This is a genomic window from Pseudoxanthobacter sp. M-2, assembly GCF_046156265.1.
Taxonomy (GTDB): Bacteria; Pseudomonadota; Alphaproteobacteria; order Rhizobiales; family Segnochrobactraceae; genus CAMDHY01.
Map to the genome: position 1 here is coordinate 1 of NZ_JAWDIR010000044.1, position 55,716 is coordinate 55,716.

Consider the following 55,716-nt stretch of genomic DNA (forward strand, 5'->3'; position numbering starts at 1 on the left):
CGCGCAGCGCGGCGGGGCGGGGTGACCGCGGGCGGCAGCCCGCGCATGACTCTTTCCGCGGCCACCGTGCTTTGTGGACGCCGTCGCAGTTCTTCCCGCCGCCTCCCGGCGGCGCCGCCCCCCCCCGGCGACCTGCGGTCGCCGACCCTCCCCCTCGAGGGGAGGGTGGTTTCAGCGGCGACAATTGCCTCCACTAGCCACGTCCGCGGCGACGTGGACGAGTTGACGGCGGCGGATGCAGGGTCTGGCGACGGCGGATCTTCGTGACCGAACGACGAGGTGGGGCAATCATGACCTTCCCGAGCGAAGAAGAGTTCCTGGCTGCGTTCGGCGTGGAGCCGGCGGAGTCCGATCTCTCCGTCGGGTCTTTTCTCTACGTGTTCGAGGACTGCGACGGTCCACTCAAGGCCATGGTTTCCTTCAACGCAGTCGAGCGATCCTTCCAGGTTCGCCTGTTGATCGCCGGCAGGGACGTGATCGTCGTTTCCTCTGAAAAGGTCGAGAGTTTGAGGATCCACCAGGACCGCAGGAGCTCCAGCCTCAGAGCGATCTTCGACATCGACGGCATCATCTCCGAAGCGGAGGTCATCGTGTCGCCGGCCTTGTCGTGCCGATGGTGGGCTCTCGAGAGATGAGGCCCGAGGCCCATCACGCACCCCCCCCCCGGAGCCCGCCCATGCCCCGTCGTTTCGTCGATCTCTCCGTCGCGCTCGAAGCCGGCATCGCCTCTGATCCGCCCGGACATCAGCCGGAGATCGACTACTTCCGCCACGCCGACACGGCCGCGGAGGTCACCGCCTTCTTCCCCGGCCTGAAGGCGGATGACCTGCCGGGCGGGGAGGGGTGGGCGATCGAGCGGATGCGACTCACCACCCACACCGGCACCCACCTCGACGCCCCCTACCACCACCACTCGACGATGAACGGCGGCGAACGCGCCATCACCATCGACGAGGTGCCGCTCGAGTGGTGCTACGGCCCGGGCGTGAAGCTCGACTTCCGCGCCCTGACGGACGGCCACGTCGTCTCGGCTGCCGAGGTGGAAGTGGAACTCGCCCGCATCGGCCATGTGCTGGCGCCGGGCGACATCGTGCTGGTCAACACGGCGGCCGGCGGCCGCTACGGCGAGCCGGACTATCTCGCCCGCGGTTGCGGCATGGGGCGGGAGGCGACGCTGTACCTCACCGAACACGGCGTCCGCGTCACCGGCACCGACGGCTGGAGCTGGGACGCGCCGTTCCTCCACACCCGCAAGTGCTGGGAGGAGACCCACGACCCCTCGATCATCTGGGAGGGCCACCGCGCCTCGATGACGATCGGCTACTGCCACATCGAGAAGCTCGCCAACCTCGACCAGCTGCCGCCCACCGGCTTCACCGTCTCCTGCTTCCCCTTCAAGATCAAAGGGGCGTCGGCGGGCTTCGTCCGCGCGGTGGCGATCTTCGAGGACTGAGGTCAGCACAGGTCGCCAGCGATCCGTTTGCCGGGACCCTGGCAGAGAAGCACCGCCGGACGAGTCAGTCCCCGTGCGGTGGAACGGAATGCCGGATGGCCGCCCGATCCGTGGCGAACTGATAGGTCGGCGACCAGGACCGCATCCCGGTCATGCTTGTCCGGTGATGGACGTTGAAGCCATCGTCCATGCACTTCGTCGGCGTGACGGACGACTCTTCCCGGCGGTAGAGTGCATCAACGAAGGCCGCGTCGTTCGGGTTTCCGGGAACTCTGACGCTGATGCGGACGAGAGAGTACCTCGTGTAGCACTCGCTGGGTGGCGCTCCATTACCGGCTTGGTCGAAGCCCAGTCCGGAATTTGTCGGCGAGTCGAAGCAGAGCTCGCTGTCGCTTTTGCGTCTGTCGAACACGCCGAGATCGACGTCCCTGCCGTTCTCACCGGCCACGCGTACCGTCACCCGGCACGACGACCTCGAACAGGAAACGTCCGGTGACAGCGGGGCGTCCTCGATGAAGGACATCATCTCCGGCGTCGGCCGCTGACCGAGCACGACGCACCGGGACGTGTCCTCCGACGTGGCCGAGGCGGGTCCGAAGCCCGCGCAGATCGTGGCGGCCACGACGCACAAGCCCGAGGCCTTGGACACGGCCAAGGCCCATCGACCAACAGCTGTCTTCGCTTTCCGGTGTGTCACAACCGACGCCTGCGCCTGCCTCGGCCGCGCGCTTGCCCGCCAGGGTAGTGCCGTGGCCAGGGCAGACACCTATCATGGGCCGGTCATCCTGGGGAACGCCCGGCCGGTCGCCCATCGCTGCTGTCTCGTCGCGACGAACGCCGCGAGCAGCCGGCACATTCGGCAGCGATCACCGCGCCGCCTGGAGCCGCGCCGTCTCCGCCAGCATCGCCTGCCGGAGCCCGATGTGGCGGTTGAGGTCGTAGCTCCAGTGGCCGGCCCGGCCGCGCCGGCGCTCCGAGCGGAGCGCCCGGGCGAGCAGCGCCAGGACGCGCCGGGTGCCGGCCGGGCTGTCGTCGGCCACCTCCGCCGGCGCCACCGGCACCAGCCGCGGCAGGATGCTCGCCCGCCGATACTCCACCGCCCCGGCCCGGACGGCGGCCCTGACCGCCTGCCGGGCGGTGGCGGCAACGGCGGCTTCGGCGGGGCAGAGCCGCTTTGGGCGCGCGCGCCCAATGCGGCCGTCTGGTCCCCGCGTCCCGGTGTCGTCGTCGATCGGTCCGACCTTCGGCTCTTGCATCGTCCCCTCCACCAGACGGAGGAAGTATGCAGGTGCCCTTCGAGGCGGGGATAAGTTTCCTAGGTCGAGAGGGCAGCCAGGGTCGCGACGCGTCCCTCCCCTGCAAGGGGGAGGGACAGACCGCGCAGCGGTCAGGGTGGGGCCCGTCAATCCAAACTGCGCGCCAATTGTGAGGACGCGTGGTGCCTGCCGCAACCGTCCCCGCCCAAACACTTCGTTCAATCCCTCGCTCTACCGACCGGTCGATGGCATAAGGAAAAATATCCGACCCCTCTCGACAACCATGCGAATGCAGGTACAAATTCCTATCGCGCCGACGGTGGCGTGACAGGGAGGCGGTCATGGCGAGGCGTGGGCGTGGCGATGGATCGGTGGGGGAGGCGGCCCCCCCGGCGAACGACAGGACCGTCGGTGGCGTGGAGCCGGTTCGGCGCGATCCCGACCCCACTGACCCACCGACCCTAGAGGCCGTGGTCGCCCGCGCCTTCCACCTCCCTTCGACCGACCTTCACGCCCCCACCCGCCGCGCCGACATCGCGCTCGCCCGGCAGGTGGCGATCTATGTCGCCCATGTCGGGCTCGCCGAGACGCTAACGGCGGCCGGGCGGCGCTTCGGGCGTGATCGCTCCACCGCGGCCCACGCCTGCCGACGGGTCGAGGACCGCCGCGACGACCCCGGCTTCGACGGTCTCGTCGCCGGCATCGAGGCGGCCGTCGCCGCGTCGCGGAGCAACGCCGGGCAGGAGGTCGCGCGATGAGCGGCCCGTCGAAGAACCCATCCGGCTCGGGGGTCGAATCGTCGGTCCCGTCGGCTCCCGCCAGCCCGGCGGAGGTGCGCGGCGCGACGCGGCGGCTCCTGAAGGCGCTCGCCGGGGCCGCCGGGCGGCTCGCCGGGGACGGGGCGGCGGTGATCGTCGCCGGCACTGACGGCGAGCGGCGGCTGGCGATGCCGCCGGGGCTGACGCGGGCCTTGGCGCGCGCCGATCTCCTGCGCGTCGAGGCTGCGGGCGAGGTGGCGGTGACGGCGGCCGGGCTCGCCTGGCTCAGGCGCTCGCTTGCCGGCGGCACCGATCCGTTTCGTGCCCAGCAGGGCGCACCCGCCCCGGCGAGCATCGAGGCGCCGGATGGTGGCGCGGCGGTGGTGCTGAAGGCCGAGGACGCGAGCCCGCTCGCCCGCCTCGCCGCCCGGCGCGGGCGCGATGGCAAGCCGCTCGTGGACGCGGGCCAGTGTGCCGCCGGCGAGCGGCTGAGGTCCGACTTCGGCTTCGCCCAGCTCGGGCCGCGGGTGACGATGCACTGGTCGGGCTTCGGCGGCGCCGGTGGCGGGCCGGGGATGGGGCGCGGCGGCGCGGCGGAGCTGTCGGATGCGGTGGCGGCGGCGCGCGAGCGGGTGCGGCGGGCGCTGTCCGCGCTGGGCCCGGAGCTCGCCGACGTGGCCCTCGACGTCTGCTGCTTCGAGGTCGGGCTCGAGGAAGTCGAGCGGGCGCGCGGCTGGCCGGTGCGCTCGGCCAAGGTGGTGCTCGCCATCGCCCTCGACCGCCTCGCCGCCCACTACGGGCTGGCGGCGGAGGCGCGTGGCCCAGCCGAGCCGCGCGGCATCCGGTCGTGGGGCAGCGAGGGGTTCCGCCCGCGGGCGTGAGGTCCGAAGGCTCGGGCAGGGAGAGCGAGGGGCCGCGGTTCAGGCGTGGGCGAGCGCCGTCTCGGCGTCGGCGCGGATGCGGCGGACCATGGCGGAGAGGCCGTTCGAGCGCTGCGGGGTCAGGTGGTCGCGCAGGCCGAGGCGGTTCAGCATCGCCTCGGCGTCGGTCGCGAGGATGTGGCGGGCCGGCTTGTCGGAATAGAGGGCGAGCAGGATGGCGACGAGCCCCTTGACGATGTGGGCGTCGCTGTCACCGTCATAGTGCAGCACCGGTCCTTCCGGGCTCGGCGCGACGGGCCGCGCGGCGAGCCAGACCTGCGAGGTGCAGCCCTGCACGAAGTTCTGCGGGTTGCGGGCTTCCTCCGGCAAGGGCGGCAGCTGGCGGCCGAGCTCGATGACGTAGCGGTAGCGCTCCTCCCAGTCGTCGAGCAGCGCGAACGTCTCTTCGATCTCGGCGATGTCCATGACGCACTCCTCGCCGCCCGGCTGCGGCGCCCTTCAGGCTCCCCGGCATATAGGCGCTGCGGGCGGCCGGGGAAACCCGGGAGGTCGGTCTGCCGCCGGCTCAGCCACCCGTCCGGCGGCGCGGGTCGGGGACCGGCAGCGGCACGGTCAGGCCGATGGCGGAGGCGGCGGAGGCCGCGGCGGCGGTCGCGGCCGATTGGGCCGCTGCTGTCGCCGCCTCGCCGAGCCAGGGGTCGGCGCGGTCGGCGGCGGTGAGCGTGCCGACGACGGCGGCCGGCAGCGTCGAGACGCGCACCGGCACGGTGGCGACGGCGATCGGCGGCGGATCGTAGGCCGCATTCGTCGCCGGCGCGGTCTCGCCGTTCTGCAGGCTTGCGGCGAGCTCGAGGCCCTGGCCGACGGCGTCGCCGAGTGCGGCGACGACCGAGAAGCCCGCCTCGCAGACGGCGCCGTTGTCGAGGCAGAAGCGCACCACGTCGACGGCGGCGGGCAGGGCAGGGCCGGGGACGGGGGCGCTCGCGGGTGTGTTCGTCGCCGGGGCGAGCGGTGCGGTGGAGGCGACGGCCACGGCGGTCGGTGCCTGCGGCAGCGATGCGACCGGGGCCGGCGTATGGTTCGGCGCCTCACCGGTCTGCATCGACGGCAGCATCGGCACGAGCAGGATGATGGCGCCGATCCACAGGCACGCACGCAGCAGGAAGAACACGGGGCACCCTCCCTTCGGAACGTCGGCGCTCCGGCGAAAAATCGGCGCGGAACGGGGAACGACCGGTGGAGACTAGCCGCCCCGGCTTTCCCGCGGGTTGTCCAGATCGTGACAATTCGATCGATCCGCCGCTTCGTCCCCGGACGCTTCGCCGCGGCCGTGTTCATGCCCTTTGCAACCCTCCGCTTCAGCCTTCCTTAAGGGCGGACGGGCACCTTTGGGGCCGACGAGATCGCTCTCAAGGGGCGGCGCTCCGGCGCCGCGGCTGACGTGAACATTGCCGCCATCACCGCCCGCTTCGGCCGCCGCCGCCGGGGCGAGACCACGCCTCCGCGCGCCGCTTCGCCGCAAGACTATGCGGCGCCGCCGCCGGCGGAGACGCTCGCCCGCCGCATCGCGCTCGCCGAGGCAGTGGCGAGCGAGGGCGTCGCCTTCTACGCACCCGACGGCTCGCTGATCGCCGCGACGCCGGCGCTTGAGAAGCTCGTCGCCGTGCGCGCCGGTGCGCTCGCTGGCGACGCGCTGCTGCAGCGCCTCGACATCGGCGACCGGCCGACCTTCCTCAGGGCGCTCGCGACCACGCTCGCCGACGGCGAGGCGGCGACCGTGACCGTCCACTGCCGCACCGGTGGCGACGACATCGGCGGGCTCGCGGCCTCGAGCGTGGCCGTCCTCGACGTGACGCTGCGGCGGACCTTTCCGGGCGAGGTGTTCGGCCCCGGGGTGCTCGCCCGCTTCACCGACGCCTCCGCGCGCATCGAGGCGGCCGACGAGATCCGCCGGCTTCGCGAGGCTCTCGCCACCACGATCGGCGCCCGCTCGCGCGAACTCGGCCTGCTCGGCCACGAGCTGCGCACGCCGCTGTCGGCGGTACTGGGCTTCGCCGAGACGCTGGCGCTCACGGGCGAGAGCGACCCCGATCCGGCGCGGGTGCGCGAATATGCCGGGCTGATCGCCGAGGCCGGTCGCCACCTGATGGACGTCGTCGGCGGCCTCATCGACCAGGCCGGACCGGAAGGCGGAAGCGACGAGACGGCGGAGGAGGTCGACCTCGAGGCCCTGCTCGAGCGCTGCCGCCGCATGATGGCGCCGGTGGCGGATGGTGCCGGAATCGACCTCGCGTTCACCGTGCCGGCGCCGCTGCCGGCGGTGCTGGCGGCGCCGCGCGCCTGCCGGCAGATCGTCATCAACCTGCTCTCGAACGCCATCAAGTTCACCGACCGCGCGGGTCGCGTCGAGCTTTTCGCCGAGCGCGCCGGTGACCGGGTGCGCATCGTCGTGCGCGACACCGGCATCGGCATCGCCCCGGCCGAGATCGACCGCCTCGGCACGCCGTTCATGCGGCTCACCGACAACACCGGCCGTCGCCGCGAAGGCGCCGGGCTCGGGCTGTCGGTGGTGAAGGCGCTCGCCGCCGTGCACGGCGGCACGCTCGACATCCGCAGCCTGCCCGGCCACGGCACGACGGTCGCCGTCGACCTGCCGGTAGCGGTGGCGGCATCGATCGACCCGGTGCGGGCGCTCGCATGAAGAAGCCGGCCCCTCGCCGCGCGCCGGCGCGCAAGGCGTCGAAGGGACCGGGCGTCGCCGGCCGCCTCGGTGCGGCGCTCGCCGCCCGGCCGGTGCCGGTTTTCGGCACGCTCGCGGCGACGGTGGCGACGGGGGCGGTGCTCGCCAACATGCTCTTGATGCAGCCCGGACCGCATCCGGCGCCGCTGTTCTCCGCCACCCCGGCTGATGCGCCGGCGGGCGCGGTGACGGGGCAGACGGAAGCGCCGGCCTCGCTGCTGGTCAAGGACGTGCAGACGGCACTCGCGACCCGCGGGTTCTATTCCGGGCCGATCGACGGCTATGCCGGCCCGTCGACGGCGGCGGCGATCCGCGACTTTGAAACCGCCGAGGGGCTCGCCGTCACCGGGGTCGCGTCGGAAAAGGTGCTGGTGCGGGCGCTGCTCGGCCCCTCGGCGACCGCATCCGTGACCACCACCACGACGACGCGCGTGCCGCCGCCGGCCCCGAGCCATTCGGTCGCTGCCAATGTCGACGTGAAGCGCATCCAGCAGGCGCTCGCCGACCTCGGCTACGGGCCGCTCACGGTCGACGGCAAGGCCGGCGGCCAGACCGCCTCGGCGATCCGCCGGTTCCGCCTCGACCACGGCCTGCCGGTGAACGGCGACATCGACGACCGCCTGGTCGCGACGCTCGCCGGCATCGGCGGGCTCAGCACCAACTAGATGCGCGTCGTCTCCTCCTTCTGGGTCGGCGCCTACGTGCGCCGCTGCCACTCTGTCGGCGCCTTCGCCACGGTGGCGCGCAAGGGCGCGACGGAAGCTGGCGCGATCTTCGTCGTCGTCGACCGTCTCGACGGCACCGCAGACCTCTACGGCCCGGCACCGCAGGCCTTCTTCGACGCCGAGCAGCCGCTCGACCGGCAATTCGAGAAGGTGCTGTCCGGGGTGCCGAACAGCGAGATCCGGGATCGCATCGAGCGGGAAGTGCGTTTCGATCCGGACCTGTGGGTGATCGAGATCGAGGACCGGCAGGGCCGCGCCTTCCTCGACCTCGCGACGGGAAGCTGATAGCGCTCGCCTCGCCGCGAAGCGCGGGGAGGCGAGATGGACGAGGCGGCGCCGTTCTGGCGGACGAAGACGCTGGAGGAGATGAGCCCGTCGGAGTGGGAATCGCTCTGCGACGGCTGTGGCCGCTGCTGCCTCAACAAGCTGGAAGACTGGGACACCGGCGAGATCGCCTGGACCAACGTCGCCTGCCGCCTGCTCGACGGCCAGAGCTGCCGCTGCGGCGACTATCCGAACCGCTTCGACATCGTGCCCGACTGCGAGCAGCTGACGCCCGAGGTGGTGCGCTCGATCGACTGGCTGCCGCCGACCTGCGGCTACCGCCTGGTCGAGGAGGGCCGCGACCTCGCCTGGTGGCATCCGCTGGTGAGCGGTGATCCCGACACGGTGCACGCCGCCGGCGTCTCGGTACGCGGCCGGACGGTGTCGGAGGAGGGGATGCCGCTCGAGGCGCTCGAGGACCACGTCGTCAGCTGGCCCGGCCGGCCGCCGAGGAAGGCCGGGATCGGGCGGGGGCAGCGCCGGGGTGGGGATCTGGCGGGCAAGCGGGTTGGTGAAAAATCCTAGAATAGGAATTTTGTCGTTGACAGCGTGACGGTGGTTCGCTATCGTTCAGGCATGGTCGACGAGGTGCGGGTTGGGGCAGTCGGCAGTCGGCAGTCGGCAGTCGGCAGTCGGCAGTCGGCAGTCGCTGGTGTGCGGTGGCGCCTGCCCCGGGCACCCACCCTCCCCCTGTGGGAGGGTCGGGCCGCGAAGCGGACCGGGGAGGGCCTCCGGCGGCGTCAGCCGGCGGCGCTGCGAGGTTTCGGCAGTCTCTGGCGCCGTACCGCCGCGCTTTGCGCGGCGGCCCCCTCCGGCCGGCTTCGCCGGCCACCTCCCCCACGAGGGGGGAGGGGGCGCGCGGCTGTTTGGGACGAATACTTGGCAGATCTTCGCAGTGCTCTGTAAGCTCGCGCATCTTCAAGTTGCGCGAGCCGCGGAATGCCCCAGTCTGCCATCGATCCGAGGCTCCGTCGGCGGGCGAGGGCGTTGCGCCTGGAACCGACCGTTGAAGAGCGGCGCGTCTGGGCGATGCTGGAGCCACTGCGGCGTGCGGGGTGCCGGTTTCGACGGCAGGCGCCGGTTGGCCCGTTCATCCCCGATTTCGCGTGGCTGGGTGGCCGGATCGTCGTCGAGGTCGATGGCGGGCAGCATGCGACCGAGGAAGGCCGGGCGGAAGACTTGCGGCGGGAGGCTTGGTTCGCTCGGCAGGGCTTCGTCACGGTGAGACTGGCGAACGAAGAGGTGCGGCAGTCGCCGGATGCGTGTTTCCTGCGGGTGCTGGAGGTGATGCGGCGGCGAGGATGCCTGCCGGAGGAATTCGACGCCGGGTGATCGGCTGAGCATGCGGCGGCCGCCGCGGATCTCCCTCCCCCCTCGTGGGGGAGGTGGCGGGCGAAGCCCGCCGGAGGGGGCCGCCGCGCACGAGCGCGGCGGTGCGGCGCCGGCGATTGTCGAACCGTCTCACCGCCGGCAGCTTCGCCGCCGGCGGCCCTCCCCGGATCGCCTGACGGCGATCCGACCCTCCCGCAGGGGGCGGGTGAACGGCGGAGCTTGGAAGCCGCGTCGCCTCAATACCCGCCGACGATCGGCAGGATTTCGCCGGTGATGTAGCTCGCCGTCTGAGGGGAGGCGAGGAAGACGTAGGCCGGGGCGATCTCCTCGGGCTGGGCGGGGCGGCCGATCGGGGTCTTCTCGCCGAAGTGGACGATCTCCTCGGACGATTGGTCGGCCGGGTTGAGCGGCGTCCACACCGGACCGGGGGCGACGCAGTTGACGCGGATGCCGCGGGAGATCAGCTGGCCGGAGAGCGAGCGCGTGAAGGCGTGGATGCCGCCCTTGGTGGTGGAATAGTCGATCAGGCCCTTCGAGCCGTCGAGGCCGGTGACCGAGCCGGTGTTGATGATCGACGCCTTCCGGCCGAGATGCGGCAGGGCCGACTTCACCATGTAAAAATAGCCGTAGAGATTGGTCTTCATCGTCCGGTCGAACTGTTCGGGGCTGAGGTCCTCGATGTTCGACAGATGCTGCTGGAAGGCGGCGTTGTTGACGAGGATGTCGAGCCGGCCGAACTCCTTCATCGCCTGGTCGACGGCGTGCTGGCAGAAGGCGAAGTCGGTGACGTCGCCGGTGATCGCCAGGCCTCGGCGGCCCTCCGCCTCGATGGCGCGCACGGTCTTCTCGGCGTCCTCGTGCTCGTCGAGATAGACGATGGCGACGTCGGCGCCCTCGCGGGCGAACAGCACGGCGACGGCGCGGCCGATGCCGCTGTCGCCACCGGTGACGATCGCCGTCATGCCCTCCAGTTTGCCGGAGCCCTTGTAGTGGGGGGCTTCCCACATCGGCGCGAGTTCCTGGTCCGCCTCGAGACCGGGCTTGTCGAGGTGCTGGTCGGGCATCGGCGGGAACGGATAGTCGCGGGCGCCGGTCTGCGGCTTGTCCTTCGGCTCGGGAGCCTTCGCCTCGGCGTCCTCGGCGCGCTGCTGCAGGGTGCGGTGGACGGCGGCGGTGTGCCCGGCATCGCGCTCGAAGGTGTCCGGGCCGGCTGAGAAGACGGATTCGATCATGGCGGGGCTCCGCTGTGAGGGGTTTCGGGGACAACCGGTGGCAGCGGCGGAGGTTCCGTTCGCTGCCCTGGCCTTCTGGGGGAAGGGGCCTCGTCGGGAGCGCGGAGGCTCGTGTCGGCCGCATTGCCGTTCCTGTTCGCGGAGGCGGATGGGTTCCCGGCACGAGGCCGGGAATGACCCGACTCGGTTGTTGCGGCCTGGCTTCGCCAACGCCCGTGGCTCGGCGCGATGCCTCCCTCACGAAGTCATTCCCGGCCTTGTGCCGGGAACCCATGCAGCGGCTGCCGCAGGTAAGACGCCGGCATGGTGCGCGCGGAGAGAGATGGGTTCCCGGCACAAGGCCGGGAATGACTCCCATGGGTTGTTGGCGCGGGAGGCGGGCATGGCGCGAACTGGCGTGCGGCGGCCGGAGGTGCCCAATCCGCTGATCTTCGCGCCGAGCGGCGAGACGTGGGCTTCGGTGCGGACGCTCTACGAGGGCGGGGCGCTGGCGAAGGTGTCGGTGGCGCGGCTTGCGGGGATGAGCGACGAGGCGCTTCGCGAGCGGGCCCGGCGCGAGGGGTGGCGCGGAGCGCCGACACGCCGGAGCGCGGGTGCCGCGCCGTCGCCGGGGCGCGTCGCCGGATCGACAGCAAGATCGGCTCTCCCGCGGGGTGAGGGCGGGAGGTTCGTGCGCGCGGCTGGCGCTGCACCGCCGCCGGCTGCGCCGGCGGCGGCCCTCCCCGGATCGCTGCGCGATCCGACCCTCCCGCAGGGGGAGGGTGGGTGCCCGACTTTGGCGGCGGAGAGCGGGGCTGCGGATTTTTCATCAGCAGTCTCGCCGCCCGCTGCCGCCCCCGATCCACGGACGCAGTCCGGGCGGGCGGCGCTGGTGGACCAGCTTTACGGGCTGTTCGCGGCGCAGCTTTCGGCGGCCGGCGCGGACAGGCTCGGCGGGGCGCTCGAGCAGCGGATGCGCTCGCTCGCCACCTTCGCCAAGACGCTCGATGCCCTGGTCGACCTCGACCAGCGGCTCGGGGCGCCGGCCGGGACCGGGGAGGCCGACTTCGATGCCTATCGCGCCGAACTCGCCCGCTGCCTCGCCGGACTGGTCGGAGAGCGTGGCGAGGGAGGATGAGGGTGGGGGCGAGGGCTCCGTCTTCCCGGCAGGGCTCGATGGAGACGGCGGCCGGTCGCTGCGACGGGGGCTGCAGCGCTGCGTCGAGCAGGGGCTGGGGCCAGAGGTGCTCGCCCGGATGGCGCCGTACGGCGCGCAGTTTCTCGCCGACTGGGCGATCTGGGCGCGCGACGACCAGTGGCGGTTTTCCGACGACTGGCGGACCTGGCTGGTGCTGGGTGGCCGTGGCGCCGGCAAGACGCGGCTCGGGGCCGAATGGGTGCGTGGCATCGCCACCGGCAGGCCGCCGTTCGCGAGCCGGCCGAGCCGGCGCATCGCGCTCGTCGGCGAGACGTTTTCGGCGGTGCGCGAGGTGATGATCGAGGGCGAATCCGGCCTGCTCGCCGTGCATCCGCGCGGCGAGCGGCCGGCCTGGCAGCCCTCGCGGCAACGGCTCGAATGGCCGAACGGGGCGGTGGCGCAGGCGTTCTCGGCGGAAGACCCCGAGGCGCTGCGCGGGCCGCAGTTCACCGACGCCTGGCTCGACGAAGCGGGCAAGTGGCGGCAAGCGGAGGCGACCTACGACATGCTGCAGTTTGCGCTGAGGCTCGGCGAGCGGCCGCGCCAGATGGTGACGACGACGCCCAGGGCGACGCCGCTGCTGCGGCGGCTGATCGCCGAGGCCGGGACGCTGGTGACGAAGGCGCCGACGGCGCTGAACCGGGACTTTCTGGCGCCAGGATTTCTGGCGGGGCTGACGGAGCGCTACGGCGGCACCCGGCTCGGCCGGCAGGAGCTCGAGGCCGAGCTGATCGCCGACCGGCCGGACGCACTGTGGCGCCGGGAGGCGATCGAGGCGGGGCGTGTGGTGCGGCCGCCGGAGATCACGCGGACGGTGGTGGCGGTGGATCCGCCGGCCTCGAGCGGCGCCGGGGCGGACGCCTGCGGGATCGTCGCGGTCGGCAAGGGGGTGGACGGGCTCGCCTATGTGCTCGCCGACGCCACCGCCGCGGGGCTGCGGCCGGGCGAGTGGGCGGGGCGGGCGGCGACGCTCTACCGCCGGCTCGGCGCCGACCGGCTGGTCGCCGAGGTGAACCAGGGCGGCGAGATGGTGGCGGCGGTGTTCGCCGAGGTGGCCTCCGACGTGCCGGTGTCGCCGGTCCGGGCGACGCGGGGCAAGTGGCTCCGGGCCGAGCCGGTGGCGGCGCTCTACGAGCAGGGGCGGGTGCGGCACGTCGGGGCGTTTGCCGAGCTCGAGGACGAATTGTGCGATTTCGGCCCGGACGGGCTGTCGTCGGGGCGCTCGCCGGACCGGGTGGATGCGCTGGTCTGGGCGGTGACGGCGCTGATGCTCGGGCGGCGCGGGGAGCCGCGGGTGCGGGTGGGGTAGGGGCTCGGCAGTCGGCAGTGGGTGGCGGGCAGTCGGTAGTCGGCAGTGGGGCGGTGTCTCTTCGGCGGGCTCCTCACCCTCCCCCTGTGGGAGGGTCGGGCCGCGCAGCGGACCGGGGAGGGCCGCCGATGGCGAAGCCGTCGGCGGTGCGACGGTTCCGCAGTCTCGGGCGCCGTATCGCCGCGCTCTGCGCGGCGGCCCCCTCCGGCGGGCTGCGCCCGCCACCTCCCCCACGAGGGGGGAGGGGGCGCGCCCAGCGAGCCGGGATGACGATCGATGGGTTGCGCGGCCACGAGGGGGCGATCGGATGCTGAAGCGGTTGTTCGGGCGTCGGGATGGGGGCGGGAGGCGAGCGGTCGGGGCCGGGGTGGTCGGCAGAGGCGCGGCCGGTGCGACGATCGGGGCCGGTGTGGTGTTCGGTGCGCCGGGCGCTGCCGCTGCGTTCCCACCCCCCGAGGCGAAGGCGTCGCGGACGGGGGCGCTCGTCGCTCTCTCTTCGCCGGGGCGGCCGGTGTGGACGCCGCGGGACTATGCGGCGCTGGCGCGCGAAGGCTTCGGGCGCAATCCGGTGGTCTATCGCTGCGTGCGGATGATCGCGGAAGCCGCGGCCTCGGTGCCGTGGCTCGTCTACGAGGGCGAGCACGAGGCAAGCGAACATCCGCTGCAGGCGCTGCTCGCACAGCCGAACGCGCGGGCTTCCGGGCGGACGCTGATGGAGGCGGCCTATGGCCACCTGCTGGTCGCCGGCAACGCCTATCTGGAGGCGGTTGCCATCGAGGGCGTGGTGCGCGAGCTCCATGCGCTGAGGCCCGACCGGATGCGGGTCGTGCCGGGGGGCGGACGGCTGGGCGGAGGGATACGAGTATTCGGTCGCCGGGCGGACGGTGCGTTTTGCCGGCGAGGTGGGTGGCGAGTGCCCTGGCGGTGGTGGTCGGGGCGGTCGCGGCCCGGGCGGAGACGGGGCGGGCGGAGACGGGTCTGGCGGCACGGCGGGGGGCGGGCGCGGGGTGCGGCCGATCCTGCATCTGTCGCTGTTCCACCCGCTCGACGACCACTACGGCTTCGCGCCGATCGAGGCGGCGCAGACCAGCCTCGACGTCCACAACGCCGCCGGCGCCTGGACGAAGGCGCTGCTCGACAATTCGGCGCGGCCGTCGGGGGCGCTCGTCTATGCGGCGGGCGAGGGCGGCAACCTCACCGACGAGCAGTTCGAGCGGCTGAAGCGCGAGCTCGAGGACGGCTATGCCGGGGCGCGCAACGCCGGGCGGCCGCTGGTGCTAGACGGCGGGCTCGACTGGAAGGCGATGGGGCTGTCGCCGAAGGAGATGGATTTCGCCGAGGCGAAGGCCTCGGCGGCGCGCGAGATCGCGCTCGCTTTCGGAGTGCCGCCGATGCTGCTCGGCATTCCCGGCGACAACACCTATGCGAACTACCAGGAGGCGCACCGGGCACTGTGGCGGCTGACCGTGCTGCCGCTCGTCGGGCGGACGGCGGAGGCGCTCGGCGGCTGGCTGGGGCCGGCCTTCGGCGAGGGGCTGAGGCTCGGCACCGACCTCGATGCTGTCGAGGCCCTGTCGGCCGAGCGCGAGGCGCTGTGGGCGCGGGTGGGGGCGGCGGCGTTCCTCAGCGAGGACGAGAAGCGGATGGCGGTGGGATACGGGGTGCGGGCGGGCTGACGGCGCGGCGGCAGGGCGCGGGGCGAGCGGGGGCTGGATGCCGGGTGACCGGGTGCCGGCCCCGGGCCGTCTGCGGGCCACCGCGCTCAGGAAACGACGCGGTTGCGGCCGGACTTCTTGGCGGCATAGAGCGCCGCGTCGGCGCGGGCGACGGCGGGCATGATGGTGTCCTCGCCCGGCCCGACGGCGGCGATGCCGATCGAGACGGTGAGGTGGAGGCTGGTGTCGGAGGCCGGAAACGGCTCGCGCTCGGTCGCCTGGCGCAGGCGTTCGGCCATCCGTCTGACCTCCTCGAGGCCGCAGCCCGGCAGAACGCAGATGAACTCCTCGCCACCATAGCGGGCGACCAGCTCGTAGGCGCCGAGGAGGTCGCGCGTCATCGCGGCGAAACGGGTCAGCACGGCGTCGCCGGTGGCGTGGCCATGATGGTCGTTGACGAGCTTGAAGGCGTCGATATCGGCGACGAGGACGCCGAGGGGCGGCCGATCCGACAACGGGCCGGCGAGGTGGCGGGAGGATTCCAGCAGCAAGCCGCGGCGGTTGAGGAGGCCGGTGAGCGGGTCCCGGGTGGCGAGCCATTCGAGCTCGGCCCGGGCGCGTTCGCCGGCGAGCGCGAGCAGCGCGACGTTGGAGAACAGGCAGGCGAAGTGGTCGAAGGCGAGCACGACGACATCGCTGCCGACTTCGGGCTGGTCCGGACCGATCTCCTGCAGCGAGACGAAGGCCGCGGCGGCGAAGCCGACCAGATAGAGGCCGAAGGCCGTAGCGGCGACGGCGCGCGAGGCGAGCCGGCGGTGGCCCGGCGCCGCCAGGAGATCGATGACGAAGACGAGGCAGGGGACGCAGAAGGCGGCGAAGACGCCGGCGAGGGCGAAGTTCGGAGCCCCCGTTGCCGCGAGTATCCCGACATAGGCGATCGGCGGGGCGAGGGTGGAGACGGCGACGAGGGCCGGCGGGACGGGGCGGCCGTCGAAGCGGCGCAGCCCGACCCAGCCGAGCGTCAGGCCGAGGCCGATCAGGCCGTAGGTCAGGAAGCCGCGCACGGGCGCGAGGTAGGACCCGGAAGCACCGGTCGCCAGCACGAGGACGAAGCCCGCCGCGATCAGGGCGGCACCGAGGCCCCAGTCGCGCAGATAGGGGTCACCGCGACCATGCAGCCACATCGCCAGGAAGACGACGGCAAAGCTCGCCCGCATGGCGAGGCCGGAGACGAGCAGGGTGTGGCCGTCGAGTTCCACGGGGGTCGGTCCAGTCGCCGTTTGGCGGAGCTTTAGCACCGTGGCGGGCGAAAATATCGACGGGAGCGTGGCAAGGCCGGGGGGCTGGGACCGCCGAGGCGGCGTGCGGCGGCGGGAGGCGGCGATGGATCCGATCACGGAGAACGTCATGGCGCGGGGCGACCTCGCGCATCTGGCGCTGTTCCTGTGGGCGAGCGGGGCGAGCGGGCTGCTCGCCTGGTCGCTCAGGGAGCTCGCGGCCTCGAACCGCCGCTTCAACGATTTCGTCGCCGAGATCGCGCGGCTGACCGCGCTGTTCCGCGACCGCGACTGAGCGGCCGGCGGCGGAGCGCCGCCCGGCCGGGACGAGGATCAAGCGGGGCGATCTTCGACAGAACGGGGGACTTCCATGCAGCGGCTTCTCGCGGGGCTCGGCCAGGGCCGGGCGGACGACCATCGAAGCGTCTTCGCCGCCTTCGCCGGCGTGCTCGCGCGGCTGCTCGCGCCGCCCGGACGGCGGACCGCCGGGGAGCGGCGATGACCGCGCTGGCGGCGGCGGGCGCCGTCGTCGAGGGCTATGCCAGCCTGTTCGGGCGGGTCGACATGGGACGCGACCGGGTGGCGCCGGGGGCGTTCCGCCGCTCGCTCGCCCGCCGCGGCGCCGGCGGGGTGAAGCTGCTCTGGCAGCACGATCCGGGCCGGCCGATCGGCCGCTGGACGGAGATTTCTGAGGACGGCGTCGGCCTCAAGGTGCGCGGCCGGCTGCTGCCGGAGGTGGCGCAGGGGCGCGAGGCCCTGGCGCTGATCCGCGCCGGCGCCCTTGACGGGCTCTCGATCGGCTTCCGCACGGTCCGCGCGCGGCGCGAGCCGGCGACGGGGGTTCGGGAGCTCGTCGAGATCGACCTCTGGGAGATCTCGCTGGTGACCTTTCCGCAGATGCCGGGCGCGCGCCTCGCGCTCGCCGGTTCGCAGATGCCGGCAGCGCGCTTCGCGCTCGGCGGCTCCCAGTTGCCGGCGACGCGATGCGCCGCCGGTGCCGCCGGCCTGACGGGCCGGCTTTCGCTTTCCACAAGGTGAGGGACGAGACAGATGGACGTGAGCGTGAGCGCGCCGGAGACGAAGGCCGCGGTGCCCGAGGCGGGGGCGGCCGAAGCGTTCGAGACGATGATGGGCGCCTTCGAGGCGTTCCGCGAGGTGAACGACCGCAGGCTCGACGAGATCGAGCGGCGCGGCGGCGGCGACGTGGTGACGGTCGAGACCCTCGGTCGCATCGAGGCGGCGCTCGACGAGCAGAAGCGGCGGCTCGACCGGCTGGCGCTGAAGGCGGCGCGGCCGGGGCTCGGCGCGCCGGGCGAGACGGGTGACGCTTCGGCGCGCGAGCGCAAGGCGGCGTTCGAGACCTATGTGCGCACCGGCCGCGAGGACGCGGCGCGCACGCTGGAGGCGAAGGCGCTGTCGGTCGGCACGCCCGCCGACGGCGGCTACCTGGTGCCGGACGAGACGGAGCGCGAGATCATGCGCCGGCTCGCCGACATCTCGCCGATCCGCCGCATCGCCGGCAGCCGGCAGGTCTCGGCCTCGGTCTACAAGAAGCCGTTCTCCGTGGCGGGACCGGCCGTCGGCTGGGTGGCGGAGACGGCGTCGCGGACGCAGACCGCCACGCCGACGCTGGCCGAACTCGCCTTCCCGACGATGGAGCTCTACGCCATGCCGGCGGCGACGGGGCAGCTCCTCGACGACGCCGCCGTCGACGTCGACCGCTGGATCGCCGAGGAGGTGGAGACGGCGTTCGCCGAGCAGGAGGGCGCCGCGTTCGTCACCGGCAACGGCACGAACAAGCCGACGGGCTTCCTCGCGGTCGACACGGTGGTGGACGCTTCCTGGGAGTGGGGCAGCCTCGGCTATCTCGTGACCGGGGTGAGCGGCGGGCTGGCGGCGTCGAACCCGTCGGACATCCTGATCGACCTCGTCTATGCGCTGAAGGCCGGCTACCGGCAGAACGCGCACTTCGTCATGAACCGGAAGACGCAGGCGGCGATCCGCAAGCTGAAGGACGCCGACGGCCACTATCTCTGGCAGCCGCCGGCGAGCGCGGGTGCCGAGGCGACGCTGATGAACTTCCCCGTCGCGGAAGCCGAGGACATGCCGAACATCGCGGCGAACTCGCTGTCGGTGGCCTTCGGCGACTTCAAGCGCGGCTATCTCGTCGTCGACCGGATGGGCGTGCGGGTGCTGCGCGATCCCTACTCCGCCAAGCCCTACGTGCTGTTCTACACGACGAAGCGGGTGGGCGGCGGCGTCCAGGACTTCGCGGCGATCAAGCTCCTGAAGTTCGGCACGAGCTGACGGCGCCGGGTCCTCCCGACCTTTCCCGGGACAGATCCCGAAGAGGACAGCGCGGCCGTCCACCGCGGCCGGGCCTTGCCCGGCCGCGGTGCATTCTCGATCGATTTCCTGCGCGGCCGGGTACGCTTGCTGCCCGGCCGCGGCGACTTCTTCTTCTTCTCCCTTTTTCATGAGGTGCCGCATGACGGCTTTCCTCGTCCGCCCTCCCGCGGTCGAGCCGGTGAGCCTCGCGCAAGCGAAAGCGCACCTGCGGCTCGACCACGATGCCGAGGACGATCTCATCGCGGCGCTGATCCCGGCGGCGCGCGGGCTCGTCGAGCACCGCACACGGCGCGCGCTGATCGACCAGGGCTGGCGCATCGCGCTCGACCGGTGGCCGCGGCGCACGCCGGTGCGGCTGTCACCGGGGCCGGTGACGTCGCTCGATGCCGTGACGGTGTTCGACGGCGACGGCACGCCGCACGTTCTGGCGGCGGACGAGACGACGGTCGACCTCGCCGGCGGGCGGTTGCTGCCGGGGCCGACGACCAGGCGCCCGGGGCGGGCGCTGAACGGCGTCGAGATCGATTTTTCCTGCGGCTACGGTGAGACGGCGGACGCCGTGCCGGAGCCGCTGCGGCAGGCGATCCTGCTGCTCGTCGGCCACTGGTTCGAGGTGCGCGAGGCGGCGAGCCTCGGCGTCATCGCGAGCCCGGTGGCGCTCGGCTTCGAGGCGCTGGTGGCGCCGTTCCGGGTGGTGCGGCTGTGAGCGCCGGGGCGCTCAGGCGCCGGCTCTTCATCGAGCGGGCGGCGGGGACCGCGGACGGCGGTGGCGGGCGCGAGATCGCCTGGGAGCCGGTCGCGACCGTGTTCGCGGCGGTGCGGCCTGTGCGCGCCGAGGAGAGAGACGAGCTCGGCCGGCTCGATGGGGTGGCGACGCACGCGGTCGAGGTGCGGGCCGGGGTCGACCTCACCGGCGGCGACCGCCTGACGATCGACGGGCGGACACTGCGGGTGCTGGCGGTGCGGGAGGCGGATGCGCGCGGCCGGCGGCTGCTCGCGCTTGCCGAGGAGGCGGAGCGATGAGCGATCCGGCGTTCGCCCTGCAGGCGGCGATCCACGCGCGGCTTGCCGGCGACGCGGCGCTGACGGCGCTCGTTGGCGCGGGTCGCATCCACGACGGGCCGCCGCGGGCGGCGGCGCTGCCGTTCGTCGCCTTCGGGCGCTGGCGGGTGCGGCCACTCGACGGCCTCGAGGCGCCCGCCCACGAGCACCGGCTGGAACTGGTGGTGCGGTCGGCGGCGGGTGGGCGGCGGGAGGCGTCGGCGATCGCCGAGCGGGCCGTCGCCGCGCTGGGCGAGACCGTGTTGGTGCCGGACGGGCACCGGGTGGCGAGCCTGGCGCTCATCGAGAGCACCAGCGGCGAGGGGCGCGACCGGCGCTCCTTCGAGGCGGTGGCGGTGCTGCGCGTCGTCACCGAGCCGGTGGCGTGACGAGGTTTTCGGAAGGAGAGGCGGATGGGCGCGCAGGCGGGCAAGGACCTCTTGCTCAAGGTGGATTCGACCGGCAGCGGGCCGTTCACGACGGTGGCGGGCCTGCGGGCGCGCACGCTCGCCTTCGACGCCGCGACGGTGGACGCGACGGATTCGGAGTCCGAGGGGCGGTGGCGGGAGCTTTTGGCCGGGGCGGGGGTGAAGCGGGCGAGCATCGCCGGCTCCGGCCTGTTCAAGGACGCGGAGTCCGACGCGCTGGTGCGCTCGCTGTTCTTCGCCGGCACCATCCGCGACTGGCGGGTGATCGTGCCGGATTTTGGCCTGGTGACCGGGCCGTTCCAGATCACCGGGCTCTCCTATGGCGGCGACCACGACGGCGAGGTGACGTTCGAGCTGTCGCTGGAATCGGCCGGGGTCCTGAATTTCCAGGCCGACTGAGGGGTGCGTCGGCGGCGCGGGGGGGCGTGATGGCGAACGGGGTGCGGGGCGAGATCGAGGCCGAGCTCGACGGGCGGCGGTGGACGCTTTGCCTGACGCTCGGCGCGCTCGCGGAGCTGGAGACGGCGTTCGAGGCGGACGACCTCGCGGGGCTGGCCGAGCGGCTGGCGGCCGGGCGGTTGTCAGCGCGCGACGCGATCGCGCTGATCGGCGCGGGCCTGCGCGGCGGCGGGTCGGAGGTGAGCGACGACGCGGTGGCGGCGATGGCGTCGGCCGGCGGCGTGCCGGCCTATGCGGCGATCGTGGCGCGGCTGATCGGGGCGGCGTTCGGGGCGGGTGGAGACGGGGAGGGAGGCACAAACCCTCCGCCGCCGCGGGCGTGAGGCGCAAGCCGGCGTTCGCGGGGGAGGACGACGGCGTCTGCTCGGGAGAGGCTGAAGCGGGCGGCGAAACCCTCCCCCCTCGCGGGGGAGGTCGGCGCGCCGGAGGCGCGACGGGAGGGGGGGCCGCGCGGGAGCGCGGCTGGAAAAGTTCGCAGCATGTGCGCGGCGCGTCCGAGAAGCTCACCGAGGTTGCATTTGCGGCGGCCCCCCCTCCCTACCCTCCTCCGCGAGGGGGGAGGGTTCGCCTGGGGGGAGGTTGTGCCCGGAGGGCGATGCCGAAGCCTTTGCGCACTCCTTCGAGGGCTGTGCCCCCCTGGGGCGTGATCCCCTGGGACGCGGTGATGGCGTTCGGGATCGGGCGGCTGGGGCTGTCGCCGCTGGCGTTCTGGAGGGCGACGCCGCGGGAGCTGGCGGCGGCGGCGCGCGGGATGAACGGCGAGAGCGTCGGGCCGGCGATGGGGCGGGCGACGCTCGCGGCGCTGGGGGCGCGGTTTCCGGACGGGGGGTAGGGGCAATCGGAAGACGCTCGGTGGCGGCGGACTGCCCACCCTCCCCCTACCGAAGCGGGCTTGCCCGCTTCGGTTAGCTGAAGTGCCCAGGTCGGCAAGCCGGCCAGGGTGGGAGGGGCGGGCCGCGCAGCGGACCGGGGAGGGCCGCCGGTGGCGAAGCCGCCGGCGGTGCAAGGGTTCGGCAAATTCTGACGTCGTACCGCCGCGCTTTGCGCGGCGGCCCCCTCCGGTCGGCTTCGCCGACCACCTCCCCCACGAGGGGGGAGGGGAAGGGGCGGCGGCAAGACCCCCGGTGGGCGCGCGCGGCGGCGACGCGGACGGGAGTCTGCTGCTGCAGATATTGGAGGATCATCATGGCGGACGACGACATGTCCGGGCTCGGCGACGGCGAGGCGGTGGTGGCGGCGGCGGAGCTCGCGCGCACCCTCGACGGGGTGCGGCGGACCGCGCGGGGTATCGCCGGCGACCTCGGGACGGGGCTCGCGAGCGCCGTCGTCTACGGCGAGCGGCTCGACCAGGTGCTGGCGCGGGCGGCCGAGCGGCTGACGGCGCGGCTGCTCGACCGGGCGCTTGTGCCCCTCGAGGGCATCGTCGCGGGCGGACTGTCCGGTCTCGCCGGGGCGGCGGCGGCGACGGTGTCGCCGATCGCGGCGGCGGGTGGAGCGGGGGGGCTCGGCGGCGGGTTTGGCCGCGGAGGCGGCGGTGGGGGTCGGACCGGAGGTGTTGCGGGCTTCGGCGGTGGTGCCGGCGCAGCCGGGGGCGGCGAGCGGGCGGTGCAGTTTACGCTGAACGTGACGACGCCGGATGTCGACGGGTTCCGGCGCTCCGAGGCGCAGGTGTCGGCGATGCTCGCCCGGGCCGTGGGGCGCGGGCGGCGGGGGATGTGAGGGGATCGGCAGTCGGTAGTCGGCAGCCGGCAGCCGGCAGCCGGCAGTCGGCAGTCGGCAGTGGTTCGTGGGGCGCCCGCCCTCCCCTACCGAAGCGGGCTTGCCCGCTCCGGTCAGCTGAAGTGCCCAGGTCGGCAAGCCGACCTGGGTGGGAGGGCCGGGCCGCGGAGCGGACCGGGGAGGGCCGCCGCTGGCGTCAGCCGGCGGCGGTGCGGCGGTTCGGCAATTTCAGGCGCCGTACCGCCGCGCTTCCGCGCGGCGGCCCCCTCCGGTCGGCTCCGCCGACCACCTCCCCCACGAGGGGGGAGGGGAAGGCCTCGTTGGCGGACCGTGACTGCGACAGACAGCAATCGAGTGGGAGGAGACCATCATGCCGACGTCCTTTCACGAGGTGCGGTTTCCGCTGGGGGTGGCGTTCGGGGCGGTCGGGGGGCCGGAGCGGCGGACGGAGATCGTCGTGCTCGGCTCGGGCCGCGAGGAGCGCAACAGCCGTTGGGCCGACGCGCGGCGGCGTTTCAATGCCGGAACGGGGATCCGCAGCCTCGATGACCTGGCGGTCGTCATCGACTTCTTCGAGGAGCGGCGGGGCCGGCTCCACGGGTTCCGCTTTCGCGACCCGACCGACTTCAAGTCGTGTCTGCCGAGCGGCGAGCCCGGGCCGGAGGACCAGACACTGGGCACCGGCGACGGCGAGCGGCGGGCGTTCCAGCTGCGCAAGCGCTACGGCGCGCAGCACGCGCCCTACTACCGGCCGATCGAGAAGCCGGTGGAGGGGTCCGTGCGGGTGTCGGTCGAGGGGGAGGAGATCGGGCCGGGCCATCTCGACATCGATCCGACGACGGGGATCGTGACGCTGTCGGCGGCGAAGACGCCGGCGGAGGGAGCGCGGGTGAAGGCGGGCTTCCTGTTCGACTGCCCGGTGCGCTTCGATACCGACCGGCTGGAGATCGACCTTTCCGCCTTCGAGGCCGGTACCGTGCCGGTGGTGCCGATCGTCGAGATCCGGCCGTGAGGACGCTGCCGGCGGGGCTCGCCGCACGGCTCTCGGAGGGCGCGACGACGCTCTGCCGCTGCTGGAAGATCACGCCGCGGGCGGGGGGCGGGCGCGCCTTCACCGACCACGACCGGGTCGTGAGTTTCGGCGGCGACGACTACCTGCCGGCCGGGGGCTTCGAGACGAGCGCCGACACGGCGACCGCGACGCTCGCCGCCGGCGGGGTGGAGGTGGAGGGGGTGCTGTCGACTGAGGGCATCGACGCCGCCGACCTCGCCGCCGGGCGGTGGGACGGGGCGAGCGTCGAGGTGTGGCTGGTCGACTGGAGCGAGCCCGCTTTGCGCGAGCGGCTGCGCACTGGCACGGTCGGCGAGGTGACGCGCGCCGACGGGTCGTTCCGGGCGGAGCTGCGCGGGCCGGCCCAGGCGCTCGAGGAGGAGCGCGGCCGCCGCTTCGCCCGCGACTGCGACGCCGACCTCGGCGACGGCCGCTGCGGCATTGACCTCAACGACGGCGACTACCGCGAGGTGGCGACGGTGGACAGCGCCGACGGGCGGACGCTGGTCGTCTCCGGGCTCGGGGCGTTCGACGACGGCTGGTTCGCCGGCGGGCGGGCGAAGGTGACGAGCGGGGCGGCGGACGGGTTTGCGAGCGAGATCCGCCGCCATGCCGTCGACGGGCCGGGGGTGACGATCGAGCTGTGGCGGCCGCCGCCGGCGGCGATCGGGCCGGGCGACACGGTGGGGGTGACGGCCGGCTGCGACAAGCGCTTCGAGACGTGCGTGGCGAAGTTCGACAACGCGGTCAACTTCCGCGGCTTCCCCCACATCCCCGGCGACGGCTTTGCGCTGGCGTATCTGCCGGACGGGAGTGGGGAGAACGATGGCGGGGCGATCGTGTGAGGGGGGGCGCGGGTGGGGGCCAGTGCTCCGGCCTGGCTTCATAGAGCCTACCCCCGCCACCGCACCTCCCCGGCCCTCGACCTTCTACGCGTGCTTGAACTCCGACCCAGGACCCCCTCGAGGTCATTCCCGGCCTTGTGCCGGGAACCCATGCGACGGCGCCGCGGAGGCGACGGCGGGGATGGCGCTCGGGGAGAGGGATGGGTTCCCGGCACAAGGCCGGGAATGACTCCCTCTGAGGGCGCGAGCTGAAGCAAACGAAAATCATGGTTAATCAGTGGTTTACCCGGTGCGGCTGAGAGGCCGTGGCGGGTGTCGATGCAGGGTCTCGCGCGATCTTGTCGTTTCGACCTAAGGCATTGGATGAATTGCAGTTTTCCATTCGGGCAAAGGCGCCGGAAAAGGGCATATGAGCGGCTGGACGCGGCCAGGCGAGCGTATGCGATAAAAGCTCAATTGTTTCCGTTGGATAGGTGCCCCGGTCGATCCGGGGCATGACGGATGAGGGTGTGGAGGGTGGGTCGAGGCTCACGTGAGTTGTGAGGCGGGAATTAGATTAAAAACAACAGCTTAAGCCAATATCCTCGCAATTCACACGACTCTGTTCATCCTTCTTAAACCATGTTCGGAGGTCGTCATGGCGGGGCGCGGGGCGATCGTAGCCGAGGCGCGGGCGTGGATGGGGACGCCGTACCGGCACCAGGCGTCGCTGAAGGGGGTCGGCTGCGACTGCCTCGGGCTGGTGCGCGGAGTGTGGCGCGCCCTCCTCGGCGAGGAGCCGGAGCGGGTGCCGGGTTACACGCGCGACTGGTCGGAGGCGGGGGGCGCCGAGGCGCTGGCGGAGGCGGGGCGGCGGCATCTCGTCGAGATCGATCCGGCGACGGCCCGGCCGGGAGACGTGCTCGTGTTCCGCATGCGGCCGGGCGGGCCGGCGAAGCATGCCGGCATCCTGATCTGCCGGGAGGCCGCCTCCAGCGGGCGGTCTGCCGATACAGCTTCCGGCGAGGGCCCCGCGGGATGGGCGGCGTGTCGCGACGCGGCTCTCTCGCGGAACGCGGCGTCGGGGAGCGGACGGTTCGTGCACGCCTACGAGGGGGCGGGGGTGGTGACGACGCGGCTGACGCGGTGGTGGGCCGGTCGGCTCGCCTACGCGTTCGCCTTTCCGGGGGTGGACGACTGATGGCGACCTTGGTGCTGCAGACGGCGGGCGCGGCGGCGGGGGCGCTGTTCGGGCCGGTGGGGGCGGCGGTCGGGCGCGCCGTCGGCGGGCTCGCCGGCGCAGTAATCGACCGGGCGCTGATCCCGGGCGAGCGGTCGCGCGGACCGCGGCTCGAGAGCCTCGACGTGCAGACCTCGACGGAGGGCGCGCCGGTGCCGCGCGTCTACGGGCGGGTGCGCATCGCCGGCCAGGTGATCTGGGCGACCCGGCTCGAGGAGGAGACGCGCGAGGAGGGCGGTGGCGGCAAGGGCCTCGGGGGCGCGCAGCGCAGCTACCGCTACTTCGCAAACTTCGCAGTCGGTCTCTGCGAGGGGCCCGTTCACCGGATCGGCCGGGTGTGGGCGGACGGCAAGCCGCTCGACCTTTCCGGCGTGACGATGCGCCGGCACCGCGGCGGCGAGTTCCAGGAGCCAGACCCGCTGATCGAGGCGAAGCAGAGCGATGCGCCGGCCTATCGCGGGCTCGCCTATGTGGTGTTCGAGCAGCTGCCGCTCGACCCCTACGGCAACCGGCTGCCGCAGCTAACCTTCGAGGTGATCCGGTCCGTCGATGCGCTGGAGGGGATGATCCAGGCTGTGACGCTGATCCCCGGGGCGACGGAGTTCGGCTATGCGACGGAGGCGGTGACGCGCGAGGGCGCGCCGGGGGTGACGATCGCCGACAACCGCCACGTCGGCACGGCGGCGAGCGATTTCGAGGCGGCGATCGACGAGCTCGTCGACCTCTGCCCGGCGCTCGAACGGGTGGCGCTGGTGGTCGCCTGGTTCGCCGACGACCTGCGGGCCGGCCACTGCCGTCCGCGGCCGAAGATCGAGGACGCCGACCGCCGCACGCGCGGGGCGACCTGGGAGGTCGACGGCGTGACGCGCGGCGAGGCCGAGGAGACGAGCCGGGTCGCGGGGCGGCCTGCCTATGGCGGCACGCCATCCGACGACAGCGTCGTGGCGGCGATCCGATCGCTCAACGCGCGCGGGCTGAAGGTGACCTTCTATCCGTTCCTGCTCATGGACGTGCCGCCGGGCAACGACCTGCCGGACCCGTGGGGCGGTGACGGGCAGGCGGCGTTCCCGTGGCGGGGGCGGATCACCGTGCACCCGGCGCCGGGGCGGCCCGGCTCGCCGGACGGCAGCGGCGACGCCGCGGACGAGATCGCCGGCTTCGTCGGGGAGGCCGTGGCGGCCGACTTCGACATCGACGGCGACCGGGTCCGCTACACCGGACCGGCGGAGTGGTCGTGGCGGCGGATGATCCTGCACTATGCGCACCTGTGCACGGTGGCGGGCGGCGTCGACGCCTTCCTGATCGGCTCGGAGCTGATCGGGCTCACGACGGTGCGCTCGGCGCGGCGGGATTTTCCGTTCGTGCAGGCGCTCCGGGACCTCGCCTCCGATGTCTCGGACGTGCTGCCGGGCTCGACGCTCATCTCCTATGCGGCCGACTGGTCGGAGTTCTTCGGCTACCGGCCGAACGACGGCAGCGGCGACCACCTGTTTCACCTCGACCGGCTGTGGACGAGCCCGCACGTCGACTTCGTCGGCATCGACGTCTACTGGCCACTCGCCGACTGGCGGGACGGCGACCACCTCGATGCCGCGGCGGCGCGCTCGATCTGCGATCCGGCCTATCTCGGCGGCAACGTCGCCGGCGGCGAGGGCTACGACTGGTACTATCCGACCGCCGAGGCGCGGCGGAACCAGGACCGGGAGCCGATCACCGACGGCATGCACGGCAAGCCGTGGGTGTTCCGCTACAAGGACCTGAAGGGCTGGTGGTCGCACCGGCACTATGACCGGCTCGACGGCGTCGAGGTGGAAGATGCGACCGCCTGGGAGCCGGAGGGCAAGCCCTTCTGGTTCACCGAGGTGGGGTGCCCGGCGGTCGACCGCGGCGCGAACCAGCCGAACGTCTTCGTCGACCCGAAGTCGTCGGAATCGAACCTGCCGCACTTCTCCGACGGCGGGCGCGACGACGCCATGCAGCGTCGCTACCTCGAGGCGATGCTGCGCCACTTCGACCCCGCGGTGCCCGGCTACGTCTCCGGCGACAATCCGCAGTCGGAGGTCGACGGGGCACGGATGGTGCGCCCGGACGGCATCCATCTCTGGACCTGGGACGCGCGGCCGTGGCCGGCCTTTCCGGCGCTGTCGGATGTCTGGTCGGACGGGCAGAACTGGCCGCTCGGCCACTGGCTGAACGGGCGGCTCGGCGCCACGACGGTCGGCGGGCTGATCGGCGCCATCCTGCGCGACCACGACTTCACGGCCTACGACGTCGAGGGGCTCGACCGCGTCGTCGCCGGGGCGGTGATCGACCGGCCGATGGCGGCGCGGGCGGCGCTGGCACCGCTGGTGGAGGCGTTCGACGTCATCGTCTCCGACCGCGGCAGCCGGCTCGTCTTCACAGACGCCGACACGCTGCCGGTGGCGACGATCGCGCCCGACGGGTGCGTCGACACCGCCGGGGGGCGTGGACCGCTCGTCCGCTGGACGCGGACGCAGGACAGCGAACTGCCGATCGAGGTCCGGCTCGGCTACCGCGACGTCGAGCGTGACTTCTCGCCGGCGGTGGCGGCGTCGCGGCGGCTCGCGGGCGAGACGCGCCACGTCACCGAGATCGACGTCGCCGTTCTCGCCGACGCGGAGACGATGAGCCGGGCGGCGGACGCGGCGCTGTTTTCGCGCTGGGCGGGGCGCGAGCGGGTGGCCTTCGCGCTGCCGCCCTCGCTGCTCGCCCTGCAGCCGGGAGACGTCGTCACGGTCGTCGAGGGGACGGCTCAAACAGACGTGGTGATCGAAGAGATCGAGGACGCCGGCACGCGACTGGTGGCCGCGCGGGTTCTCGACCGCGAGATCGCGCGTCGGCGCGGACGGCGGCGCCGCGGCGGCGACGGTGGGGGCGGGCGGGGCGCGCGGACGGTGGCGCCGGCGCAATACGGGGCTCCGGTGGCCGTCATCCTCGACCTGCCGATGATCGACGCCGAGGTGCCGGCCGAGCGGCCGCACGCGGCGGCCTTCGCGCGGCCGTGGCCCGGCAGCGTGGTGGTGGAGCGCAGCCGCGACGGCGACGGCTTCGAGGCGATGGCGACGCTGACGCGACCCGCCCGGATCGGCACGCTCGTCGAGCCGCTCGGGCCGGGGCCGGAAGGGGCATGGGATCGCGGCGGACGGATCCTCGTGCGCATCGCCGGGGGGCTCGAGGCGCGGACGGTGGCCGACGTGCTCGCCGGCGCCAACCTCGCGGCGGTGAAGGCCGAGACCGGCGCCTGGGAGCTCCTGCAGTTCCTAGACACCGAACTCGTCGCCGCCGACACCTATGCGCTTTCCATGCTGCTGCGGGGACAGTCGGGCACCGAGGACGCGATGGCGGCAGGCGCCGCCGCGGGGGCACCTTTCGTGATGGTGGACCGAAGGCTCGCGGCGCTGCCGGTGGCGCGGGACGAGCTCGGCACGCCGTTCCTGTGGCGCTCGACGCCGGCGGGGGCGGACCCCACCGGCGCCACGGCGGTGACGGAGACGCTGGCGCCGCAGGGGCGGGGGCTGAGGCCGCTCAGCCCGGTTCACCTGAAGGCGGTGCGCGATTCCGGCAGCGGCGACGTGACCGTCTCGTGGATCCGACGGACTCGGATCGGCGGTGACGGATGGGGCGAGGAGGAGGTGCCGCTCGGCGAGGAGCGCGAGCGCTACCGCCTCGACATCCTCGACGGCTCGACCCTGAAGCGCCGCATCGTCACCGGCGAGCCCGCGGCCGTCTATGCGGCGGCCGACCAGATCGCCGACTTCGGCGCCCCACCGGCGAGCCTCGCCGTGCGCGTCGCGCAGATCGCGGCCGGCTTCGGCGCCGGAACGCCAAGGGAGGCGCTGCTGCATGTCTGAGACCCCGAACTTTTCGCTGCCGCTCGTCGCGGCCGCGCAGGCGCAGAAGCATGTGACGGTCAACGAGGCCCTGCTCCTGCTCGACGCGCTCGCTTCGCTGCGGCTCGAGAGTGTGGTGGAGACCGCGCCGCCGGGCTCGCCGGTCGACGGCGACCGCTACGGCGTGCCGGCGGGGGCGAGCGGGGCGTGGAGCGGCCATGCCGGCGAGATCGCCGCGCGCATCGGTGGCGGCTGGGTGTTCCGCGCGCCCGCTCTCGGCCAGGTCGGCTACGTCGCCGACGAGGCGCGGCTCGCGGTGTTCCGCCCCGGCCTCGGCTGGGCGAGCGCGATCGCCGCGAGCCCGAACGGGGCGAGCCTCTCGCCGGCGGTGATCGAGGAGGAGGTGGCGCTCACGGGCCCCTTCGTCGACACCGTGGCAGTGATCCCGGCGCGGGCGCTGGTGCTGGCGGTGAGCGTGCGGACGGTGACGGCGGTCACCGGGGCGACCTCCTACGACTGCGGCCTTGCCGGCGAGCCGTCGAAGTTCGGCGGGTCGCTCGGGGCCGGGGCGGGGTCGACCAATGTCGGCGTCGTCGGGCCGTTCGCCGTCTATGCCGACACGCCCGTCCGCCTCACCGCCAACGGCGGCGATTTCACCGGCGGCGCGGTGCGCGTGGCGATGCAGGTCATCGGCTTCACTGCGCCGGCCGCCTGAGGCCGCCCGGACGACCGATCCAGACAGACGCAACCTCTCGCAGACAGGAGCCGAGCCATGCCGATCCTCGACCGCTTCGCCCACCAGGGACCCGGGCCCGACGGCCCGGCGGTGCGCTGCTTCGCCATCACGCCGGATGACGACGACGACCTGCCCGAACTGGTGCGCGGCCTCTATGTCGGCGGCGGAGGCGCCGTGTCGATCCACGACGCCGAGGGCGGCACGACCGTGTTTTCCGGCGTTCCCTCGGGCACGGTGCTGCCGGTGCGGGCGCGGCGGGTGCGGGCGACCGACACCACCGCCACCGCCCTCGTCGGGCTCGTCTGATGCTCGGCATCGGACTGCCGGTGGGGGCGGCGGGAGCCTACCGGGCGATCGACCCGGACGCCGCAGCCTATGCCTCGGCGATGACGGTGGCGCCGTCGGCGGCGCGGGTGGCGCTGTTCGACGCCTTCGTGCGGGCGATCAAGGCGGGCGGGCTGTGGACCCGGCTCGACCTTCTCTACCTCCTCGCGGCGCATGACGAGCAGGCGGGGCGGGTGAACCTGATCGCTCCGGGGGCGCACACCTGCACGGCGGTGAACTCGCCGTCGTTCGTGGCCGACCGCGGCTTCGCCGGCGATGGCGCGACCTCCTATCTGTCGACCGGTCTCAATCCGAGCCTCGGCGGCACGCGGTTCGCCCAGAATGATGCGACGCTGTTCGTCTGGTCGCTGACCGACCTCAATGCCAGCGCCGCGGAGATCGGCACCGGCTCGGCGACACGGCTGCTGGCGCGCTCCTTCGGGGCCCTGGCGGCGCGGGCGAACACCACCACCTCGACGACCGTCGCCGTGGCGGATTCCCTCGGGCTCGTCGGCTGGTCGCGCACGAGCAGCGCCGGCCATGACTTCTTTCGGGGCGGGACGGTTGTCGCAAGCCCGGTGCAGGCGAGCGACCAGATCAGTGCGGGGGTCGTCCGCATCGGGGCGGCCGCGTCCACCTACTCGGCGCGGCGGCTGGCCGTCGCGGGCGTCGGGGCGGGGCTCGACGGCGGCCAGATCGCGGCCCTCGACGCGGCCTGCGAGGCCTATCTCGACGCGGTGGGAGCGCTGCCATGAGCGAGGCGAGCTACATCGAGCTGACGGTTGTCGAGGCCGATGCGGTGCGGGGCGAGACGAGCGCGGGTCACCGGCTCGACCCGGTCGGGCTCGCCGGTGGCACGTTCGTACTGCCGGTGGCGGTGCTCGCCGATCCGGCGCATGCGCTGCGGCACGGCGTGCTGGCGGCGCTGCCGACGCGGGCGGTCGGCGCCGAGGAGTGGGTGGGGGAGTAGGGGGGTCCGCTCCCACCCTCCCCTCGTGGGAGGGTCGGGCCGCCGCAGGCGGACCGGGGAGGGCGCCGGCGGCGTCAGCCGACGGCGGAGGAGGGTCCGGCAATCTCTGGCGCGGTACCGCCGCGCGTTCGCGCGGCGGCCCCCTCCGGCGGGCTTCGCCCGCCACCTCCCCCACGAGGGGGGAGGGTAAGACGCCGCTACTTCTTCTTCAGGAGCGCCTCGGCCTGGTGGAGGTACTGGAGGCAGCCCTGCTCGTCACCGGCTTCCTGGAGGGCGTTCGCCTCCGAGAGCGCGTTCATCGCGGCGATCGGGCCGGCAACCGGCGGGTTGCCGATGGCCGCGTCGGCACCGGAGGCGTCGGCGGCGGCCAGCGGGTCGGGGCCGCCGGTCGGGGCCGGGGCGGTGCCGGCCGGCGGCGTCACCGCCGAGGCGGCCGCCGGATCGCCCGGCATGCCGCCGAGGCCGGGATTCTCGGCCTGGATCTTCTTCTCGAGGGCGGTGATCTCAGCGGCGCAGTCCGCCGCCGCCGGGACGACCGTGCCCATCACCAGCGCGACGGCGAGCGCCGCCGCGAAAACCGACGCCGCGCCTTTGGCGCGCTGCGAACCGACACGCATGACCGAACCTCCGCTGCCGCTGCCCGAAAGGGGTAGAGCCTCGCGCCCGCGGCGGCAAGACGGCCCTTCACCACGATCGATACCGGGAGACGACGCGATGCGAACGAGCCCCGCCGGGCGTGCCTTCATCGGCCGCCACGAAGGACTGCGGCTTTCCGCCTACCGGGACGCCGCCGGGATCTGGACGATCGGCTGCGGCCATACGGCCGCGGCCGGACCGCCGGTGCCCGTCGCCGGGATGACGATCACCGCGGCGGAGGCAGACGCGATCCTCGGGCGCGACCTCGCCCGTTTCGAGGCGGCGGTGACGCGGCTCGTGACGGTGGCGCTGTCGCAAAGCGAGTTCGATGCGCTGGTGTCGTTCACCTTCAATGTCGGCGAGGGGGCGCTTGGGCGCTCGACGCTCCTGAAGAAGCTGAACGCCGGCGACCGGGCCGGGGCGGCGGCGGAGTTCGGGCGCTGGAACAAGGCGGGTGGCCGCGTGCTTGCCGGGCTGACGCGCCGGCGGGCGGAGGAGCGGGCGATGTTCGTCGCCGGCGGCGGTGCGACGGGTGGGGCGGTGACCGAGCCGACGGCGGTGGCGCCGCCTTCGGTGCCGGTGGTCCCGCGGGCGGAGCCGACCGGGCCGGCGACGGGGGCGACCGTAGTGACGACGCATGAGGCGGCGACGGCGGTGGTCGAACCGCAGACCATCGCAGCGCCGGGACTTCCGGGCAAGCCGGCGCTGGCGTCGAAGGCCGTGTGGGGCGGGTTGATCGCGGTGGCGGCGGCGCTGCTGCCAGTGCTGGGGCCCACGGCGGGGCTCGACGAGATCGGCCAGGGGCAGGTGCTGGAGACGCTCGCCGCCCTGGGTGGCGTGATCGGCGGGCTCGTGGCGATCTGGGGACGCCTGACGGCGCGGGCGCCGATCCGCTGACGGCCGCCGCGGGCGATGATCCGTCGAACGGCGCCTCGACGGCGGCCGGCGTTCATGGAAGGTTCAGCGCGGCCGCCTTATCGAGAGCCCATGCGCCCGGGAACCGCCCTTCTCGCGATCCTTCTCGTCCTGACGTCCCTCGCCGGCCATCTCGCCGTCGTCGGGCCGGCGGCGGCGGCCGAGTGCCTGAGCGGGGCCGAGCGTCGGCAGGCGGTGCAGTCGGGCCAGGCGATGCGGCCAGGCCAGATCCGCCGGGCGGTGCAGGGCGAGATGATCGACCTCAAGCTGTGCTGGCGCGGCGGGCGGCTCGTCTATGTGGCGACGGTGCTGGGGGCGGGCGGCGCGGTGCGGCGATTGACGGTGGATGCCTTCAGCGGCGCCCTCGTCGGGCGCTAGGGTCGGGGCGAGAGGAACCGGGACGGAGGAGAGGGCGCTTGCGGGTACTCGTCGTCGAGGACGATCACGATCTCAGCCGCCAGCTTGGCACGGCTCTGCGCGAAGCGGGCTATGCCGTCGACACCGCCTTCGACGGCGAGGAGGGCCACTTCCTCGGCGACACCGAGCCCTATGACGCGGTGGTGCTCGACATCGGCCTGCCGCGGCTCGACGGCATCAGCGTGCTGGAGCGCTGGCGGCGCGACGGGCGGGCGATGCCGGTGCTGCTCCTGACGGCGCGCGACCGCTGGAGCGATAAGGTCGCCGGCATCGACGCCGGTGCCGACGACTATGTGGCGAAGCCCTTCCACATGGAGGAGGTGCTGGCGCGGCTCAGGGCGCTGGTGCGCCGCGCCGCCGGCCACGCCTCCAACGACATTACGTGCGGGCCTGTGCGGGTCGACACGCGGGCGTCGCGCGTCACCGTCGACGGAACGCCGGTGAAGCTCACCTCCCACGAGTATCGGCTGCTGGTCTATCTCCTGATGCATCAGGGCCGGGTGGTGTCGCGCAGCGAGCTCACCGAGCATCTCTACGATCAGGATTTCGATCGCGATTCCAATACGATCGAAGTGTTCGTTGGACGGCTGCGCAAGAAGCTCGTGGCCGACGTGATCGAGACGGTGCGCGGCCTCGGCTACCGGCTGGTGGCGCCGCCGGAGGGCGGATGATCCGCGGGCTCAGGGCACCCCAGGGCGCGCCGAGCTCTCTCGCGGCACGGCTGCTGCTGTCGGCGATGCTGTGGAGCGCCATCTCGCTCGCCGCCGCCGGCGTCATCCTGGTGGCGCTCTACCGGCAATCGGTCGAGCGCGGCTTCGACGAGCGGCTCGATGTCTTCCTGAAGACGCTGATCGCCCAGATGGTGGGCGAGGGCGACGACGAGATCGCGCTGCGCGAGCCGGGCAATCTCGGCGAGCCGCGCTTCGGGCTGCCCTTGTCGGGCTGGTACTGGACGGTGCGCAGCTTTCCGGCCGGCGTCGTCGAGATGAGCTCGCCCTCGCTCGCCGGCGACGTGCTGGCGCTGCCGGACGGCGAGCCGAGCCTCGACGGCACGCCCGCCCGCGGCGCCATCGCCGGGCCGGACGGTGAGGACCTGCGCTATCTCGAGCGGGTCATCTCGCTCGCCGACGGCGGCCGCTATCTGGTCGCGGTGGCCGGCAACGCCACCGAGATCGGCGAGGAGGTGGCGACCTTCGGCACGCGCGTGGCGGCGACGCTGTCGGTCTTCGGGCTCGGGCTGGTGCTGGCGACGCTGCTGCAGGTGCGCGTCGGCCTGAAACCGCTCGAACGGATGCGGGCGGCGCTGCACGCCATCCGCGTCGGCGACACGCAACGGCTCGAAGGCGCGTTCCCGAGCGAGATCGCCCCGCTCGCCACCGAGCTCAACGCGCTGATCGATTCCAACCGCGAGGTGGTCGATCGCGCCCGCACCCACGTCGGCAATCTCGCACATGCGCTGAAGACGCCGCTTTCGGTGGTGCTGAACGAGGCGCGCGCCGGGGAGGGGCCGCTCGCGGCCAAGGTCGAGGAACAGGCCCTCCTCATGCAGGCGCAGGTGAACCATCACCTCGACCGCGCCCGGCTCGCGGCGCAGCGGCGGATGATCGGCGTCGTCACCGAGATCGCTCCGGCGGCGGAGGGACTGGCGCGGGCGATGCGGCGCATCCACGGGGAGCGCGGCCTCGCGGTGGAGGTGAGCGTGCCGGCGGACCTGCGCTTCCGCGGCGAGCGCCAGGACCTCGAGGAGATGCTCGGCAACCTCCTCGACAACGCCTGCAAGTGGGCCACCGGAACGGTGCAGCTGCGCGTCGAGGCGACGGGGGCGGCGGGGGGCGACCGGCGGATGGCGCGAGTGATCGTCGACGACGACGGGCCGGGGCTCGGCCCGGCCGCCCGCAAGGCAGCGCTGGAGCGCGGCCGGCGGCTCGACGAGAGCGTGCCGGGCTCGGGCCTCGGCCTCGCCATCGTCACCGACCTCGCCGGGCTCTATGGCGGGCGGCTGGAACTCGATGCAGCACCGTCCGGCGGGCTGCGCGCGGTGCTTTCGCTCCCGATCCTTTGACGCCCGATTCTCCCGCAGTGCAAAAGGACTCTGGAAACGGAGCGCGAACGGACCTAACTATGGCCCTGTTGCGGGCGCGTCCTTGCCCGCCGATGGGTGCGACATGCCGGCGAACGGAACGGTGATGGCGGGCGGACGGCGGACGCTGCGACCGATGGTCGCCGCGGGCCTCATGCTGGCGCTCGCCGGTTGTGCAGGCACAGATGGCGTGGCGATCGGCACGCCGCTGTCGGCGACGGGTCTCGCGGCGCCCGCAGAGGCTCCCGAATCGATCGCCTCGGAAAAGATCGAGGCGCTGCTCGGTGCGGGCTTCGGCGGTGGGCTCGGCCCGGGTGACCTCGCAGCCGCCTACAAGGCGCAGACGCGGGCCCTCGACCAGTCGCGCGCCGGCACGTCGGTGACGTGGACGAACCCGGCGACCGGCAACAAGGGCGAGATCGTCCCCGGCCCGGTCTATGTCGTGAACAACCTCGAGTGCCGCGATTTCGCGCACACCGTCGAGACCTCCGCGGGCCGCGAAGTGCGGCGTGGCGCCGCCTGCCGGCGCACTGACGGCTCCTGGCAGGCGATCGCCTGAGGCGACGGCACTCAGGGGCGTGATTGGCCGCGGCGGCGCGACGCCAGTGGCTTCGGCGCATCTTCCTGCAGAAATTGATCGAACCCCGCGACGGGCGCGTGACAACCTGTCATCGTTCCAGTCGAGCGAGAGGCGGCCACATAGGCTGCGAGGTCGCCGCTGGCAGGAGCGTTTTCGGGTAGCCGATGGTTTGGGCTGTGTTCGCCGTGCTGACCGCGCTTGCAGCGCTCTCGGTGCTCGTTCCGATGGCGCGGGCGGGCCGTTCGCGCGGCGTTTCCGAGGACGGGCTGTCGGCCCCCGACGCCGCGATTTACGCCGACCAGCTCGCTGAGCTCGAGCGTGACGTCGCCCGCGGCGCCGTCAGCGGACGCGAGGCGGAGGCGGCGCGGGCCGAGATCGGCCGCCGGCTGATCCGTGCGTCGCAGCGCCCGCAACAGGCGGCGCCGCAGCGGCGTTGGCCGCTGATTGTGGCGGCCACCCTGGCGATCGTCGGGCTGCCGCTGCTCGCCGTTTCCCTTTACGGCGGTTTCGGCGCGCCGACCCTGCCCGACCTGCCGCTCGCGAGCCGCCAGTCGGAGCCGGTCGACGGCCAGAACCTCGAGGCGCTGGTGGCGCGGGTCGAGGGGCATCTCACGCAGAACCCGGACGACGGCCAGGGCTGGGCGGTGCTCGCCCCGGTCTATCTGCGCGCCGGTCGCTATGGTGATGCCGCCGCGGCCTTCTCCAACGCCATCCGCACGAACGGCCCATCGGCCGATCTCGAGGCCGGCCTTGGTGAAGCGCTGACGGGTGACGCCGGCGGCGTCATCACCGCCGATGCACGCGCGGCTTTCGAGCGCGCGCTCGCCCTCGATCCCGCCGCGATCCGGCCGCGCTTCTTCCTGGCGCTGGCGCTCGGCCAGGACGGCCGTACGGCCGATGCGCAGGCGGCGTGGCAGGCGATCATCGACAGCGCCAGCGGCAACGAGCCCTGGCTGCCGGTGGCGCGCACTCAGCTCGCGACACTGACCGGATCAACCGAGGCGCCGCCTGCGGCAACTTCGACAGCACCGAGTTCGGGTGCGCCCGGTCCTGACGCCGCGGACGTCGAGGCGGCGGCCGAGATGACGCCCGAGGAGCGGGCCGCCATGATCGGCAACATGGTCGAGGGGCTGTCGGCCCGTCTCGCCAGCGAGGGCGGCACGGTGGACGATTGGCTTCGGCTGGTACGCTCCTATGTTGTGCTGGGGCGAACCGAAGAGGCGCGCACGGCCCTCGCTGCGGCGAGGGCGGCGCACTCGGACGCGGCGGACGTGCAGCGCCTCGACGCAACGGCGGCGGGGCTCGGCCTCGCCGAGTGAAACGGCCGGACGAACCGGCGGGAGGACGAACGTGCTTGGGGCCTTCGATGGCAAACCGGGGCGGGCGATGATCACCGGGGTGAACCGATGACGCGCAAGCAGAGACGTCTCGTGCTGATCGGCGTGGCGGGCGCCGTGCTGATGTCGGCGACTGGCCTGGTGCTGTCGGCACTGAACGACCAGATCGTATTCTTCCGCACCCCGACCGAGCTCGCCGAGCGGCAGGTCCCGGTTGGCGACCGGGTGCGCATGGGCGGCCTCGTGGCCGAGGGCAGCGTCGAGCGGACCGGCGAGACCGACGTCCGCTTCGCCGTCACCGACACGGCGAGCACCATCCCGGTGACATACACGGGCATCCTGCCGGACCTCTTCCGCGAGGGTCAGGGCGTGGTCACCGAGGGTCGCCTCGGCCCTGACGGCGTCTTCGTCGCCGACACCGTGCTCGCCAAGCACGACGAGAACTACATGCCGAAAGAGGTCGCGGACGCGCTGAAGGCGCAGGGCCACTGGCAGGACGGCGAGCAAGCGGGCGAACCGGGCGTCGCCAGCCAGTAGGCGAGAGAAGGGGAGCCGCGGCCATGATGATCACCGAAATCGGCCACTATGCGCTGGTGCTGGCGCTCGGGCTCGCCATCATCCAGTCGGTGCTGCCGGTCTGGGGCGCGAAGACCGGTGACGGACGCCTGATGGCGGTCGGCGAGCCGGTGTCGCTCGCGACCCTCGGGTTCGTGGCCTTGTCCTTCGCGGCGCTGACGGTCGCCTATGTGCGCTCCGACTTCTCGCTGGTGAACGTCTTCGAGAACTCGCACTCGGCGAAGCCGATGATCTTCAAGATCAGCGGCGTGTGGGGCAACCACGAGGGCTCGATGCTCCTGTGGGTGCTGATCCTGGTGCTGTTCTCCGCCCTCGTGGCGATTTTCGGCGGGCGCCTGCCGCAGACGCTCCGGGCGACCGTGCTGTCGGTGCAGGGCTGGGTGACGGCGGCATTCCTGCTGTTCATCCTGATGACGTCGAACCCTTTCAACCGGATGATCCCGGCACCGTTCGAGGGCCAGGACCTCAATCCGATCCTCCAGGACATCGGCCTCGCGATCCATCCGCCGCTGCTCTATGTCGGCTATGTCGGCATCTCGATTTCGTTCTCGTTCGCCGTCGCGGCGCTGATCGAGGGCCGCATCGACGCCGCCTGGGCGCGCTGGGTCAGGCCGTGGACGCTGGCGGCGTGGGTCTTCCTGACGCTCGGCATCGCGATGGGCTCCTACTGGGCCTACTATGAGCTCGGCTGGGGCGGCTGGTGGTTCTGGGACCCGGTCGAGAACGCCTCCTTCATGCCGTGGCTGGCGGCGACCGCGCTGCTCCACTCGGCGATCGTCATGGAGAAGCGCGACGCCCTGAAGATCTGGACGGTGCTCCTCGCCATCCTCGCCTTCTCGCTGTCGCTGCTCGGCACCTTCCTGGTGCGCTCGGGCGTGCTCACCTCGGTGCACGCCTTCGCCACCGACCCGACGCGCGGCGTCTTCATCCTCGCCATCCTGGTGTTCTTCGTCGGCGGCTCGCTGGCGCTCTATGCCTGGCGCGCGCCGATGCTGAAGCCCGGCGGCATCTTCGCGCCGGTGAGCCGCGAGGGCGCCCTCGTCCTCAACAACGTCTTCCTGTCGGCCGCCTGCGCCACCGTCTTCGTCGGCACGCTCTATCCGCTCGCGCTGGAATCGGTGACGGGCGAGAAGATCTCGGTCGGCGCACCGTTCTTCAACCTCACCTTCGTGCCGCTGATGATCCCGGCGCTGATCGCGATCCCCTTCGGCCCGATGCTCGCCTGGAAGCGCGCCGACCTCGCCGGTGTCGCCGAGCGGCTCGCGGCGGCGGCACTGGCGGCGCTGGCGGCGACGGCGGTGACGCTGTGGCTGACCGGGGCGACCGGCATCCTCGCGGCGCTCGCCGTCGGCCTCTCCTTCTGGCTGATCGTCGGATCGCTCACCGAGCCGGTGCTGCGGGCGGCGCGGGGCGGCGGCGGCGCCGGCGTCTTCCTGCGGCGCTTCTTCGGTCTGCCGCGGGCGGCCTTTGGCACGGCGCTCGGCCATCTCGGCATGGGCCTGACGGTGCTCGGCATCGCCGGGGCGAGCGGCTACGACCATGAGCGCATCACCAGCGTGGTGCCGGGCGAACGCATCGAGATCGCCGGCTACGACCTCACCTTCGAAGGCTCGACGCCCCGCCTCGGCCCGAACTTCCGCGAGGAGGTGGCACGCTTCGCGGTGACGCGCGACGGTCAGGCCGTTGCCGAGATGACGCCGACGAAGCGCTTCTATCCCGCCCGGCAGATGCCGACGACGGAGGCGGCGATCCTGACCCGCGGCTTCTCGCAGCTCTATGTCAGCCTCGGCGATCCGGGGGCGGACGGGCGCACGGTGGTGCGGGCCCAGTACAAGCCGATGGTGACGCTGATCTGGCTCGGTTGCGTGGTGATGGCGATCGGCGGCTGCCTGTCGCTCGCCGACCGGCGCCTGCGCGTCGGCGCGCCGCGTCCGGCCCGGCGGGCGGAGGCGGTGGCGTGAGGGGTATTTCGCTCGGCGCACGCGAGAAACCCTCCCCCCTCGTGGGGGAGGGCGGGGAGGGGGGGAGCGGCAGACGCCGCGGCAGAGATTTGGCAGAGCGCGCGGCCCTCGACGCGCCTCGCTTCGGGGATGGAGTTCGCGGCGCCCCCCCTCCCTGCCCTCCCCCGCAGGGGGGGAGGGTTCGCGCGGCAGTCTTGGCCAGCGTCGTTTCCACCCTGTTTCTGCTGGCCGCCCCCGCCCAGGCCGTGCAGCCGGACGAGATCCTGCCGGATCCGGCGCTCGAGCAGCGGGCGCGGGCGCTGTCGGCGGAACTGCGCTGCATGGTCTGCCAGAACCAGTCGATCGACGATTCCGACGCGCCGCTCGCCCGCGACCTCAGGCTGCTCGTGCGCGAGCGGCTCGTGGCCGGCGACAGCGATGCGCAGGTGATGACCTTTCTCGTCGATCGCTACGGCGAGTTCGTGCTGCTGAAGCCGAGCTTCTCCGGCCACAACCTGCTTTTGTGGCTCGCGGCACCGGCCGTGCTGATCGCCGGCGGGCTGATCGCCTGGGGCGTCGTCGGCCGGAACCGCCGCCGCCAGGAGCCGGCACCGCTGTCGGCCGAGGAGGAGGCGGAACTCGCGCGATTGCGGGCCGGTTCGGCAGGCGCCCCGGAGACGCCGAGCCGCTGACGGCTCGTCACCTCCCGCCCAGCGGTGAACCTTACGAAGATTTCATCCCTCGGACAGCGGGCCGTAAGGCGGCGGGCGTCACAAAAGACCTCGAAGGCGGCGGCGAGTCGCCTGCAGGACAACAAGCTCCTTCGAGGATCTTCGCATGAACGAGACTTCCCACAACGGCTCCACTCGCCCCGGCCCGGTGCGCCGTCGGCGGACCGCCCTGCTCGCCGGTGCGCTGTCGCTCGGCATCGCCGGCATGGTGGCCGGTGAGGCGTTCCTGGTGCCGGCGACCCCGGCGATGGCCGAGGCCGTGAAGGTTCCGGGCGACGCGGCGCAGATGCCGAGCTTCGCCGACGTCGTCCAGGCTGTCGAGCCGGCCGTCGTGTCGATCCGCGTCAAGTCCGAGGCGCGGCCGCAGACGTCCGGCTTCGACGGCATGCCGCGCGGCGGTCCGTTCGAGTGGTTCCGCGAGTTCGGCCCGCGCTCCGATCGCGGCCCCGGCCAGGGCACGCCCGGCCTGCCGAACCGCGGCCAGCGCGGCTTCGTCACGGGCCAGGGCTCGGGCTTCTTCATCTCCGGCGACGGCTACGTGGTGACCAACAACCACGTCGTCGACGGCGCCTCCGAGGTGAAGGTGACGATGGACGACGGCACCGAGTACGACGCCAAGGTGATCGGCGTCGACGAGAAGACCGACGTCGCCCTGCTGAAGGTCGATGCCGAGCGCGACTTCCCCTACGTCACCTTCGACGACGGCGACATCCGCGTCGGCGAGTGGGTGGTGGCGGTCGGCAATCCGTTCGGCCTCGGCGGGTCGGTGACGGCCGGCATCATCTCGGCCCGCGGCCGCGACATCGGCGCCGGCCCCTACGACGACTTCCTGCAGATCGACGCGCCGATCAACAAAGGCAACTCGGGCGGCCCGACCTTCAACCTCCGCGGCGAGGTGGTCGGCGTCAACACGGCGATCTACTCGCCGTCGGGCGGCTCGGTCGGCATCGGCTTCGCCATTCCGGCCGCCACTGTCGAGAAGATCGTCGAGGACCTGAAGGATGACGGCAGCGTCACCCGCGGCTGGCTCGGCGTGCAGATCCAGGGCGTCAATGCGGACATCGCCGACAGCCTCGGCCTGAAGGAGGCCAAGGGCGCCCTCGTCTCCGAGCCGCAGGCCGACGGACCGGCGGTGAAGGCGGGCATCAAGTCCGGCGACACCATCACCGCGGTCGATGGCAACGCCATCGACGATCCCCGCGACCTCGCCCGGCGCATCGCCGGCTACGCGCCCGATACCGACGTGAAGATCACGGTGTGGCGCGACGGCAAGCAGCAGGAGATCACCGTCAAGCTCGGCACGCTGCCGACGGACGGCAAGCGCGCCGACGCCGCGACCAGCGGCTCCGGCTCGGATCTCGCCCAGCTCGGCCTCTCGGTCGCGCCGGCCGCTTCGGTCGGGCTCGAGGACAACGGCCTGGCGGTGGTCGAGGTCGATCCGCAGGGTCCTGCCGCCGAGCGCGGCGTGCAGGTCGGCGACATCATCGTGGCGGTCGGCGGGCAGCCGGTCGGCAAGATGGCTGATGTCACCGCCGGCATCGAGGCGGCGAAGGGCGAGGGTCGCAAGGCGGTCCTCTTCCAGGTCCGCTCCGGCGAGAACACCCGCTACATCGCGCTGCCGATCGATAAGGCCTGACGCGATCGGGGGACCCCCAGGGGCTCCCTCGCAACAAGGATCGGGGCGCCCGAGCGGCGCCCCTCCGGAACGGTGTCGGTGAGGCTCCCGTCGCCCCCGCCGATCCGACGCCGAGGGGCGGCAGGTGGACATCCACCTGCCGCCCCGTCCTTTTCAAGACGGGCGGCCAGCCGAGGCGCCCCGCGCCATGCCCTCCTTTCCCTTCTCGAACTTCCTGCTCTCCTCCGGATCGCCGGCGCCCGCCGAGGCGCTCGACGCCTTCCGCCCGTTCGACCGCAGCGAGGTCGGCCGTCCGGCCGAGGTCCGCCCGGCTGCGACCGGTCTCACCGGAACGCGCCACGACACGGCGTCCCGCAACGTGGAGCTTGGCGACGGGCCCGAGGGCGGGCATGGTTCTCCGATGCGGATTCTGCTGATCGAGGACGACCGCGAGGCGGCGGCCTACATGCTCCGGGGCCTCAAGGAGGCCGGCCACGTCGCCGAGCACATGGCCGACGGCGAGGACGGCGCCGCGGCGGTGGAGGCCGGCGGCTACGACGTCGTCGTCATTGACCGCATGCTGCCGCGCCGTGACGGGCTCTCCATCGTCGAGGGTATGCGCAAGCGCGACGACCAGACGCCGGTCCTGATCCTCTCGGCGCTCGGCCAGGTCGACGATCGCGTCACCGGTCTTCGCGCCGGCGGCGACGACTATCTCGCCAAGCCCTATGCCTTCGCGGAGCTTCTCGCCCGCGTCGAGGCCTTGGCGCGACGGCGGCGGCCGAGCGACGTCGAGACGCTTTACCGGGTCGGCGACCTCGAGCTCGACCGGCTCTCCCATTCCGTCACCCGCGCGGGCAAGGACGTGCCGCTGCAGCCGCGCGAGTTCCGCCTGCTCGAGTATCTGATGAAGAACGCCGGCCAGGTGGTGACGCGGACCATGCTGCTCGAGAACGTCTGGGACTACCACTTCGACCCGCAGACCAACGTCATCGACGTGCACATCTCCAGGCTGCGCTCGAAGATCGACAAGGGCTTCGATCCGCCGCTGCTGCACACGGTGCGCGGCGCGGGCTACATGATCCGCGCCGGCCAGCCGCGGCCGGCGTGAGGCGGCGGCGATGGTGACGCGGTGAGGGGGCTCGGGTGAGGGGGCTTGGGCGCTTCGTCCGCACGACGGCGTTCAAGCTGTCGCTGATCTACCTCGCCGTCTTCGCGGCGCTGTCGCTGTTCCTCATCGTCTCGATCGCCGACACCACCAACGACCTCCTGTCCCGCCAGCTGCAGGACACGATCGACGCCGAGATCCAGGGGCTCGCCGAGCAGTACCGCACCGGCGGCGTCAGCCGGCTGATCCGCGTCGTCGAAGCGCGCAGCAAGATGCCGGGCGCGAGCCTCTACCTGCTCACCGACTTCTCCGGCAATGTCATCGCCGGCAACGTCTCGGACCTGCCCTCAGCGGTGCTGAGCTCAGCCGACGGCATCGCCCGGCCGGTGCCCTACCGCCGGCTCGCCACCGATATCGGCGACGAGCAGCCGGCGGTGGCGAGCCACAAGGCGCTGGTCAGGGTGTTTGTGCTGCCGGGCGGTTTCCGGCTGCTCGTCGGCCGCGACCTCGCCGAGCGCGAGCAGTTCCGGGACGTCGTCTGGCGGGCGGTGAAGCTGTCGATCGGGGCGGTGCTGCTGCTCGGGCTCGTCACCTGGTTGTTCGTCAGCCGGCGGGTGCTGAAGCGCATCGATGCCGTGAGCGTCACCGCCAAGCAGATCATGGGCGGCGACCTCGGTGGTCGCCTGAAGGTGGACGGCTCGGGCGACGAGTTCGACCGCCTCGCCGAGAGCCTCAATACCATGCTCGACCGCATCGAGCAGCTCATGCACGGCCTCAAGGAGGTCTCCGACAACATCGCCCACGACCTGAAGACGCCGCTGACGCGGATGCGCATCCGTGTCGAGCAGGCATTGGGCGACCCGAACGTCGGCGAGGCATCGCGGGAGGCGCTCGGAGCGACACTCGAGGACTGCGACGGGCTCATCCGCACCTTCGAGGCGCTGCTGCGCATTGCCCGCGTCGAGGCGGGGTCGGCGGGGGTGCGGACGCAGCCCGTCGACGTGGCGGAGATCGCCCGCGAGGTCGCCGAGCTCTACGAGCCAGTGGCCGAGGAGCAGGAGGCGACGCTGACGGTGACGGTGCCGGAGGTGGTGGTGGTGGCGGGCGACCGCGACCTGCTCGCCCAGGCGGTCGCCAATCTCGTCGACAACGCGCTGAAGTACGGGCGCCCGGCGGACGGATCGCAGCGGGTTTCGCTGACCGTCACCCGCGATGGCGAGGAGGCGGTGATCGCGGTCGCCGACAACGGACCCGGCGTGCCGGAGGCCGATCGCGGCCGCGTCACCCAGCGTTTCGTTCGGCTGGAGGGGAGCCGGACGGCGCCGGGGTCGGGGCTGGGGCTGAGCCTTGTGCAGGCGGTCGCGAGCCTGCACAAGGGGACGCTGATGCTCGGCGACGTGGCGCCGGGGCTCGTCGCCGAGCTCCGCCTGCCGGTCGGCGCCGCCGGGCCGAAATAGCCGGACAACGGCACGCGGCGAGGGCGGAATGCAGGACGAGGCCAGCGAAGCCGGCGACGGCAGGACCGATTCCGGTGCGCCGGACGGCATGGCGAGGCGGGTGGCGGGTAGCCTCACCGAGTGTCTTTCCACCTTGCCGGTCACTGATGCGGCGGCGGCGGAGGTGGCGCGGTCAGACCTGATGGCTGCTGCCCGTACCGCCGGCGCGGATGGCCTCGCCGACACCCTCGCGCAGCCCGGGACGCTGCCGGACTTCCTCGGCGCCGTGCTGTCACAGGCGCCGTTCCTGCGCGACCTCGCGGTGCTCGACCCGCTGCGCCTCGCGGCGATCCTCGCCGACGATCCCGACGCGCGGGTGGCGGGCCTCGTCGCCGCCGCGGGCGAGCGGCAGGCCGACGAGGCGGCGCTGATGCGCCACCTGCGCCGGCTCAAGCAGGACATCGCGCTGACCGTCGGCCTCGCTGACCTCGGCGGCGCCTGGGACGTCGACCGGGTGACGGCCGCCCTGAGCGACTTCGCCGACGCGGCGATCTCCGCGGCCGTGAATCACCTGCTGCGCGAGGCCGACCGGACGGCCAAGCTGCGGTTGGCGAACCCCGACGCGCCGTCGGAACGCTCGGGCTGGATCCTGCTGTCGATGGGAAAAGGCGGGGCGCGCGAGCTCAACTATTCGAGCGACGTCGACCTCATCGTGCTGTTCGATCCCGAGCGGCCGGCACTCACCGATCCGGACGAGGCGGCGCGGCTGTTCGTGCGGATGACGCAGCGGCTCGTGAAGATCCTGCAGGAGCGCACGCCCGACGGCTACGTCTTCCGCCTCGACCTCCGCCTCCGGCCCGATCCGGGCGCCACGGCCGTGGCGCTCTCCGTGCCGGCGGCGCTCGTCTATTACGAGAGCATGGGGCAGAACTGGGAGCGGGCGGCGCTGATCAAGGCGCGCGCCTGCGCCGGCGACATCGAGGCGGGCGAGGGGTTCCTCGCCGAGATCGCGCCGTTCATCTGGCGCAAGTCCTTCGACTACGCCGCGATCGCCGACGTCCATTCGATCAAGCGGCAGATCCACGCGGTGAAGGGGCACGGCACGATCGCGGTCGCCGGCCACAACATCAAGCTCGGCCGCGGCGGCATCCGCGAGATCGAGTTCTTCGTGCAGACGCAGCAGCTGATCGCCGGCGGCCGCGAGCCGCGACTGCGCGGGCGCTCGACGCGCCAGATGCTGCGGGTGCTCCACGACCTCGGCTGGATCGAGGAGCGGGTGCGCGATCAACTCGACGCGGCCTACGTGTTCCTGCGCTCCGTCGAACACCGCCTGCAGGTGCGCCGGGACGAGCAGACGCATGTGCTGCCGGCCGACAGGGCCGGGCTCGAGACCATCGCCCGGCTGATGGGGTTCGCCGATCTGCCCGCCTTCGAGGCGGCGCTGAGGGTGCACCTCGAGCGCGTGCAGAAGCACTATGCCCGCCTGTTCGAGGACGCTCCGGCGCTCGGCTCGGACACCGGAAACCTCGTCTTCACCGGCGGCGACGACGACCCCGACACACTGGACACGCTCTCGCAGCTCGGCTTCAAGGCGCCGCAGGAGGTCACGCGGGCGATCCGCGCCTGGCACTTCGGGCGCTATGCGGCGACGCGTTCGACGAAGGCGCGCGAGCGGCTGACCGAAATCACGCCGGCGCTGCTCGCCACCCTCGGCCGGCTCGACAACGCCGACGCGACGTTTGCCGCCTTCGACCGCTTCGTCGCGCAGTTGCCGGCGGGCGTGCAGATCTTCTCGCTGCTGCGCTCCAATCCCGGACTGCTCGACCTCATCGCGCTCGTCATGGGGGCGGCGCCGCGGCTCGCCGCGATCATGACGCGGCGGCCACGGGTGCTCGACGCGCTGCTCGACCCGCTGTTCTTCGGGGCGCTGCCGAAACGGAAGGAACTCGCGGCGCGTCTCGAGAGCTTCCTCGCCGAGGCACGCTCCTACGAGGAGGCGCTCGACCGGGCGCGCATCTTCGGCCAGGAGCAGGCCTTCCTGATCGGCGTGCGGGTGCTGACCGGCACGGTGGAGTGCGGCCAGGCGGGGGCGGGATTTGCGACACTCGCCGACGCGATCGTGCAGCGGCTGTTCCGGTGCGTGGAGGCGGAGTTCGCCGTCCGTCACGGCAAGGTCCCCGGCGGGGCTGCGGCGCTGCTCGCCCTCGGCAAGCTCGGCGGGCGCGAGATGACGGCGGCCTCCGATCTCGACCTCATCCTGCTCTACGACCATCCCGAGGACGCGGAGGCCTCGGATGGGGTGAAGCCGCTGGCGCCCAGCCAGTACTATGCGCGACTGACGCAGCGGCTGGTGGCGGCGCTGTCGGCGCCGACCGGCGAGGGTACGCTCTACGAGGTCGACTTCCGCCTGCGTCCCTCCGGCAATGCCGGGCCGCTCGCCACGCGCCTCGACGCCTTCGAGAGCTACCAGGTCAAGGACGCCTGGACGTGGGAACACATGGCGCTGACGCGGGCGCGGGCGATCGCCGGCGACCCGGGTCTCGGCGAGCGGGCGGAGGCGATGATCCGCGCCGTGCTGAGGAAGCCGCGCGACCGCACGGCGCTGTTTGCCGACGTGGCCTCGATGCGCGGGCGCATCGAGCGAGACAAGGGGACGAAGGATCCCTTCGACCTCAAGCAGGTGCCGGGCGGGCTGATCGATGTCGAGTTCGTCGCGCAGGCGCTGATGCTGGCGAACGGGGCCGAGCGGGACGACGTGCTGTCGACGACGACGGAGACGGCGCTCGCCCGCCTCGCCGAGGCCGGACTTCTGGCGGGCGAGGAGGCGGCGGTGCTGCGTCCGGCGATCCGGCTCTACCAGGCGCTGACGCAGGTGCTGCGGCTTGCCGTCGACGGCCGCTTCGTGCCGGCGGAGGCCCCCGGCGGGGTGCTCGCGGCGATGGCGCGGGCGGCCGAGATGCCGGACTTCGGTGGGCTCGAGGCGCACCTTGTGGAGACGCAGCGTGCGGTCCGGGAGAGCTTCGAGCGGGTCGTCGGGATGGTTGGGGGAGCACCACCCGCCCCTTGAGGGGGCGGGTCGGCGACCGCAGGTCGCCGGGGCGGGGTGGCGCCGCCGGGAGGCGGCAGGAAAGACAACGAGGGTGGCCGGAGAGAGAGTCGAACGCGGGCTCCCGCCCGCGGTCACCCCGCCTCGCCGCGCTTCGCGCGTCGACCCGCCCCCTCAAGGGGCGGGTGGCTGCCATGGGTCGAAAGTCTCTGCAGAGCCACGACGGCGTGGATGTCGTGCGACGACGCGATCGCCGCCCGCTTGCGGCCCTCTGCGCTTCCCGACAGGATGCCGTGGCGCAAGGCCAACAAGATCAGCGATCGGGGGATCCACCCAATGACGGAGTTTTCGCGCCGGGGTGTGATCGGCGGCAGTGCGGCCCTGGCGGGCGGGCTCGCGATGCTCGCCGGGCAGGCCTCCGCGCAGACGGCGTCCGAGCCGCCGACGGCGGCTCAGACCGGAGCGCCCGCGTCGGCGCCGTTCCCGTCCTTCCGTTTCCCGCTTGGCTCGATCACCGCCCAGAAGCAGTATCCCGGCGGCTGGGGCAAGGAGGTCAACGCCGAGAACTTTCCGCCCTCGGAGAGCTTCGCCGGCGTGCTGATGGAGCTGAAACCGGGGGGCCTGCGCGAGCTGCACTGGCACGCCAACGCCGCCGAGTGGGCCTATGTCATCGACGGCGCCTGCCGGATCACCGTCATCGACCCCGGCGGCGGATCGGAGACACTCGACCTCACCGCCGGCGACGTCTGGTTCTTTCCGCGCGGCCACGGCCATTCGATCGAAGGGCTCGGGCCGAGCGGCACCACCTTCGTCCTCGTCTTCGACAACGGCGCCTTCTCGGAGTTCGCCACCTTCTCGATCACTGACTGGCTCGCCCACACGCCGGTCGAGGTGCTGGCGAAGAACCTCGGCGTGCCAGTCTCGACCTTCGCGGCCTTCCCCAAGAAGGAGGCCTACATCTCGCTCGGCGCGCCGCCGGGCGCGACGCCCTGGCCACCGGCGCCGGGCAGCCTCGACACGCCACCGCTGACGCACGGCTACCACCTGCTCGGGCAGCAGCCGCGCCGCTACCCGGGCGGCACGGTGCGGCTCGTCTCGCAGAAGGAGTTCCCGATCTCCGCCTCGATGACCGGCGCCCTGATCACGCTGGAGCCCGGGGCGCTCCGCGAGATGCACTGGCACCCGAACGCCGACGAGTGGCAGCTCTATCTCGCCGGCACGGGGCAGATGACGGTGTTCGGCTCGGCCGGCCGGGCGAGCACCGACCGCTTCGGCAAGCTCGATGTCGGCTACGTGCCGCGCGGCTGCGGCCACTACATCGAGAACGTCGGCGACGACGAGCTGCAGGTGCTGCTCGTGCTGAACAGCGGCACCTACGAGGAGATCTCGCTGACGCAGTGGCTGGCCTCGAACCCGAAGCCGCTGCTCGCCAACAACTTCTCGGTGCCGGAGGCGACGTTCGAGAGCATCCCCGAGGGCGAGGTGTTCATCACGGGGTGAGGACCGGGTGGGCTTCTCTTCCTTCTCCCAGCATTGCTGGGAGAAGGTGCCCGAAAGGGCGGATGAGGGCCCGCGCGGCACGCGCGGGAGTTTCAAGACACGCGCGACCCCGCGCCGCCTGGGCGGCGCGCCCTCATCCGGCGCTACGCGCCACCTTCTCCCCGCCTTCGGCCGGGAGAAGGGAAGTGAGGCCGCCGACGTCGCCTCACTTCCTCTCGTAGACCAGCTTTCCGTCGATCCATGTCTCCAGCACCTCGGTGTCGTCGAGGGTGGCGGGGTCGATCGCCGTGATGTCGCGGTCGAGGACGACGAGGTCGGCGCGCTTGCCGACTTCCAGGCTGCCGGTGGTCTTCTCCTGGCGGGCGGCGAAGGCGGCGTTGATCGTGTAGGCGTCGATGACGTCGCCGATGCCGAGGCCCTCGCCCGTGCCGAGGGGAGGCTCGCCGGAGCCGCGCTCGACGCGGGTGATGCCGTGCTCCATGGCGCGGAAGGGGTCGTAGGGCGACACGTCCCAGTCGCTGCCGCCGGCGATCATCGCACCGGCCGCCTTCAGGCTGCCTGCCGGATAAAGCCAGCGGTAGCGCTCCGTCCCCAGATAGGGCTCGATCGGCCCGACGTTGGAGGCGTCGCGCTTCGCCCATTCGAGCTGGAAGTTGGCGATCACGCCGAGCTCGGCGAAGCGGTGAAAGTCAGCTGGGTCGACGAGCTGGAGGTGGGAGATCTGATGGCGGTTGTCGGTGGCGCCGTTCGCGTCGAACGCCGCCTCGAAGGCGTCGAGGCTCGCCCGCACTGCGCGGTCGCCGATGGCGTGGACGTGCACGGTGAGGCCGGCCGCGTCGAGCTTCGTGACGATTGAGTCCATCGTGGCCTGGTCGAAATAGAGCTCGCCGCTGTTGCCGGTCGGCCTGCCGGCCGCGTCGAGATAGGGGGCCAGCAGCGCGGCGGTCTGCGTCGGCGCCTCCATGACGCCGTCGGCGAAGATCTTGACGCTGTCCATGCGCAGGAAATCGGCATCGGTGGAGCCGGCCTTCGCCATCGCGGCGATCATGCCGATCTTCGCGTCGCCGTCGTCCTCGAGGTCCTCGAGATAGATCGCGGCGCGGACGCGCATCTTCAGGCGCCCAGTGCTCTGCAGGAACTGCCAGACCGGTGCTTCCCGGCGGGTGACGTAGGCGTCGGTGACCGACGTCAGACCGTTCGCCATCATCCCGGCGAGCGCCGCCTCGGTCATGGCGGCGGCGCCGGCGATGGAGGGGGTCGGGATGTTGTCCTGGATGAGCGCCATCGCCGTGTCGGCGAAGGCGCCCGTCGGATTGCCGGCGGCGTCGCGGACGATCTTGCCCCCGGGGGGATCGGCGGTCGCGGCCGTGATGCCGGCGACCTCCATCGCGCGCGTGTTGGCCCAGAGCGTATGGCCATCGTTGCCGACGACGGCGATGGGGCGCGTCGCCTCGATGGCGTCGAAGTCCGTCGCGGTGGCGTCGAAACCGTAGTTGTAGAGCTGCACAACCTCGAGCCAGCCGTCGCCGGTGTCGGGGCGGTCGGCGAGGCACTGGCGGATGACGGGCCCGATCGCCGCGAGGGTGGCCGGAACGTCGGCGAGCGAACACTTGGAGGCGTTGACCGCCCCGAAGATCGGGTGCGAGTGGGTATCAATCATGCCCGGCATGACGAACTTCCCACCGAGGTCGATCACCTGCGTGTCCGGGCCGACGAAGGCTTCGATTTCGGCATCACGGCCGACGGCGGTGATTGTGTTTCCGGTGATCGCGAGCGCCTGACGGACGGAGCGGTTCGCATCGACGGTGTAGATCCTGCCGTTCTTGAAGACGACGTCGGCCATGTCGTCGCTGGCCGCAAGCGCCGGCATCGGCGCTGCGGCGGCGAGAGCGAGAACTGTCAGGGTCGCTGCCGTCGCGGACCGGCGCGGACGTGTCTGAATCGGCATGAAACGTTCCCGGTGCACGGCGCCGCCGTACCGGCGGGCGCACGGCGTTTCCCTACGCACGAGCGCCTGCCGCACATGGCGACAGGCGACACACATTAGAATGTGGGAAATGCTGCGCGCCAGAGGCGCAAGCTGTGCCGTCGTGCGCCGACGGCGCGGCAGGACCAGGCCAGCCCGTCAGGCGGCCTGCCGCTCCTTCTCGCGGGCGGGCGGCTCGTTCAGCATGTGGACGGTGACGACCGTGCCGACGCCGACCTCCGACTGGATCTCCATGCGGCCGCCGTGCAGGTGGATGAGCGAGCGGGCAATGGCGAGGCCGAGGCCGGAGCCCTTGTGGCTCTTGGTGAACTGGTTCTCCACCTGCACGAAGGGCTGGCCGAGGCGCGAGATCTCCTTCTTCGGGATGCCGATGCCGGTGTCCTCTACGGCGAGGACGATGCCGCCGTGCTCGGCGCGCGCCCGGACCGTGACGCGGCCACCCTGGGTCGTGAATTTCACGGCGTTCGACAGGAGGTTCAGCAGGATCTGCTTCATCGCCCGGCGGTCGACGTTGAGCTTCAGGCTCGGCGTGATGCCGGCGGCCAGCAGGATGCCCTTTTCGGATGCCGAGGCGCCCATGATGCGGGTGGCCTCGCCGACCACCTCCTCGACGTCGACTGCTTCCACCGACAGGTCGAGCTGGCCGGCCTCGATGCGCGACATGTCGAGGATGTCGTTGATGACGCCGAGCAGATAATTGCCGGAGTGGTGGATGTCGCTGCAGTATTCGACGTATTTCTCCGAGCCGAGCGAGCCGAACATGCCCTGCTGCATGATCTCGGAGAAGCCGATGATGGCGTTGAGCGGCGTGCGCAGCTCGTGGGAGATGTTGGCGAGGAACTCGGACTTGGCGCGGTTGGCCTCTTCGGCGCGGGTCTTCTCCTCGGCATACTTCTCGGCGAGCTCGACGAGCTGGCGTGCCTGGCTCTCGAGCTTCTGGCGGGACTGGCGGAGGTCGGCGACGGTGGCGCGCATGCGCCGCTCGCTCTCCATCAGCCGCTCCTCGTGGCGCTTGAGCGCCGTGATGTCGGTGCCGACGGAGACGAAGCCGCCGTCCTTGGTGCGGCGCTCGTTGATCTGCAGCCAGCGGCCATCGGCGAGCTGCGCCTCGTAGGAGCGGGCGCCTTCCTCCGGCCGGCCGTCGGTCGGGATCTGCGTCGTGACGATCGGCAGGCTCGCGTGCTTCATCACCGCCGCATAGGGGGTGCCCTCGACGATCGCCTCGTCGGGCAGCTCGTGCAGCTGCTGGTACTTCGAGTTGCAGATGACGAGGCGGTTGTCGGCATCCCAGAGCACGAAGGCTTCCGAGATCGTCTCGATGCCGTCGCGCAGGCGGAGATCGGCGGTGGCGGAGCGCTCGGCGAGGATCTTCTGCTCGGTGATGTCGACGGCGATGCCGATCAGGTGCGGCGAGCCGCCGGTCGCCTCGGCGACGAGCTCGGCGCGGATGCGCAGCCACACCCAGCGGCCGTCGGCGTGGGCGAGGCGGAGCGTGCGGTCGACGGTGCCGCCGCCGGAGGCGAGGATGCCGTCGGCGAGCGCGAAGAGGTCGCCGTCTTCCGGGTGGACGAGGGTCGAGACCTCGTGGAAGCCGAGGAGCTCGTCGCGTGGCTCGCGGCCGAGGATGTCGTACATCGAGGCCGACCAGAACATCCGCCCGCGGGCGAGGTCCCAGTCGATCAGGCCGCAGCGGCCGCGCAGCAGCGCCGTGTCGATGCGGGCGCGGGTGGCGCCGTAGATGGTGTCCGCCTCGCGGGCCCGGGTCGACTGGGCGAAGAAGGCGTAGACGAGGACCAGGATGACGCCGCTGGTGCAGGCGAACAGGGTGGCGTTGGCGGAGAGCGAGCGGCGCCAGCTCGCAAACACCGCTTCGGTCGGCTGGACGAGGGCGATCATGCCGCGCGCGTCCGACAGGTGGCGGACGGTGGCGATGGCGTCGGTGCCGTCGGTGAGGGTGAGCTCGAGCACGCCCGCGCGGGCGCCGAAGATCGTCAGCGGCTGGGATTCACCGAGGAGCGCGTTGAGGGTGCGGCCCTCGAGATCGGGGCGGACCGGAGCGGAGGCGAGGATGGTGCCGGCGTCGTCGGCGAAGAGGATCTGGCGGCCGTCGGCGACGGCGCGCGGCGGCAGTGTCTGGTCGAGGGCGCTCTGCAGCGCCTCGGCGGCGCCCGTCGTCAGATCGGGCGCGGCGCCGAGATCGGCGGCGACGGTCGTGGCGATGAGCGAGAGAGTGTCGCGGGCGGTGACCTCGGTCTCCTCGTAGGCGCCGACGAGGGCGGCCGACCGGTAGGCCGCGATCACCAGGATGAAGATGACGGTGAGGATCGGGATGGCGCGGCGGAACACCGCCTCGTTCTCGACGAGGCGGGCGTAGGCCGGCGCCGCCAGCAGCCGTGCGTGACCGGAGAGAGCGATCGGACGGGCGGCCCCGCGACCGGCGCTGCGGCCAACCAGGGCCGAGAGCCGCTCCATCCGGGACAGCAAGCCGGCAATATTCGGCATGCGTCGACGCGCAGGCGCGTCGGCCGTTTCAACCCGTGCCATGACGGGACCCTCGATTTACTTGTGAATTGGCCCTGAAATTCGGACATTACGCTCTGTCCGAATCACCTCCATTTGAATCCAGGCGAATCGCCTTGTCCAGAGTCCGTGGCCGAAATTTTCCCGCCGCGGACGCCCCTCAAAATGCGGGGATATGGTTGACGAATCGTTACTCCAGACAGCGGGCGACGATGTCGGCAACATCCCGCGAAAGCGGCTCCTGGGCAGAGACGCGGCGAAGCGCCGCCTCGGCGAGCGCACGCCGCCCCGGCTCCAGCGCCCGCCACGACCGGAAGGCGCCGAGGAGGCGGGCGGCGACCTGCGGGTTCTTCGGATCGAGAGCCAGCACGACGTCGGTGACGAGGCGGAAGCCGGCGCCGTCGGCCCGGTTGAACTGGCGCTGGTTGGCGCCGGCGAAGGCGCCGACGAGCGAGCGCACGCGGTTCGGGTTCGCCATCGAGAAGGCGGGGTGCTTCATCAGCGCCTCGACGCGGCCGAGGGTGCCGTCGCCGGGGGCGGTCGCCTGCACGGTGAACCACTTGTCGAGGACGAGCTGGTCGTCGCGGAAGCGGTCGTAGAAGTCCGCCAGCGCGGCGCCTGCACCGGGGGCGTCGGCGTTGACGAGGACGGTGAGGGCGGCGAGCCGGTCGGTCATGTTGTCGGCGGCGCGGTAGTGCGCCTCGGCGCGGGCGCCGGGGGTCTCGGTCTCGGCGAGCGTCAGGTAGTCGAGCAACGTGTTGCGCAGGGCGCGGCGACCGGCCCCGGCGGCATCCGGCACGTAGGGTGCGGGCGTCGACAGCGCGTCGTAGAGGGCGGCGAAGGGCTTCGCCAGCCGCTCAGCGACGGACCGGCGCAAGGCCGTGCGGGAGGTGGCGATCGCCTCCGGATCGACGTCGTGGGAGAGCTCGCGGGCGATGTCGGCCTCGGTCGGGAGCTGCAGCACGAGGGCGCGGAAGGCGTGGTCGAGGCTCTCGTCGCCGGCGACGTGACCGAGCGCGTCGGCGAAGGCGGCATCGGTCGCGACCGGCTGGCCGGCACGCACTGCGGCGACGCCGGCCTTCAGGTCGGCGACCGCGAGCGTCTGCGCCGCCTCCCAGCGGTTGAAGGGGTCGCTGTCATGGGAGAGCAGGAACAGCCGGTCGTCGCGGGTGAGGTCCGTCTCCAGCACCACCGGGCTGGAGAAGCCGCGCAGCAGCGATGGCACCGGACGGACGCCGATGTCGGAGAAGACGACGCGCTGGGTCGCCTGGTCGAGGATGAGCACGTCGCCCTCGACGGTGGCGCCGCTGACGGTGCTGAACTGCATGTCCTCACCGTTCGGGCCGACGAGGCCGAAGCGGATCGGGATCGGCACCGGCGTCTTCTCCGGCTGGCCGGGGGAGGGCGGGATCGACTGCGCGAGCTCGAGCACGTAGCGGCGTGCGGCGGGGTCGAAATGGCCGCGTGCGCGGACGCGCGGCGTGCTCGCCTGGGCGTACCAGCGGCGGAACTGAGAGAGGTCGGTGGAGGTCGCCTCGGCGAAGCAGGCGATGAAATCCTCGACGGTGGCAGCGTCGCCGTCGTGGCGGTCGAAGTAGAGGTCCATGCCGCGCCGAAAGCCGTCCTCGCCGAGCAGCGTCTTCAGCATGCGGACGAGCTCGGAGCCCTTCTCGTACACCGTCGCCGTGTAGAAGTTGTTGATCTCGCGATAGGTTTCGGGGCGGACAGGATGGGCGAGGGGGCCGGCGTCCTCGGGGAACTGGTGGGCGCGCAGGAGCCGCACGTCGGAGATGCGCTTCACCGGGCGCGAACGCTGGTCGGAGGTGAACTCCTGGTCGCGGAAGACCGTCAGGCCCTCCTTCAGGCAGAGCTGGAACCAGTCGCGGCAGGTGATCCGGTTGCCTGTCCAGTTGTGGAAGTATTCGTGCGCGATGACGCCTTCGACGCCGGAATAGTCCTGGTCGGTCGCGGTCTCGGGGATGGCGAGGACGTACTTGTCGTTGAAGACGTTCAGTCCCTTGTTCTCCATCGCGCCCATGTTGAAGTCGGAGACGGCGACGATCATGAAGATGTCGAGGTCGTACTCGCGGCCGAAGGCCTCCTCGTCCCAGCGCATCGAGCGCTTGAGGGCGTCCATGGCGTATGCGCAGCGGCCCTCCTTGCCGTGCTCGACATAGATCC

Annotated in this window: 54 protein-coding genes and 1 pseudogene (1 of these 55 only partly in view); 45 read left to right on the forward strand and 10 right to left on the reverse strand. The window is 72.4% G+C overall.

Features of this window, described 5'->3' with window-relative positions:
• Positions 1-290: 290 nt before the first annotated feature.
• A complete protein-coding gene (locus RUR49_RS19805) occupies positions 291-635 on the forward strand; it encodes a hypothetical protein (RefSeq protein ID WP_409148138.1) in 345 nt (114 codons plus the stop codon).
• 41 nt (positions 636-676) lie between these two features.
• Positions 677-1,453 (forward strand): cyclase family protein, encoded by a 777-nt coding sequence (locus RUR49_RS19810; protein ID WP_409148139.1) that lies wholly within the window; start codon positions 677-679, stop codon positions 1,451-1,453.
• Between the two features lie 64 nt (positions 1,454-1,517).
• On the opposite strand, the gene RUR49_RS19815 is transcribed toward RUR49_RS19810, so the two are convergent.
• Both RUR49_RS19815 and RUR49_RS19820 read right to left on the reverse strand, forming a co-directional pair.
• Positions 1,518-1,979 (reverse strand): hypothetical protein, encoded by a 462-nt coding sequence (locus RUR49_RS19815; RefSeq protein ID WP_409148140.1) that lies wholly within the window; start codon positions 1,977-1,979, stop codon positions 1,518-1,520.
• A gap of 340 nt (positions 1,980-2,319) precedes the next feature.
• Positions 2,320-2,709, reverse strand: a complete 390-nt coding sequence (locus RUR49_RS19820) for a DUF6477 family protein (RefSeq protein WP_409148141.1) — start codon at positions 2,707-2,709, stop codon at positions 2,320-2,322.
• 341 nt (positions 2,710-3,050) lie between these two features.
• Between RUR49_RS19820 and RUR49_RS19825 the strand changes: the two genes are divergently transcribed.
• A complete protein-coding gene (locus tag RUR49_RS19825; protein ID WP_409148142.1) occupies positions 3,051-3,467 on the forward strand; it encodes a helix-turn-helix domain-containing protein in 417 nt (138 codons plus the stop codon).
• Positions 3,464-4,348, forward strand: a complete 885-nt coding sequence (locus RUR49_RS19830) for a DUF6456 domain-containing protein (protein ID WP_409148144.1) — start codon at positions 3,464-3,466, stop codon at positions 4,346-4,348. Before RUR49_RS19825 ends, RUR49_RS19830 begins: the two co-directional genes overlap by 4 nt.
• A gap of 39 nt (positions 4,349-4,387) precedes the next feature.
• On the opposite strand, the gene RUR49_RS19835 is transcribed toward RUR49_RS19830, so the two are convergent.
• Both RUR49_RS19835 and RUR49_RS19840 read right to left on the reverse strand, forming a co-directional pair.
• The gene (locus RUR49_RS19835; protein WP_409148145.1) at positions 4,388-4,813 is read right to left on the reverse strand and encodes a SufE family protein; all 426 of its coding nucleotides are present in this window, start codon (positions 4,811-4,813) and stop codon (positions 4,388-4,390) included.
• A gap of 100 nt (positions 4,814-4,913) precedes the next feature.
• Positions 4,914-5,519 (reverse strand): hypothetical protein, encoded by a 606-nt coding sequence (locus RUR49_RS19840; RefSeq protein WP_409148146.1) that lies wholly within the window; start codon positions 5,517-5,519, stop codon positions 4,914-4,916.
• Between the two features lie 270 nt (positions 5,520-5,789).
• Between RUR49_RS19840 and RUR49_RS19845 the strand changes: the two genes are divergently transcribed.
• The 5 genes from RUR49_RS19845 (at position 5,790) to RUR49_RS19865 (ending at position 9,469) form a co-directional block, all read left to right on the forward strand.
• Positions 5,790-7,049 (forward strand): sensor histidine kinase, encoded by a 1,260-nt coding sequence (locus tag RUR49_RS19845; protein ID WP_409148148.1) that lies wholly within the window; start codon positions 5,790-5,792, stop codon positions 7,047-7,049.
• The gene (locus tag RUR49_RS19850) at positions 7,046-7,753 is read left to right on the forward strand and encodes a peptidoglycan-binding protein (RefSeq protein WP_409148149.1); all 708 of its coding nucleotides are present in this window, start codon (positions 7,046-7,048) and stop codon (positions 7,751-7,753) included. Before RUR49_RS19845 ends, RUR49_RS19850 begins: the two co-directional genes overlap by 4 nt.
• The gene (locus tag RUR49_RS19855; protein WP_409148150.1) at positions 7,754-8,098 is read left to right on the forward strand and encodes a DUF1491 family protein; all 345 of its coding nucleotides are present in this window, start codon (positions 7,754-7,756) and stop codon (positions 8,096-8,098) included.
• Between the two features lie 36 nt (positions 8,099-8,134).
• Positions 8,135-8,662 (forward strand): YcgN family cysteine cluster protein, encoded by a 528-nt coding sequence (locus RUR49_RS19860; RefSeq protein WP_409148151.1) that lies wholly within the window; start codon positions 8,135-8,137, stop codon positions 8,660-8,662.
• Between the two features lie 462 nt (positions 8,663-9,124).
• Positions 9,125-9,469: an endonuclease domain-containing protein gene (locus RUR49_RS19865; RefSeq protein WP_409148152.1), complete on the forward strand. Its 345-nt coding sequence runs from the start codon at positions 9,125-9,127 to the stop codon at positions 9,467-9,469.
• Between the two features lie 236 nt (positions 9,470-9,705).
• Here the strand turns inward: RUR49_RS19865 and RUR49_RS19870 are convergent, their stop codons facing one another.
• Complete coding sequence (locus tag RUR49_RS19870) at positions 9,706-10,701, reverse strand: SDR family oxidoreductase (RefSeq protein ID WP_409148153.1); 996 nt, start codon at positions 10,699-10,701, stop codon at positions 9,706-9,708.
• Positions 10,702-11,572: 871 nt separating this feature from the next.
• Between RUR49_RS19870 and RUR49_RS19875 the strand changes: the two genes are divergently transcribed.
• The 3 genes and pseudogenes from RUR49_RS19875 (at position 11,573) to RUR49_RS19885 (ending at position 14,863) form a co-directional block, all read left to right on the forward strand.
• Entirely contained in the window at positions 11,573-11,818 is a 246-nt protein-coding gene (locus RUR49_RS19875; RefSeq protein ID WP_409148155.1) for a hypothetical protein, read from the forward strand.
• 118 nt (positions 11,819-11,936) lie between these two features.
• Positions 11,937-13,187 (forward strand): DNA-packaging protein, encoded by a 1,251-nt coding sequence (locus RUR49_RS19880; RefSeq protein WP_409148449.1) that lies wholly within the window; start codon positions 11,937-11,939, stop codon positions 13,185-13,187.
• 589 nt (positions 13,188-13,776) lie between these two features.
• Positions 13,777-14,863, forward strand: a pseudogene (locus RUR49_RS19885) (phage portal protein).
• Positions 14,864-14,949: 86 nt separating this feature from the next.
• Here RUR49_RS19885 and RUR49_RS19890 read toward each other — a convergent pair.
• Positions 14,950-16,101: a GGDEF domain-containing protein gene (locus tag RUR49_RS19890; RefSeq protein ID WP_409148156.1), complete on the reverse strand. Its 1,152-nt coding sequence runs from the start codon at positions 16,099-16,101 to the stop codon at positions 14,950-14,952.
• Positions 16,102-16,225: 124 nt separating this feature from the next.
• On the opposite strand from RUR49_RS19890, the gene RUR49_RS19895 reads away from it, so the two are divergent.
• The 19 genes from RUR49_RS19895 to RUR49_RS19985 all read left to right on the forward strand — a co-directional run bounded on the left by RUR49_RS19895 (position 16,226) and on the right by RUR49_RS19985 (position 31,111).
• A complete protein-coding gene (locus RUR49_RS19895; RefSeq protein WP_409148157.1) occupies positions 16,226-16,414 on the forward strand; it encodes a hypothetical protein in 189 nt (62 codons plus the stop codon).
• A 75-nt stretch (positions 16,415-16,489) separates the two neighbouring features.
• Positions 16,490-16,621 carry a hypothetical protein gene (locus tag RUR49_RS19900; RefSeq protein WP_409148159.1) on the forward strand — a complete coding sequence of 44 codons (132 nt, stop codon included), beginning with the start codon at positions 16,490-16,492 and terminating at the stop codon, positions 16,619-16,621.
• Complete coding sequence (locus RUR49_RS19905) at positions 16,618-17,157, forward strand: HK97 family phage prohead protease (RefSeq protein ID WP_409148160.1); 540 nt, start codon at positions 16,618-16,620, stop codon at positions 17,155-17,157. The genes RUR49_RS19900 and RUR49_RS19905 overlap by 4 nt, the downstream gene beginning before the upstream one ends.
• Positions 17,158-17,169: 12 nt before the next feature.
• Positions 17,170-18,426: a phage major capsid protein gene (locus RUR49_RS19910; RefSeq protein WP_409148161.1), complete on the forward strand. Its 1,257-nt coding sequence runs from the start codon at positions 17,170-17,172 to the stop codon at positions 18,424-18,426.
• A gap of 181 nt (positions 18,427-18,607) precedes the next feature.
• A complete protein-coding gene (locus RUR49_RS19915) occupies positions 18,608-19,174 on the forward strand; it encodes a head-tail connector protein (protein ID WP_409148163.1) in 567 nt (188 codons plus the stop codon).
• Positions 19,171-19,491 (forward strand): phage head closure protein, encoded by a 321-nt coding sequence (locus RUR49_RS19920; RefSeq protein WP_409148165.1) that lies wholly within the window; start codon positions 19,171-19,173, stop codon positions 19,489-19,491. The genes RUR49_RS19915 and RUR49_RS19920 overlap by 4 nt, the downstream gene beginning before the upstream one ends.
• A complete protein-coding gene (locus RUR49_RS19925) occupies positions 19,488-19,898 on the forward strand; it encodes a DUF3168 domain-containing protein (RefSeq protein ID WP_409148166.1) in 411 nt (136 codons plus the stop codon). Before RUR49_RS19920 ends, RUR49_RS19925 begins: the two co-directional genes overlap by 4 nt.
• 24 nt (positions 19,899-19,922) lie before the next feature.
• Complete coding sequence (locus tag RUR49_RS19930) at positions 19,923-20,336, forward strand: phage major tail protein, TP901-1 family (protein WP_409148167.1); 414 nt, start codon at positions 19,923-19,925, stop codon at positions 20,334-20,336.
• A gap of 29 nt (positions 20,337-20,365) precedes the next feature.
• Positions 20,366-20,719: a gene transfer agent family protein gene (locus tag RUR49_RS19935; RefSeq protein ID WP_409148168.1), complete on the forward strand. Its 354-nt coding sequence runs from the start codon at positions 20,366-20,368 to the stop codon at positions 20,717-20,719.
• A 272-nt stretch (positions 20,720-20,991) separates the two neighbouring features.
• Complete coding sequence (locus tag RUR49_RS19940) at positions 20,992-21,228, forward strand: phage tail assembly chaperone (RefSeq protein ID WP_409148169.1); 237 nt, start codon at positions 20,992-20,994, stop codon at positions 21,226-21,228.
• A gap of 353 nt (positions 21,229-21,581) precedes the next feature.
• The gene (locus RUR49_RS19945; protein WP_409148170.1) at positions 21,582-22,115 is read left to right on the forward strand and encodes a phage tail tape measure protein; all 534 of its coding nucleotides are present in this window, start codon (positions 21,582-21,584) and stop codon (positions 22,113-22,115) included.
• Positions 22,116-22,485: 370 nt separating this feature from the next.
• A complete protein-coding gene (locus RUR49_RS19950; protein ID WP_409148172.1) occupies positions 22,486-23,127 on the forward strand; it encodes a TIGR02217 family protein in 642 nt (213 codons plus the stop codon).
• A complete protein-coding gene (locus RUR49_RS19955; RefSeq protein WP_409148173.1) occupies positions 23,124-24,011 on the forward strand; it encodes a DUF2163 domain-containing protein in 888 nt (295 codons plus the stop codon). Before RUR49_RS19950 ends, RUR49_RS19955 begins: the two co-directional genes overlap by 4 nt.
• A 637-nt stretch (positions 24,012-24,648) precedes the next feature.
• Positions 24,649-25,191, forward strand: coding sequence for an NlpC/P60 family protein (locus tag RUR49_RS19960; RefSeq protein ID WP_409148174.1), 543 nt, complete (start codon positions 24,649-24,651; stop codon positions 25,189-25,191).
• Entirely contained in the window at positions 25,191-29,102 is a 3,912-nt protein-coding gene (locus tag RUR49_RS19965; RefSeq protein ID WP_409148175.1) for a glycoside hydrolase/phage tail family protein, read from the forward strand. Before RUR49_RS19960 ends, RUR49_RS19965 begins: the two co-directional genes overlap by 1 nt.
• Positions 29,095-29,796, forward strand: a complete 702-nt coding sequence (locus tag RUR49_RS19970; RefSeq protein ID WP_409148176.1) for a DUF2793 domain-containing protein — start codon at positions 29,095-29,097, stop codon at positions 29,794-29,796. Before RUR49_RS19965 ends, RUR49_RS19970 begins: the two co-directional genes overlap by 8 nt.
• Positions 29,797-29,853: 57 nt before the next feature.
• Positions 29,854-30,123, forward strand: a complete 270-nt coding sequence (locus RUR49_RS19975; protein WP_409148178.1) for a hypothetical protein — start codon at positions 29,854-29,856, stop codon at positions 30,121-30,123.
• The gene (locus RUR49_RS19980) at positions 30,123-30,896 is read left to right on the forward strand and encodes a hypothetical protein (RefSeq protein ID WP_409148180.1); all 774 of its coding nucleotides are present in this window, start codon (positions 30,123-30,125) and stop codon (positions 30,894-30,896) included. Before RUR49_RS19975 ends, RUR49_RS19980 begins: the two co-directional genes overlap by 1 nt.
• Positions 30,893-31,111 (forward strand): hypothetical protein, encoded by a 219-nt coding sequence (locus RUR49_RS19985; RefSeq protein WP_409148182.1) that lies wholly within the window; start codon positions 30,893-30,895, stop codon positions 31,109-31,111. Before RUR49_RS19980 ends, RUR49_RS19985 begins: the two co-directional genes overlap by 4 nt.
• Before the next feature lie 197 nt (positions 31,112-31,308).
• On the opposite strand, the gene RUR49_RS19990 is transcribed toward RUR49_RS19985, so the two are convergent.
• Positions 31,309-31,728 (reverse strand): hypothetical protein, encoded by a 420-nt coding sequence (locus tag RUR49_RS19990; RefSeq protein ID WP_409148183.1) that lies wholly within the window; start codon positions 31,726-31,728, stop codon positions 31,309-31,311.
• Between the two features lie 97 nt (positions 31,729-31,825).
• On the opposite strand from RUR49_RS19990, the gene RUR49_RS19995 reads away from it, so the two are divergent.
• From RUR49_RS19995 to RUR49_RS20060, 14 genes are all read left to right on the forward strand, one after another.
• Positions 31,826-32,644: a lysozyme gene (locus tag RUR49_RS19995; protein WP_409148185.1), complete on the forward strand. Its 819-nt coding sequence runs from the start codon at positions 31,826-31,828 to the stop codon at positions 32,642-32,644.
• Positions 32,645-32,734: 90 nt separating this feature from the next.
• Positions 32,735-33,040 carry a PepSY domain-containing protein gene (locus tag RUR49_RS20000; RefSeq protein WP_409148187.1) on the forward strand — a complete coding sequence of 102 codons (306 nt, stop codon included), beginning with the start codon at positions 32,735-32,737 and terminating at the stop codon, positions 33,038-33,040.
• A 38-nt stretch (positions 33,041-33,078) separates the two neighbouring features.
• Complete coding sequence (locus RUR49_RS20005; protein WP_409148188.1) at positions 33,079-33,750, forward strand: response regulator transcription factor; 672 nt, start codon at positions 33,079-33,081, stop codon at positions 33,748-33,750.
• Positions 33,747-35,141 carry a sensor histidine kinase gene (locus tag RUR49_RS20010; protein ID WP_409148189.1) on the forward strand — a complete coding sequence of 465 codons (1,395 nt, stop codon included), beginning with the start codon at positions 33,747-33,749 and terminating at the stop codon, positions 35,139-35,141. The genes RUR49_RS20005 and RUR49_RS20010 overlap by 4 nt, the downstream gene beginning before the upstream one ends.
• 103 nt (positions 35,142-35,244) lie before the next feature.
• On the forward strand, positions 35,245-35,718 hold the full coding sequence (locus tag RUR49_RS20015; protein WP_409148190.1) for an RT0821/Lpp0805 family surface protein: 474 nt from the start codon (positions 35,245-35,247) through the stop codon (positions 35,716-35,718).
• A 185-nt stretch (positions 35,719-35,903) separates the two neighbouring features.
• Positions 35,904-37,058, forward strand: coding sequence for a c-type cytochrome biogenesis protein CcmI (gene ccmI, locus RUR49_RS20020; RefSeq protein ID WP_409148191.1), 1,155 nt, complete (start codon positions 35,904-35,906; stop codon positions 37,056-37,058).
• Positions 37,059-37,145: 87 nt separating this feature from the next.
• Positions 37,146-37,613, forward strand: coding sequence for a cytochrome c maturation protein CcmE (gene ccmE, locus RUR49_RS20025; protein ID WP_409148192.1), 468 nt, complete (start codon positions 37,146-37,148; stop codon positions 37,611-37,613).
• A gap of 26 nt (positions 37,614-37,639) precedes the next feature.
• The gene (locus tag RUR49_RS20030) at positions 37,640-39,613 is read left to right on the forward strand and encodes a heme lyase CcmF/NrfE family subunit (RefSeq protein WP_409148450.1); all 1,974 of its coding nucleotides are present in this window, start codon (positions 37,640-37,642) and stop codon (positions 39,611-39,613) included.
• Positions 39,614-39,807: 194 nt separating this feature from the next.
• Complete coding sequence (locus RUR49_RS20035; RefSeq protein WP_409148194.1) at positions 39,808-40,284, forward strand: cytochrome c-type biogenesis protein; 477 nt, start codon at positions 39,808-39,810, stop codon at positions 40,282-40,284.
• A gap of 145 nt (positions 40,285-40,429) precedes the next feature.
• Entirely contained in the window at positions 40,430-41,959 is a 1,530-nt protein-coding gene (locus RUR49_RS20040; protein WP_409148195.1) for a Do family serine endopeptidase, read from the forward strand.
• A gap of 400 nt (positions 41,960-42,359) precedes the next feature.
• Positions 42,360-43,049, forward strand: a complete 690-nt coding sequence (locus RUR49_RS20045; RefSeq protein WP_409148451.1) for a response regulator transcription factor — start codon at positions 42,360-42,362, stop codon at positions 43,047-43,049.
• Between the two features lie 35 nt (positions 43,050-43,084).
• Positions 43,085-44,503: an ATP-binding protein gene (locus tag RUR49_RS20050; RefSeq protein ID WP_409148196.1), complete on the forward strand. Its 1,419-nt coding sequence runs from the start codon at positions 43,085-43,087 to the stop codon at positions 44,501-44,503.
• A 28-nt stretch (positions 44,504-44,531) separates the two neighbouring features.
• Entirely contained in the window at positions 44,532-47,549 is a 3,018-nt protein-coding gene (locus RUR49_RS20055) for a bifunctional [glutamine synthetase] adenylyltransferase/[glutamine synthetase]-adenylyl-L-tyrosine phosphorylase (RefSeq protein ID WP_409148198.1), read from the forward strand.
• Positions 47,550-47,864: 315 nt separating this feature from the next.
• The gene (locus RUR49_RS20060; RefSeq protein WP_409148199.1) at positions 47,865-49,028 is read left to right on the forward strand and encodes a cupin domain-containing protein; all 1,164 of its coding nucleotides are present in this window, start codon (positions 47,865-47,867) and stop codon (positions 49,026-49,028) included.
• A gap of 205 nt (positions 49,029-49,233) precedes the next feature.
• On the opposite strand, the gene RUR49_RS20065 is transcribed toward RUR49_RS20060, so the two are convergent.
• The 3 genes from RUR49_RS20065 to pepN form a co-directional block, all read right to left on the reverse strand.
• Positions 49,234-50,976 (reverse strand): amidohydrolase, encoded by a 1,743-nt coding sequence (locus tag RUR49_RS20065; protein WP_409148201.1) that lies wholly within the window; start codon positions 50,974-50,976, stop codon positions 49,234-49,236.
• 177 nt (positions 50,977-51,153) lie between these two features.
• Complete coding sequence (locus RUR49_RS20070; protein WP_409148452.1) at positions 51,154-53,487, reverse strand: ATP-binding protein; 2,334 nt, start codon at positions 53,485-53,487, stop codon at positions 51,154-51,156.
• A gap of 238 nt (positions 53,488-53,725) precedes the next feature.
• On the reverse strand, positions 53,726-55,716 hold the 3' portion of the coding sequence (gene pepN / locus RUR49_RS20075; protein WP_409148202.1) for an aminopeptidase N. Its footprint extends 655 nt past the window's final position; only the last 1,991 of its 2,646 coding nucleotides appear in the window; its start codon lies off the right edge, out of view; the stop codon is at positions 53,726-53,728.

What these genes read in the sequence shown, in the direction of transcription:
- RUR49_RS19805 (WP_409148138.1), top strand. Translation starts at nt 291, where the DNA reads ATGACCTTCCCGAGCGAAGAAGAGTTCCTGGCTGCGTTCGGCGTGGAG.
- RUR49_RS19810 (WP_409148139.1), top strand. Translation starts at nt 677, where the DNA reads ATGCCCCGTCGTTTCGTCGATCTCTCCGTCGCGCTCGAAGCCGGCATC.
- RUR49_RS19815 (WP_409148140.1), bottom strand. Translation starts at nt 1,979, where the DNA reads ATGATGTCCTTCATCGAGGACGCCCCGCTGTCACCGGACGTTTCCTGT.
- RUR49_RS19820 (WP_409148141.1), bottom strand. Translation starts at nt 2,709, where the DNA reads ATGCAAGAGCCGAAGGTCGGACCGATCGACGACGACACCGGGACGCGG.
- RUR49_RS19825 (WP_409148142.1), top strand. Translation starts at nt 3,051, where the DNA reads ATGGCGAGGCGTGGGCGTGGCGATGGATCGGTGGGGGAGGCGGCCCCC.
- RUR49_RS19830 (WP_409148144.1), top strand. Translation starts at nt 3,464, where the DNA reads ATGAGCGGCCCGTCGAAGAACCCATCCGGCTCGGGGGTCGAATCGTCG.
- RUR49_RS19835 (WP_409148145.1), bottom strand. Translation starts at nt 4,813, where the DNA reads ATGGACATCGCCGAGATCGAAGAGACGTTCGCGCTGCTCGACGACTGG.
- RUR49_RS19850 (WP_409148149.1), top strand. Translation starts at nt 7,046, where the DNA reads ATGAAGAAGCCGGCCCCTCGCCGCGCGCCGGCGCGCAAGGCGTCGAAG.
- RUR49_RS19855 (WP_409148150.1), top strand. Translation starts at nt 7,754, where the DNA reads ATGCGCGTCGTCTCCTCCTTCTGGGTCGGCGCCTACGTGCGCCGCTGC.
- RUR49_RS19860 (WP_409148151.1), top strand. Translation starts at nt 8,135, where the DNA reads ATGGACGAGGCGGCGCCGTTCTGGCGGACGAAGACGCTGGAGGAGATG.
- RUR49_RS19870 (WP_409148153.1), bottom strand. Translation starts at nt 10,701, where the DNA reads ATGATCGAATCCGTCTTCTCAGCCGGCCCGGACACCTTCGAGCGCGAT.
- RUR49_RS19880 (WP_409148449.1), top strand. Translation starts at nt 11,937, where the DNA reads ATGGCGCCGTACGGCGCGCAGTTTCTCGCCGACTGGGCGATCTGGGCG.
- RUR49_RS19895 (WP_409148157.1), top strand. Translation starts at nt 16,226, where the DNA reads ATGGATCCGATCACGGAGAACGTCATGGCGCGGGGCGACCTCGCGCAT.
- RUR49_RS19900 (WP_409148159.1), top strand. Translation starts at nt 16,490, where the DNA reads ATGCAGCGGCTTCTCGCGGGGCTCGGCCAGGGCCGGGCGGACGACCAT.
- RUR49_RS19905 (WP_409148160.1), top strand. Translation starts at nt 16,618, where the DNA reads ATGACCGCGCTGGCGGCGGCGGGCGCCGTCGTCGAGGGCTATGCCAGC.
- RUR49_RS19910 (WP_409148161.1), top strand. Translation starts at nt 17,170, where the DNA reads ATGGACGTGAGCGTGAGCGCGCCGGAGACGAAGGCCGCGGTGCCCGAG.
- RUR49_RS19915 (WP_409148163.1), top strand. Translation starts at nt 18,608, where the DNA reads ATGACGGCTTTCCTCGTCCGCCCTCCCGCGGTCGAGCCGGTGAGCCTC.
- RUR49_RS19925 (WP_409148166.1), top strand. Translation starts at nt 19,488, where the DNA reads ATGAGCGATCCGGCGTTCGCCCTGCAGGCGGCGATCCACGCGCGGCTT.
- RUR49_RS19930 (WP_409148167.1), top strand. Translation starts at nt 19,923, where the DNA reads ATGGGCGCGCAGGCGGGCAAGGACCTCTTGCTCAAGGTGGATTCGACC.
- RUR49_RS19935 (WP_409148168.1), top strand. Translation starts at nt 20,366, where the DNA reads ATGGCGAACGGGGTGCGGGGCGAGATCGAGGCCGAGCTCGACGGGCGG.
- RUR49_RS19940 (WP_409148169.1), top strand. Translation starts at nt 20,992, where the DNA reads ATGCCGAAGCCTTTGCGCACTCCTTCGAGGGCTGTGCCCCCCTGGGGC.
- RUR49_RS19945 (WP_409148170.1), top strand. Translation starts at nt 21,582, where the DNA reads ATGGCGGACGACGACATGTCCGGGCTCGGCGACGGCGAGGCGGTGGTG.
- RUR49_RS19950 (WP_409148172.1), top strand. Translation starts at nt 22,486, where the DNA reads ATGCCGACGTCCTTTCACGAGGTGCGGTTTCCGCTGGGGGTGGCGTTC.
- RUR49_RS19960 (WP_409148174.1), top strand. Translation starts at nt 24,649, where the DNA reads ATGGCGGGGCGCGGGGCGATCGTAGCCGAGGCGCGGGCGTGGATGGGG.
- RUR49_RS19965 (WP_409148175.1), top strand. Translation starts at nt 25,191, where the DNA reads ATGGCGACCTTGGTGCTGCAGACGGCGGGCGCGGCGGCGGGGGCGCTG.
- RUR49_RS19970 (WP_409148176.1), top strand. Translation starts at nt 29,095, where the DNA reads ATGTCTGAGACCCCGAACTTTTCGCTGCCGCTCGTCGCGGCCGCGCAG.
- RUR49_RS19975 (WP_409148178.1), top strand. Translation starts at nt 29,854, where the DNA reads ATGCCGATCCTCGACCGCTTCGCCCACCAGGGACCCGGGCCCGACGGC.
- RUR49_RS19980 (WP_409148180.1), top strand. Translation starts at nt 30,123, where the DNA reads ATGCTCGGCATCGGACTGCCGGTGGGGGCGGCGGGAGCCTACCGGGCG.
- RUR49_RS19985 (WP_409148182.1), top strand. Translation starts at nt 30,893, where the DNA reads ATGAGCGAGGCGAGCTACATCGAGCTGACGGTTGTCGAGGCCGATGCG.
- RUR49_RS19990 (WP_409148183.1), bottom strand. Translation starts at nt 31,728, where the DNA reads ATGCGTGTCGGTTCGCAGCGCGCCAAAGGCGCGGCGTCGGTTTTCGCG.
- RUR49_RS19995 (WP_409148185.1), top strand. Translation starts at nt 31,826, where the DNA reads ATGCGAACGAGCCCCGCCGGGCGTGCCTTCATCGGCCGCCACGAAGGA.
- RUR49_RS20000 (WP_409148187.1), top strand. Translation starts at nt 32,735, where the DNA reads ATGCGCCCGGGAACCGCCCTTCTCGCGATCCTTCTCGTCCTGACGTCC.
- RUR49_RS20010 (WP_409148189.1), top strand. Translation starts at nt 33,747, where the DNA reads ATGATCCGCGGGCTCAGGGCACCCCAGGGCGCGCCGAGCTCTCTCGCG.
- RUR49_RS20015 (WP_409148190.1), top strand. Translation starts at nt 35,245, where the DNA reads ATGCCGGCGAACGGAACGGTGATGGCGGGCGGACGGCGGACGCTGCGA.
- ccmI (WP_409148191.1), top strand. Translation starts at nt 35,904, where the DNA reads ATGGTTTGGGCTGTGTTCGCCGTGCTGACCGCGCTTGCAGCGCTCTCG.
- ccmE (WP_409148192.1), top strand. Translation starts at nt 37,146, where the DNA reads ATGACGCGCAAGCAGAGACGTCTCGTGCTGATCGGCGTGGCGGGCGCC.
- RUR49_RS20030 (WP_409148450.1), top strand. Translation starts at nt 37,640, where the DNA reads ATGATCACCGAAATCGGCCACTATGCGCTGGTGCTGGCGCTCGGGCTC.
- RUR49_RS20040 (WP_409148195.1), top strand. Translation starts at nt 40,430, where the DNA reads ATGAACGAGACTTCCCACAACGGCTCCACTCGCCCCGGCCCGGTGCGC.
- RUR49_RS20045 (WP_409148451.1), top strand. Translation starts at nt 42,360, where the DNA reads ATGCGGATTCTGCTGATCGAGGACGACCGCGAGGCGGCGGCCTACATG.
- RUR49_RS20055 (WP_409148198.1), top strand. Translation starts at nt 44,532, where the DNA reads ATGCAGGACGAGGCCAGCGAAGCCGGCGACGGCAGGACCGATTCCGGT.
- RUR49_RS20060 (WP_409148199.1), top strand. Translation starts at nt 47,865, where the DNA reads ATGACGGAGTTTTCGCGCCGGGGTGTGATCGGCGGCAGTGCGGCCCTG.
- RUR49_RS20065 (WP_409148201.1), bottom strand. Translation starts at nt 50,976, where the DNA reads ATGCCGATTCAGACACGTCCGCGCCGGTCCGCGACGGCAGCGACCCTG.
- RUR49_RS20070 (WP_409148452.1), bottom strand. Translation starts at nt 53,487, where the DNA reads ATGGAGCGGCTCTCGGCCCTGGTTGGCCGCAGCGCCGGTCGCGGGGCC.